We start from the raw sequence: 57,671 nt of genomic DNA on the forward strand, positions 1-57,671 counted from the left end.
AGGCTGGACTTCCTGCCGAAACCACGGTTGCGGTCGTGGAGAATGCGAGCCGTGCAGGGCGCAAGCTGCTTCATGGCACGTTGAAGGATTTGCCGGACCTGCAGTATCGCGATGATCTCGAAGGGCCCGTTATGGTGATTATCGGCGATGCTGTTGCCGGCGCGAATTTCACCCGGTCGGAATCCCTGGTTGCGACGCGAGCCGCCGCAGATGTGCCGCACAAGCAGACAGATGAAATGAGGACGTAAAATGGCAGACAAGGTGCTGACTGCGAATCGACTTTCGGATGGGGTTTCCGTGTGGCTCGATGCGTCCGGACATTGGGGCCTGCTGCTGCAGGACGCCTTCGTCGCCCGGCATGCCGAAGCGGTGTCGGCACTGGAATCTGCCGGAAAAGCAGCCCTTGCCGACAACAAGGTTGTTGACGTGAACGTTATTGATATCGAAGAAGTGGACGGTGTTCTGCGGCCGCTGCGTCTTCGCGAGCGTGTTCGTGCCGAAGGGCCGACGATTGATTACGCGCCGGGATATAGGGGTCTGAATGGCCCGTTTCAGGCGGCTTGAGGAAGAGACCCATGTATCGTTATGATGAGTTCGACCACGCCTTTGTTTCAGATCGCGTCGCGCAGTTTCGCGATCAGGTGACGCGGCGTCTGTCGGGCGAGCTTTCCGAGGACGCATTCAAGCCGTTGCGTCTGATGAATGGCGTCTATCTTCAGCTCCATGCCTATATGCTGCGGGTCGCCATCCCCTATGGGACACTGAACAGCCGGCAGATGCGGATGCTGGCCCATATCGCGCGGAAATATGATCGCGGCTATGGGCATTTCACCACACGGCAGAACATCCAGTACAACTGGCCGAAGCTCTCGGATACGCCCGATATCCTGGCGGACCTCTCCTCTGTCGAGATGCACGCGATCCAGACATCCGGAAACTGCATTCGCAACGTGACCGCCGACCATTTCGCCGGTGCGGCTGCGGACGAGGTGGCCGACCCGCGTCCCTATGCCGAGATCCTGCGCCAGTGGTCGTCGGTTCATCCCGAATTTTCCTTCCTGCCACGCAAGTTCAAGATTGCCGTCACCGGCGCCGAGCGCGATCGGGCAGCGATTCAGGTGCATGATATCGGCCTGCACCTGAAGAAGAACGATAAGGGCGAGATCGGTTTTGCCGTCTATGTCGGCGGCGGGCAGGGGCGCACGCCGATGGTGGCCAAGAAGATCAAGGATTTCCTGCCCGAGCAGGATCTTCTGTCCTACACGACGGCCATCATGCGCGTTTACAACCTCCATGGCCGACGCGACAACAAGTACAAGGCGCGCATCAAGATCCTTGTCCACGAAACCGGTGCCGAGAAACTTGCAGGTCAGGTCGAGCAGGAGTTTCTTCAGCTGAAGAACACCGAGCTGAAGCTGCCGGAAGCCGATATCAATGCGATTTCGACCTATTTTGCCGCACCACCGCTGGCCGAAAGGCCGGAGGGCTGGGCTAGCCTGGCGCAGTGGAAGAGGACCGATCCCGAATTTGCGCGCTGGCTGCAGCAGAACGTTCAGCCGCACAAGCATCCCGACTATGGCATGGTGACCATTTCCCTGAAGCCGATCGGCGGCATTCCGGGCGATGCCAGCGACAGCCAGATGGATGCGATTGCCGATTTGGCGGAGGATTATGCTTTCGACGAGATCCGCATTAGTCATGAGCAGAACGTCATTCTGCCGCATGTCGCGCTGGCGGATCTGGAAGCCTTGTACCGCGGCCTCGTCGCAAACGGCCTGGCGACGGCGAATGCGGGGTTGATCACCGATATCATCGCCTGTCCGGGGCTCGACTATTGCGCGCTGGCCAATGCCCGCTCCATCCCGCTGGCGCAGGAACTATCGACTCGCTTTGGCAATGCCGAGAGGCAGGCTGATATCGGCGAACTGAAGATCAAGATCTCCGGTTGCATCAATGCCTGCGGCCATCACCATGTCGGCCATATCGGCCTTTTGGGGGTGGAAAAGAAGGGAGCCGAGCTCTATCAGATCACGCTCGGCGGCTCGGGCGACGAAAACACCTCGATCGGCGAAATCATCGGTCGCGGTTTCGAACCTGAAAAGGTGACCGATGCCGTCGAAACCATCGTCGACACCTATCTCGGCCTGCGCAACGCCAGTTCCGAGACATTTCTGGAGGCCTATCGGCGGGTCGGTCCGCAGCCGTTCAAGGATGCGCTCTATGGGCGAAACCAGCAGGAAGCGGCGTGATCCAGGCCCCGAGGAACAAGATGATGACGAAAATCTGGAAAGAGTCCGGCTTTGTGATCGATGATCCTTGGATCGTCGAGACGGAAGACAGCAAGGCCGGATCGAATGAAAAGCCGATTCTTGGTATCGATGCCTTTTTGGAAAAGGCATCCTGTGGGGATAGCGGGCTCGGCGTGCTGGTTAATCCGGCGGATGACATCGTGCGGCTGCACCCCTTCATCGACCAGATTTCTCTGGTAGCCGTGGCTTTTCCCGCCTTCAACGACGGTCGCGCCTTCAGCCATGCTTCGCTGCTGCGCACCCGCCTTGGCTATTCAAGAGAAATCCGGGCCGTCGGCGATGTGCTGATCGACCAGGTGCCGTTGATGCTGCGTTGTGGTATCGACAGCTTTGCCGTGACCAACGAGACGGCGCTCCGTCGTCTGTCCGAAAACCGTCTGCCGGGTATCGACAACCATTACCAGCCAACCGCCCGTCCTTCCGCGGAAGCAAACTCCTACAGCTGGCGCCGCGTTTCCTGACGGACTGCGACACAGTGCGACAGCGACCAGTTCTTAAAAAACCACTATAATTGGAATGCTATTGCTTCCAAAGCGCAACTGTTTGGAATATCCGCTGATATCCGAAGAAGTTTATCATTACAGGACCGAAGCCCAGATGAATGCTCCTGCCAAGATCAACGAGTTTGCCCCTGCAGTTCCGGCCGGCGTGTTTGCAGAGACGGTGACGGCTGTGAAACATTACACCGACCGTCTGTTCAGTTTCCGCATGACACGCCCGGCTGAATTCCGGTTCCGTTCGGGCGAATTTGCGATGATCGGCCTGATAATCGACGGCAAGCCGATCTACCGGGCCTATTCCATCGCAAGCCCGGCCTGGGACGATGAGCTGGAGTTCTTCTCCATCAAGGTCCCGGATGGTCCGCTGACCTCGCACTTGCAGGGCATCAAACCGGGCGATCAGGTGCTGATGCGCAAGAAGCCCACGGGCACGCTGGTGCTCGACGCCCTGACGCCGGGCAAGCGCCTTTACATGTTTTCGACCGGCACCGGCATCGCGCCGTTTGCAAGCCTTATCCGGGATCCGGAAACCTTCGAGAAATTCGAGGAAGTGATCCTCACGCATACGACCCGCGACGTGGCCGAACTGCAATACGGGTTCGACCTGATCGAGGAAATCCGCCATCACGAGTTCCTGTCAGAACTGGTGGGCGACAAGCTGCGCCACTATGCGACGGTGACACGCGAGGATTATCCCTTCAAAGGACGAATCACAAATCTCATCCGCGACGGCAAATTCTTCTCCGACCTCGGCCTTGCCAAATTGGACCCCTCCGTCGATCGCGGCATGATCTGCGGATCGACCGAAATGCTCAAGGAAACCAAGGAGTTGCTCGAGGCCGCCGGCTTGACCGAAGGCGCGAACAACAAGCCTGGCGAATTCGTCATCGAACGGGCCTTCGTTGGGTAGACGCTATGACGATCGCTAGAAGAGGGCGGCCGGTGGCCGCCTTTTTTGTGAGATCGGCACATTGAGCCGTATGTGTGGGAATGGCAAAGGCCGCCCGACTTTGCCGGTCCGCGGTCAACACCGACACATGTTACAGAAAGAAATAACCCTTTTGTAGCGTGACCGCATCGTCGAGATGGATGGCGAAGTCGGCGCGTTTGTCGCCGTTCACGTCCGCATAGATATAGCTGTCCGATGCGCCCGTCGAATATCGCAGCTCGCCCGCCTTGCCGGTGAACGCTGCCTTGGCGATGAAATTGAAGCCCTGATTGCCGGTCGTTGTCGTGTTGGCATCGATACCGGCCAGATAGATTCGGTCGCCCTGTGACCCCAGGAAATCCAGGATTGTATCGCGGCCTGTGGTCGCGACCGTCGAGTCCGCCGCTGATCTGAAGACAAAGATATCCGCGCCGGCTTCGCCTGCAAGGCGATCCGTTCCCTGTCCGCCCTCCAGCCTGTCATTGCCAGTGCCGCCAATGAGCGTGTCGTTTCCGGTTTCGCCGGTCAGCAAATCGTTGCCGGCGAAGCCCTGCAGAACGTTCGCAGCCTGATTGCCCATGATCTGGTCGTTGCCCGAACCACCCTTGACGTTTTCGATCAGGGAGCGGGTGTCGCCGCGATAGAGCAGGGCATTGTAGATATTGCCGCCTGCGTATCCTTCGTTCTGGATGCCGTCGAGGAATGCCAGCTGATCTTCACTGAACAACGAGGACATCCCGGGACGAAGATCGATCTTGAGGTTCGCCTTATAAGCAGTCAGGTCGAAGGTGTCCCTGCCGCCCCCATCCCAGATCGTCGCGAAGATGCGGTTTGCACCCGGCGCGATCGCAACAGCGCCGTCGACGATCGTCTGGCCGTTGCCCGGTGTCCATTTGTAGACGGTGTCACCGTTCTTCGTCGTGAAATCGGCCCCATACATCGTCTGGAGGGCTGCGATGTCGGCCATCATGAATGTCTGCGGCGCGCCGAATCCTTCATAGTCATAGCCTTCGACGGGATCGCCGACATAGCCGCTATATGTCATGACCGTGTATTCGACGGAATCGAATTTTGCGGGAACTGCCCCGTATTCATCTGCCTCATGGCCGTGTTTCAGGCCGAGCGCGTGCCCGAGCTCGTGGATCATCGTGTGCCAGGCGTAGTTTCCGGCCACTGGTTTGCGATAGTCGTTCTCGGTACCGGCATATTCGGTGCTGAACCAGACATCGCCGGCATTCTCATCCGTGCCGGGGTAATAGGCATAGGCCGTCGGCGAGGCGTCGTCCGACTGCGCAAAACGCAGTGTGGATGTCGCCGCCGTCCCAGCGGAAAAAGACAGGTTGGTGAAGCCTTCAACGGAGAAGCCGTCATTGGCGGATCCGCCGAAGGATTGCTCCATCGCAAACAGCGCTGCGTTTTTCTGCAGGGTGGATATAGCAGCAAAATTGTTCGACGCTTCGCTGATGCCGGGATAATGGCTGGCGCTCGTTGGAAAGGCGTAGGTGACCGAACTTGCCCAGGCAAAGCCGGACATGACCCCGTCTATGGTCTGATTGCCGGTACTTGAAACAAGTTTGATCGTTTTATTGATGCCAGTCATTCTAAAGATCCCCAAATATGCGCTGGCACTTTCTGCCCGATTCCAGCGTTGCCGTATATAAGCAACTAAAGGAACCTGTTAGTGACAGCGTGTCATACAAGCCTTGCCGAAGACTGGAGCCGATGCATCATGCTTGCGGATAGTCGCAATACCCTGCCGTTCGCGGCGCTTCTGTCCGTTCTCTTCGCTGCACTTTCCCCTGTGCATTCAGCAGCTCAGACGCCGGAAAAGACCGACGGTATCATGGCTCCTGGTCCCGACATCGAAGCGGCGGTAAAATCCGAATACGACCGGGCCGTCAGGAAGGGCACCCGCGAAGCTTACCACCGGTTTATCCGGCGTCATCCTGATCATCCGTTGGCTAACGAAGCGCGCGATAGGCTGGAAAAAGACGAGACAAAGTAACCGGGGAAACAGACTGCCGCTGCCGTCGCGAATAAACGTCATCGGGTATTCGTATGCTTTACAATAGCGGTTGACGAAGCTTTGCAGGCTTGCCAGTCTTGCCGCGGGGAGCCCGCATCGATCGGGCAGAGCGAGGAACGTTTCGTGAGCGCGGGGAGTCTATTGGTTTGGTCATTGATGGCCTTGGCGGGGCTTCTGGCCGTTCCGTCCGTCAGCCATACCAATGCCGGCACCACGATTTCCCTGATGGCCTCTTCGATGGCTTTTACAGGCATGGCGATTGCCCTGTTCATGGCGACGCGTCCGCCCTTCGTGGAGCGCCTTTTCGGCGGACTCGACCGCATCTATCGCACGCACCGCCGGGTCGGTATCACGGTCCTCATCCTGATCTTGGTGCATTATTTCGTGACACCTGATTTCAAGGGACTGTCGCTCACCAGCGGCTTGAACAGTCTGGCGGCAGAGGCGGGCGAATATGCTTTCTACGGATTTGTCGTCCTGCTGACGCTCAGTATCGTGAAAATCATCCCGAAAACGAAAATCGAGATACCCTATCATTACTGGCGGCTGACGCATCGATTTATCGGCCTGCTCTTCATCATGGTAGCGTTCCACCAGACCTTCATCAAGCGGCCCTATGACGGCACGGCAATGCTCGCGACCTATCTCAATATTTTTGCGATGATAGGCACGATCAGCTATATCTACACCCAGCTTTTCCCCTGGCTGCGCACCCGCACCTACGAAGTCTTCGACGTTGTCCGGCATGACGGCGCGACAGTGATCTCGGCGCGGCCGAAAGGACGGCCTCTCAAGGCCCGCCCCGGCCAGTTCGGGTTTTTCCGCGTCAACAAGCCGGGCCTGCGCGAGCCGCATCCTTTCACCATCGCCGGCCTGGATGCAGACGGGGTCGTCCGGTTCGCGATCAAACCGCTTGGCGACTTCACCAAGGCACTACGGGACAGTATCGCCGTCGGAGACAGCCTGAAGCTCGAGGGCGGATATGGGCATTTCAATCATCGCCGGGGCGGTAAAAAGCAGATCTGGCTTGCCGGCGGCATCGGGGTCACGCCGTTTCTCGCCATGGCAAAAAGCCTCACTGGCGACGAGGGCCAGGATATCCACATGGTCTATTGCGTGCGCGACCGCAGGGAGGCCATTGGCCTGGACACGCTCGAGGCCCAGGCGGAAAAATTGTCGAATTTCACTTTCAACCTGCACGATTCCAACACCGCCGGACGTCTCGATGCCGCCAAGCTTGCAGCCGCCAGCACGGTCGATCCCGCCGGCGCGGATCTCTGGTTCTGCGGCCCGCCGCTGCTGCGGATCGCCATTGAAAAAGGCCTGAAAGAACTGGGTAAAAAGCCGAGGCGTGTCGAGTTCGAACAGTTCGAGTTCCGATAAGCCTGCATTGTTGGTTATTTTTTATGAAGGGGACAGCCATGCGCATGTTCGATCGAGCAGTTCGGCATTTTACCGCTGGCCTGCCGCGCCATCTTATGGGATTGGCGGCTGTTTTGGCCGTTCTCATTCACTGTCCCGGCACAGCGTCCGCACGCGATCCTTTCGCCGAAGACGCCTATGCCACACACAAGTCGAACCCCGAAAACGGTAAATATCTGTTCAACGCGTCCGGCTGTGGCGCCTGCCATGGCTCGGGCAGCAATACCGAGCTTTTGTCGGGCGGGATGGAAATGGACACGGCGATCGGCAAATTCTACGCGCCGAACATCTCGCCCCATGCGAACGGCATCGGCGGATGGACCAATGCGCAGTTTCTCAATGCGGTCATGCAGGGGCTCGATCGCGACGGCAATCATCTTTATCCGGTCATGCCCTACACCTCCTATGGTGGCATGAAACCGGAAGACGTTCTCGACATCAAAGCCTATATCGATACGCTCCAGCAATCGGATGCTGTCTCGCAGGAGCACGAGATTGCCTTCCCCTACAGCCGGCAGACAACGATCACACTCTGGAAGCGCAGCCATTTCAATGTGCAAGCCTATCAGCCACGGGAAGAAACCCAGATGGAACGCGGCCGGTACCTGGTCGAAAATGTCGGCGGTTGCGGCGATTGCCACACGCCGCGCACGACCACCTATGGGCTCGACATGGAAAACGCCTATGCCGGGGAGAAAGGGCTGACGGGTGCGGTGGCTCCGGATATCACCAAGGCGCGGATGTCCACGCTTGCCTCGCCTGATGTCTTCACCGTCGGGCTCATCGAGGAGGGTAAAAAACTGTCCGGATCACCGCTCACGGACCCGGTCATGCGCGAAATCGCGCATGGTCTGAAGGCTCTGACGGAAAAGGACCGGACGGCCATCTACGCCTTCTTGGCCGACCGCGAGGTCAAGCCACCGGAGCCCGTCGGCCAATCCGCGACCGCGGTCTGCAAGGAATCCACGCCCGCATCGGCGCTGGCCGGTGACAACGCGGCGCTGGCAACCCAGGCGGATGCCTTCATCGGAAAATACTGCCGCAACTGCCATGGACCGGGCGAAAGCTCGCAGGGCAGCTATCCCGCCAGTGATCTCGCTTCCATCGCCGCCGACGCCACCTTCGTGGTGCCGGGCGATGCGGCGAAATCCCGACTGTTCACGTCGGTCACCAGCGGCCGGATGCCGCTTGGCAAACGCCCTTCGGCGGAAGAGGTGAAGAGCCTGGAAGACTGGGTCAACGGACTCAAGCAGTCCGACCTGCCAGATGCGGCGGCGGCAAAGCCCGACCGGACGCGTCCCATGCTCTCCTACGGCGATTTCATTGAGGCAGGCCTGAAGGATATTTCCAAGGTCGGCGAACTCGACCGCCAGTACATCCGCTATTTCTCCTATCGCAATCAATACAATGGCATGATGAGCTGCGAAGAAGACAAGACGTTCATGAAGCGCATGGACGTTCTGGCGGGCGGTTTCAAGAAGATGCTCAACTCGCTGTCCTATGGCCCCAAGCTGGTTTTGCCGCAGGAGGTCGAAGGCACGAACGGCCTGATGGTGCGGGTCGATCTGCGTGATCTCCAGTGGACGGCGGAAGACTATAACTTCCTGATCACGCAGTATTTCTATGGTGTCGATCCGGCGAGCGATGCGTCGCTGCTGGCTTTGACGAAAGAGACCGACACGGTCCTCCCGATCATGCGCGTCGATTGGTTCATGGCCAATGCGGCAAAGCCGAAAGTGTATAACCAGCTGATGAAGCTGCCGACCCATATCCGTGACCTGGAAAAGCGCTTCCAGATCGACGTGGACGAAAATATCCGCCGTCGCCAGGTCTTGAGGGCAGGCTTCGCCGATGGTTCTTCCGGCGTGTCCGATCACAATCGCATGCTGGAGCGTCACGACATGCCGTTCGGCGGATATTACTGGAAGTCCTATGATTTCGGCGGCGATGTCGGCAAGCAGGTTCTCAAGCGTTTCCCGCACGGGCCGAAGGAAATCGAGCCTCTGGATGCCGGCCTGACATCGTTCGAGCATGACGGAGGTGAAATGATCTTCTCCCTGCCCAATGGTCTCCAGGGCTACTACCTCTCCACGGCCGAGGGAAAACAGCTCGATGTCGGCCCGACCTCTATCGTCTCGTTCCGCGAGCGCCCGATCGGCAAGGGTGTCGAGATCACCAATGCACGGTCTTGCTTCGATTGCCACGCCAATGGCATTCTGTCGAAACGCGACCAGCTCCGCGAGCATATCGAGACCTCGACGCTGTTCAGCAAGGATCAGCAGGCCGTGCTGCTCGACATGTATGTGCCGCAGGAAGAGCTCGATGCCGCTTACAACAAAGACCGGCAGCGCTTCGTCGATGCTCTGGTGAAACTGGGGGTAACCGAGCCGACGCCCGATGGCAGCGCCCAGAGCATGCAGGCACCCGGCAATACCGAACTCGTTACCTATTTTGCCGACGAATATGAGGACGAACTCGATTTCGAGGCCCTGGCGGCGGAATTCGACATGAAGCCCAAGGAGTTTTCAGCCGCGATCAAGCGGGTGGAAGACAGAGACGCGCTTCGGCTTGGCATCGACTGGATCACCATCCTCGAATCCGGCGGCACCATTCCGCGCTCCGAAGTCGAGCAGCAGTTTCCGCTTCTGCTTTCGCCGCTGATGCAACTGAAGCCGCTCGATACAACGACGGTGCGCGTGGCGGCGTCGGTGAGAACCGAGGAGGTGGCTGGCCAGACGGCGCATCAGACGCCGGTCCAGGCGGAAACCATTCAGGCGGCAACACCGGCATACCGCCAGGAAAAGCCTGCCGAAAACAAGCTGGAATTGGCGCTGCACGTATCCTCGACCTCCGCCAGGGTCGGAGACCTGCTGTCGTTCGAACTGAGTACCAACAAAGCCTGTGAGTTGCAGGTGCTCTATGTCGAAGAGACGGGAAATGTCGAGGTCATCCCCGATGTCATGATCGGCAACACCACCCTGCAGGTGGGCGAGCGGCGGCAAATCCCGCAGCCGGGAACCGGCAACCTGACCTTCGATACGCCGGCGCCGGCCGAGACGATGATCGCCTTTTGCCGCGAGGGTGGGTTGGGCGCCCAGAAACTGACTGCCGAGCGCGCGCGTCAGCTGGTTGCGGATTCCCACATGCCGCCAACACGCGGTCTCGCCATCAATCTGGCCGATCAGGCGCGGCAGGATAAGGGGGCGAGCGGCCTTCAGGTGGTGACCTTCGAAATTAAATGACGCACCAAGCCGGCCGTCACGTCGCGGCCGGCCCGGATTTTTATCAATGTCTCGGGGGAGTTGCCGGAATGAAAAGATTGCTGGTCCTGTCGTTTGTGACCGTTTTGGCGAGCACCGGCACGGCAACCGCCTGTGATGCGCTGGCAAAGGTGGCGGAAGCCGCCAATGCCGGCAACGAAGCGCTGGCCCTCGAAATCGGCGCTGCAGCGACGCCGGACTGCACAGCCGATGACAAGGTAATGATCGGCCGCATCGCATCCCTTGCTGCGTTCAACCGGATCGTTGCTGCCGTCGGGCAGGGTGCCAATCTCAAGGATTTCGAACAGGAACTGGAAGCGATCCGCATGAGGAATTCCGCGCCGTGGCAGGTGTACGACGCGTTGGCCGACATCAATCGCGACGGGCGCATGTACGAGGCCGCAGCGCGGTATTACCAGCTGGCGCTTGAGGATGCCGCCAACGAGGTGCTCACTCCAACCTGGATGGCACCGGACGAGAAATATATCGCACGGTTGGACCGCATGGCGACCGAGATGCGGCTGGCCGCGCCCCGGCCGGTCAAACTGTCCATGCGCGGCGGCTGTAAGGTCAGCTATCGCGGCGTTGCATTGAAGAAGAAATCCACCCCGGTGCGGTATGTTTTCGGAACGGCCGAGTTCACTCCGGAAGGACTGGAATCAGCCCGAGACCTCTCGGAATGCCTGAAGTCGGTCAAGCCGAGGATGATTACGCTGATCGGGCACACCGATCCGGTCGGCGGGGCTGAAGCCAACCGCGTCCTATCGCTGGCAAGGGCCGAGGCGCTGGGGGAGTATCTCGTTGGCGAAGGCTTCGCCGGGGAATGGAAGACGATCGGCAAGGGCGAGGACGATCCCTTCGAGCCGGACGATGCCAGCGCCTATGACCAGGAAACGCTCCATCAGATGTATCGCCGTGTCGAAGTCGATCTGGAGAACTGACATGGTGCGCGGCCTTCTTCTCGCTCTTGCCCTGTGCACTGTGACAGCCAGTGCGGCTTCCGCCAGGACCTACGCCTTGGTCGTCGGCGTCGATGCCTATCCCCATGACGTCAGTCTCGACGGCGCGGTCAAAGACGCGAAGGATGTCGAAGGTGCCCTGCGGCGCGTCGGCACGGACAAGATCCAGAGCTTTTTCGATGCTGCGGCCCGCAAGGACGATATCCGTGCCGCCTGGACGGATTACGTCGCGTCCTTGGGCGACGGCGATACCATCATCTTCACCTATGCCGGCCACGGCGCGCAGATGCCGGAACTCGTGGACGGTGACGAAGCGGACGGTCTCGATGAATTCCTTCAACTGCCGGGTTTCGATCGCAGCCGGGCCGAAGAGACTGGGCGCGAAATCATTGTCGACAACGAACTGAACGCCTGGTTCGCGGAGGCGGAGGCTCGGGGTATCAAAGTCCTGTTCGTCTCGGACAGCTGTTTTTCCGGCGGAATGAGCCGGGCGTTTTCCGGAAAGACGCGGCTGGCCCAGGCGGTGAAAATCAAGCTGCAACCGCCGTCGGAAGATGCCGTCGCCGGGGCGAAGGTCAAGGAGGCGCAATTCGGTCGCGTCACGGTTCTGGCCGCCTCACTGGAGAGCCAACCCTCACCTGAGGTCATTATCAACGGCGAGGCGCGCGGCGCGTTGAGCTGGAGCTTTGCCCGGGCGATCGAAGGATCGGCCGACCGCAATGGCGACGGCAGCATGTCTCGGCTGGAGCTGGAGGATTATGTTTTCGCCAATGTGAAGCACCAGTCGGAAGCCCTGCAAGTGCCGAACTTCACGCCGCAGATCCCGCGTTCGGAGGATGAAGTGGTTATGCCCTTGACCCGCAGCGCGGTGGCAACTGGCGATCTGTCTGCTCAAAAAACCCGAAAGCGGGTTGGAGAGACAGGCTGGACCGGGAAACTTTCGCTGACCGTGACCGGATCGGCGATCATCCCGCAAAACACCGGTGGCCAGGGTATAGCTTATCGATGGGACGCAGCATCCGGTGTTTTTTACACGCCGAACGGCGATGTGGCGGGCGAGAATATCGGCGAAAGCAATATTCAGGACGTGGTCGACAAATTCGTTCTTCTGGATTTTCTCAAAGCCATGGCGGCACAGAACCCTGGGACCGTATCGCTGACGCCCCGGAAGGATATCTATGCTGCCGGGGACCGGATCTCCTTCGATGCGCCGGCCTCCGGCTACAGGAACATGATTGTTTTCAATCTGGCCAATACCGGCGAGGTGCAGCTTCTCGACGTGCAGGCCGAGGGTACGGAAAGCCATGCATTCAAGCTTAGCGATCTCCAGGTCGTCAAGCCCTTCGGTGCCGACCATCTGATCACCATCGCGACCAACGAACCGGTCGATGCTATCGGTGTTGCGCTGACGGGCAAAACGATCGATGCCGCGCAGGTGCTGAAGCTTCTGATGGGGCGGATCGACGGCACGGATACGAGCGTTTCGATCCAGCCGCTCTATACCCGGGAAAGGCTTTGATGACGTCGCTCAAAACAGGACTGTTCATCTTGGTTGCCATGGTGTTGTGGTCACCTGCCGCAAAGGCTGAGGACCGGGCGCTGCTGATCGGGATCGGAACCTATGAGAGCCTGCCGCAGGAGATGTTTCTGCATGGACCGAAAAACGATGTCCGCGCCATGCAAGCACTGCTCACCGGAACGCTGTCGTTCAGGCCGGAGGCGATCCGCGTCCTCACAGACGATCAGGCGCGCCGGGACGCCATCCTTTCTTCCGTGAGGGAATGGCTGATCGCAGGGACAAAGCCCGGAGACCGCGTCTATCTCTATTTCTCCGGCCATGGGCTCCAGGTCAAGGACGCCGACAAGGACGAAGAGGACGGGATGGATGAAGCTCTCTCGACCTATGACATCAAGGCCGGCGAAGCGGATTGGACGAATGTCATTCTCGATGACGAGCTGGAGGCATTGCTCGCCGAAATGAAGGGCAGGGTGGTGACGCTGGTGGTCGATGCCTGCCATTCTGGAACCATCTCGCGCGCGCTGTCTGCCCAAACGCAGACCGGTATGAGCGGCGCCCGCTATCTCCCGCGTCCGTTTGCCAAAACCACCAAGGCCAGCGCCACCCGCGGCCTGCGAATCGACCTGGGCGTTGTCGATAAACCGGCCGAGATAACCGAGGGCGGGGTTACGGCCTGGAGCGCCGCAGCCCCCTATCAGGTCGCCTGGGACGATGTCCGCCTGCCGATCGAGGATCGCCACGGCGTCTTTACGTCGGCCTTTGTCGCGGGCTTCAAACCCGCAGAGGCTGACGGAAATGCCAATGGGCTCGTCAGCAATGCAGAGCTCTTCGAATATGTGACTGCGAAGTCGAAGGAATATTGTTCGGGTCAGGAGAACTGTGACAATCTCGATCCGCAGCTGGAAGGCAAACCGGAAGCGCTGGGCACAAGCGTAGCCGAACCAGAGCGCCAGAATACCGGGCAGCCAGTCTATCAGGATGCGGCGGTCAACACCGGCTCGACCCCTGTGTACATCGCGGCAGATCCCGTAGAGGCCGTTGGAGACATCGTTGGCAAGGTGGAGACGGGCGATGTGACGATGGCGCTTGACACCGGGCCAGTGTTGAAGAACGGCCAGCCGTTCAAAATTTCCGTAACAAGTTCCCATGATGGTCATCTTGTTCTTCTGGATGTCGACAGCCAAGGCATCGCAACGCAGATTTTTCCGAACGAAGCCGCCCAGAAGATTACGCCGCTGACAGCGGGAAAGACTCTGACAATTCCCGACGATTATTATGGGTTTGATTTCGAGGCGGACGGCAGCGGCGAAAATGTGCTGGTCGCGATCGTCGTTGCCGATGATCTCGATCTGAAGGATATAGCCCCGGCCGCGCAGGGTCTGAGCGCAGAACTCGATGCGCGCAAAAGCCTGAGCGAGATCGTCGACAGGCTACAGAAAACATGGACCGGTGACGCTGAAAACCGCGGCATCCATTGGTCGATCGGGACCCTGAAATACCGGATCCAGTAAAGTGCAGGATAAAAGAAAGAGGCTCGCGACGTCTGTCACGGGCCTCCTTCCTTTATAAGTTGGACCGCGTGTCAGTGCAAAATCTGGCTGAGGAAGAGCTTGGTCCGCTCATGCTGCGGATTGTCGAAGAAGGCGGCCGGTTCATTCTGCTCTACGATCTGCCCCTGGTCCATGAAGATGACCCGGTTGGCCACCTGGCGTGCAAAGCCCATTTCGTGGGTGACGCAAAGCATGGTCATGCCTTCTTCCGCAAGCCCGACCATGGTGTCGAGCACCTCCTTGATCATTTCCGGATCGAGCGCCGATGTCGGCTCGTCGAACAGCATGACGCGCGGGTTCATGCAGAGCGAGCGGGCGATGGCGACGCGCTGCTGCTGGCCGCCCGAGAGCTGTCCCGGATATTTGTTCGCCTGTTCCGGGATCTTGACGCGCTTCAGGAAGTGCATCGCGACCTCTTCGGCCTGCTTCTTCGGCATCTTGCGGACCCAGATCGGTGCCAGGGTGCAGTTTTCCAGAATCGTCAGATGCGGAAAGAGGTTGAAGTGCTGGAACACCATGCCGACCTCGCGACGCACCTCGTCGATCTTCTTGAGATCGTTGGTGAGTTCGATGCCATCGACGATGATCGTGCCCTTCTGGTGTTCTTCCAGCCGGTTGATGCAGCGGATCATCGTCGATTTTCCAGAACCCGACGGGCCTGCAATAACGATCCGCTCGCCGCGCATGACCTTCAGGTTGATGTCGCGCAGGACGTGGAAGTCCCCGTACCATTTGTTCATCCCGACGATTTCGACGGCGACGTCGGTCGCGGAGACCTGCATTTTTGCCGGTGCGGCTTCGTTTGCCATTCTATTTCCCCTTGTTTTATCTTTTGTGCCCGGTGTCGAGACGCCGTTCGACGAACGCCGAATAACGCGACATACCGAAGCAGAATATCCAGAATACGAAACCAGCGAAGATCAGACCCGTCAATGGTGTGACGGGCGTGATCCATGTGCTGTCCCCAAAGCTCGCCTTGACGATGCCGAGCAGGTCATACATGGAAATGATCGTGACCAGCGAAGTGTCCTTGAACATGCCGATGAAGGTATTGACGATGCCGGGAATGACCAGCTTGATCGCCTGCGGCAGGATGATGAAGGTCATCTTGGCGAAGTAGTTGAGGCCGAGCGCGTCGGCCGCCTCGTACTGCCCTTTCGGAATGGCCTGCAAGCCGCCGCGAATAACCTCCGCCATATAGGCAGAGGCAAAGATCGAAACGCCGATCAGCGCCCGCAGGAACTTGTCGATATTGTTGCCCGGACTCAGGAAAAGCGGCAAAAGCACGCTTGCCATGAAGAGAACGGTGATCAGCGGCACGCCGCGGATCAGTTCGATGAAGACGACGCAGAAGGTCTTTACGATCGGCATTTTCGACCGCCGCCCGAGAGCCAGCATGATCCCCAGCGGAAAGGACACGGCAATCCCGATGAAGGACAGGATCAGCGTCACCATGAGGCCGCCCCACAATGACGTCTCCACGTGCCGCAGGCCAAAATAGCCGCCGAGCAGGACGAAATAGGCAACGATCGGCAGGACGATCAGAAGCAGAATGGCGTTCAGCCCCTTGCGCGGTGCTTTCGGCATCAGGAAGGGGATGAGAAGCGCGACACCCAGAGCCAGGATCAGGAGAGGGCGCCAGAGTTCGTCGCGCGGATAGGAGCCGAACATGAACTGCACGAAACGGTCGCCGACATAAGCCCAGCATGCGCCAGTCCAGCCATCCGGCTGGATGCCACCCTGAGCCACCGTCGTGCAGAAGGTCCGGTCCGTGCCCTGCCAGACGGCTGACAGAAAGAGCCAGTCGAGAATCGGGGGGATGTAGTACAGCACCGCCAGGATGGCGATGATGCTGAGCACGCTGTCCAGCGGCGTCGCGAAAAGATTCTTCCTCAGCCATCCCACGATCGTGGAATCAGCCATCGGCGGCTTTTCGGGCGCCAGGAATTCGCGGCGGACATAGTTCACTTTTTCAGCCATATCAGCGCTCCACCAATGCCATCTTGGCGTTGAACCAGTTCATGAATAATGAGGTCACAAGGCTGATCGAAACATAAAGGAGCATCCAGATCGCAATGATTTCGATCGAATGTCCCGACTGGTTGAGAATGGTCCCGCCGATCGCCACGAGGTCGGCATAACCGACGGCGACAGCGAGCGAGGAGTTCTTCACGAGGTTGAGATATTGCGACGTCAGCGGCGGAATGATGATCCGCATCGCCTGAGGCAGAACGACAAGCCGCGTGGTCAACCCCGGGCGAATACCCAGCGCGTATGCGGCTTCGGTCTGGCCCTTGGACACGCCGCGAATGCCGGCCCGGACGATTTCGGCGATGAAGGACGCCGTGTAGAGCGACAGTGCCAGATAAAGCGCCAGGAATTCAGGCCCGATCACCATGCCGCCCCGCATGTTGAACGAACCCGGGATCGGGTAATCAAAGGACAACGGCATGCCGGCGAGGAGGAAAACCACGGCCGGCAAAAGAATAAGAAGCGCCAGATTGATCACCAGCAGGGGTGGCCGCTTGCCCGTCTTGCGCTGCTGCGCGTTCGCCCAGATGGTAAACCCGATGGCGGCGATGACGCCGATCGCAATGGCGACAAGGACGTAGGAGAAGCCCTCGCCAAAAATCGGAGCGGGGGAATAGAGGCCGCGGTTGCTTATAAAGAAGATCTTGCTCGGATCGTCTTTCACCTGCTGGAAAAGGGAGCGCACATTCGGCAGCAGCGCGAGCACGCCGAGATACCAGAAGAAAATAACCAGAAGCGGCGGAATGTTGCGGAAGATCTCGACATAGACAGTGCAGAGACGGCCGATCAGCCAGTTGCGGGAGAGGCGGCCAATACCGATCAGAAGCCCCACGATCGTTGCTGTGACGATGCCGCAGACCGCCACCACCAGCGTGTTGACCAGACCGACCTTCAGCGCTTGAAAATAGGTTGAGTCGGCGGAGTAGGGCAGCAGCGACTGGGCCACGTCGAAACCGGCTCGGCTGTTGAGGAAGCCGAAGCCGGCGCTCATATTGGCGCGGGCAAGATTTTGCGCGGCGTTTGTCGCGGCGTAGTAGACGGCGCCGACGATGAGAACCAGCGTCAGGACCTGGTAGATGATGCTTCTTAAAGCAGGATTATAGAGCAGCGAAGACGATGATCGGTCTTCGCCAGCGCCTGGACGGGCGTCGGTTGCAGCCATGATAGATCCCCTGTCGGTTCACCCTTTTTTCCGGGTGTTTCCAAAAGGAGAGGCGGGCAAGCCGCCCCTCCGTAGTCTGTGTGGCCAACCGCTTAGCGAATTGGCGGAGCGTATTGCAGACCGCCCTTGTTCCACAATGCGTTCAGGCCGCGCTCAATTTTCAGCGGAGACCCTGCGCCGACATTGCGTTCGAAGCTCTCGCCATAATTGCCAACGGCCTTGACAATCTGTACTGCCCAATCCTTCGGCAAGCCGAAGTCCGCACCGAGTGTCGAATCGGCCTCTTCACCGAGGAAACGCTTGATATCCGGATTCTCGGACTTCTTCATTTCCTCGACATTTGCCTGCGTGATGCCGAACTCCTCGGCTGTCACCATCGCGTAATGGGCGAAGGAAACAACGTCGAACCACTTCGAATCGTTCTGGCGAACGGCCGGGCCAAGCGGTTCCTTCGAGATGATTTCCGGGAGAACCATGTGATCGTCCGGATTGGCCATCTTCAGGCGGATCGAATAAAGGCCCGAAGCGTCCGTGGTGTAGACATCGCAACGGCCTGCATTGTAGGCCGCGTCGGCTTCGTCCTGAGCTTCAAAGACGACCGGCTTGAATTCCATCTTGTTGGCGCGGAAATAGTCGGCGAGATTGAGTTCCGTCGTCGTTCCCGACTGAACGCAAACCGAAGCGCCGCTGAGCTCGAGCGCGGATTTGACGTTCAGTTCCTTCTTCACCATGAAGCCCTGGCCATCATAATAGTTGATGGCGCGGAAGTCGAAACCGAGCTGGGAATCGCGGCTGGCGCTCCACGTCGTGTTTCGTGCCAGCATATCGACTTCGCCCGACTGCAATGCCGGAAACCGGTCCTTCGCGGAAAGGGGGGTGAATTTCACCTTGGTCGCATCACCGAAAACAGCTGCGGCAACGGCCTTGCAGATGTCGATATCAAGTCCTGCCCAGTTGCCCGACGAATCCTGTGCGCCGAAGCCGGCCAGGTTCGAGCCATTGACGCCGCATTGAACGAACCCTTTTGCTTTCACGTCATCGAGGGTTGCACCGGAAGCCGCCTGCGTGCCGATCCCCATAACGGCGGCGCCGACCAGCGCCGTCAGAATTCTTTTTGCCATTTTTTAGAACCTTCTTCTGTTGTCTTATTCTTGTCCCATGCCGCTGCCTGACCAGGCGCAAGCACAGCCCCCGCCACCCTCCTGGCGCGAGTGATGTCTATCACATTCCCAAAACAGCGCAGGGTCAAGCCGCCTTGCTTCTTTTCTAGGCCGCACAGTGAAAAACGTTGAAAACGCAACATGATTAAGCAATTTAACAAGGTGGGAAGCACTTTTCTGTTTAAAAAACCGTCAAAACCGGAATTTTTGAAGGTCGCCCGCTTGCGGGGATATTCCGCGCTTGACCTGCTTGCCATGCGCGCAGACAAGAAGCGCATCTGAGATTTCGCACGGAACTTTTGAATGAACGACAAGAAGAGCTTCCTGGCTGGCGCCGGCGCCAACACGCGGCTGGCCCATATCGGCAACGATCCCTCCGACTATTTCGGCTTCGTCAATCCCCCGGTCGTCCATGCCTCGACGGTGCTTTTCCCCGACGCCAGGACGATGGAGACCAGAGCGCAACGCTACACCTACGGCACGCGCGGGACGCCGACCACCGACGCGCTTTGCGAAGCCATCGATGTGCTTGAGGGTTCGGCCGGCACCATCCTTGTGCCGTCCGGTCTTGCGGCGGTGACGGTCCCCTTCCTGGCTTTCCTGTCGTCAGGCGACCATGCGCTGATCGTTGATTCGGTTTATTTTCCAACCCGTCACTTCTGCGACACGATGCTGAAAAGACTGGGTGTCGCGGTGGATTACTACGATCCTATGATCGGCGCTGGCATCGAAAGCCTGATCAAACCCAATACCCGGCTTGTGCACACTGAAGCGCCCGGTTCCAATACGTTCGAAATGCAGGATATCCGGGCGATTTGCGCTGCCGCTCATCGTCACGGCTGCATCGTCACCATGGACAACACCTGGGCGACGCCGTTGTATTTCAAGCCGCTCGACCACGGCGTGGATATCTCGATCCATGCGGCGACGAAATATCCGTCCGGTCACTCGGATATCCTGCTGGGAACCGTTTCCGCGAATGCGGCCCATTGGGCACAATTGAAGGAAGCCAATATCACCCTGGGCGTCTGCGTTTCGCCCGACGACAGCTATCAGATCCTGCGCGGATTGCGCACCATGGGCGTAAGGCTGGACCGACATCAGGAGAGCACGCTGAATATCGCCCGCTGGCTTGAAGAACGGGCGGACGTGGCGAGCGTGCTGCACCCGGCCTTGCCGAGCTTTCCGGGTCATGAACTCTGGAAGCGGGATTTTACCGGCTCAAGCGGAATTTTTTCCGTCGTATTGAAGGCCGATCAACCCGAGCAGTTCAAGCCCAAGGCGCATGCCTTCCTCGACGCTCTCAAACTGTTCGGGCTCGGCTATTCCTGGGGCGGCTATGAAAGCCTCGCCGTGCATGTCGGCCTGTCGGATCGCAAAATCTGCAAGGCGCCGGTTGAAGGCCCGGTCATCCGCCTGCAGATCGGTCTTGAGGATGTCGCCGACATCCGCAAGGATATCGAAGCCGGCCTTGCTGCCGCACAGGCCGTTTCCGCCTAATCGCGGGGACGGTAGCCGTAGAGCCAGTCAAGGTCCGCGGCCAGCTTTTTCGGCGATCGCATCGACAGAAGAAGGTCGCGACCGAGACGCACCGGTCCGCTTGCATGATAGACGAAGCGGTTGAAGGAGCCGCGTGAGCGAACGCGGGCAATCCGATGGATGCGGTGGTTTGCGAAGGCGGAAAGCGTCTCGCCGCGGGCGGTGAATGCTGCGAGTTCGAAAGCGTCCTCTATGGCCATGGCGGCACCCTGCGCCGCAAAGGGAAGCATGGCATGCGCCGCATCGCCGATCAGCACGGCGCGGTCGTCATCGGCCCAGCCGCCGGTTCGCATTTCGTAAAGCGGCCAGAATGTCGGCGCTGCTCCTCCCATCATGGTCCTTACATCGTCATGCCAGCCGGAGAAGGCGTCCAGCATCTGCTGTCGTTTTGCCGAACCGGGCATGTCATGCGGTGTGTCCGGCTCGGAGGCCTGCGTGATTGCGACGATATTGAAGCGCTGATGCGCCAACGGATAGGTTACGACATGCGCGCCGCGGCCAAGAAAGGCGGTCACTTTCGCGGAGTCGAGAAGTCCGGGTGTTTCGCCTTTTTCCAAAGTGAACCGCCATGCAACGAATCCGGAATATTGTATTGTGCCAGCGTCTTGGATTGTTTTCCTGATATTCGACCTTATCCCGTCGGCACCGACGACAAAGCGTGGTTGGCGACCTGAAACTCCAGCGAGTTCGTCGGGCACGGAGGGGTCGACCAATGTGCCGAGGTGGAGGCGGCAAAGCGGCTCGTCGCGGATTGCGGCTAGGAGCACGTGCTGGAGGTCGGCTCTGTGAAGAACGCCGTAAGGATAGTCCCAGCGTTTCCGCGAAAAGCCGCCGGCGGGGACGCTGGCGATGGTGCGGAGAGAAGAGCCGTCCACGAGGCAAATGGATGAGGGTTCGTTCCAGACTTCTTCGAGAGCCCGCTCAAGCCCGAGTGCGAACAGGATGCGGGTCGCATTCGGGGAGAGTTGCAAGCCTGCGCCGACTTCGCTGAGGGCAGAGGTTTTCTCGAATATATCGGTTGCGATGCCCTTGCGGGCAAAACACAAAGCGGCGGTAAGACCAGCGATGCCGCCGCCAACGATGGCGACCGACGCGCCCTGTGCCATATGTCTTACTTTCGAGGATGTGTTCAGGCCGCCCTGGTGCTGAAGGTGCAGCCGTCTGGTGCTGTCTGGTCCGCGTGCAGGGCGCCATTGTAACGGTAGAGCGTCGAACAGTAGGAGCAGACCTTTTCATTGTCGTCGCCCATGTCGATGTAAATATGCGGATGATCGAACGGAACGGATGCGCCGGTGCACATGAATTCCTTCACGCCGATTTCGATCACCGCGTGACCGCCGTCGTTCTGAAAGTGAGGGATACCGTGCCCTGCCATGTCATGCTCCGCTTGCGTGTTCTGAAGAAGAAAATCGAATTTGGTGGCACCATAGAAAGCTTTGCGCAAAATGTGTAGCGGCAAACAGAACACGGCGGTGCGTTTTTTGCCATAGCCGGGCTTTCCCTTGACGGCCCCGGCTCATAAGCTCGGTTGACACAACAGGACTGTTCCATGGACTTGAACCCTCCGCTTTTTTCCACATTCGTGCATGATGACCTGACGGTCGCTTATTTTGACGAGGGCGATCCCTCCGGCTTTCCGATCCTGCTCATTCACGGGTTCGCATCGAGCGCAAACGTCAACTGGGTTTATCCTGGCTGGCTGAAAACACTGGGCGACGCGGGCTACAGGGTGATCGCGCTGGACAATCGCGGCCATGGCGCAAGCGACAAGCCGCATGATCCTGCCGCCTATACACCGAACCTCATGGCTTCGGATGCCATCGCCCTTCTCGATCATCTGGGAATTCCGAAGGCGCATGTCATGGGTTACTCCATGGGCGCCCGCATCTCGGCCTTTATGGCGCTCGCTCATCCTCACCGTGTCCGGTCACTCGTTTTCGGAGGGCTGGGTATCGGCATGATAGACGGGGTCGGCGACTGGGACCCGATCGCGGAGGCGCTGCTTGCACCGTCTCTGGAAATGGTTACGCATGATCGTGGTCGCATGTTCCGGGCTTTTGCGGACCAGACGAAAAGCGACCGCCTGGCGCTCGCCGCCTGCATTTCGACATCGCGGGAACTTTTGTCCGCGCATGACATGGCGCGCCTTTCCATGCCGGTTCTGATCGCCGTCGGGACGAAGGACGAGATTGCGGGCTCGCCAAAGGAACTGGCCGCGCTTATCGCTGACGCACAGGCTCTGGATATTCCGGGCCGCGATCACATGCTCGCCGTCGGCGACCGTGTGTTCAAGAAAGCCGCGCTCGATTTCCTCGCGGCAACCGAACATCGATAGGCCGCCGCGCTTTGGGGGCACATTTCGACATTCCGATGCTCAAGGCATTTATGTCATCGGTGATTTAGATTATATCCATGCGCAAGAGTGACACGAAGGAGAGTGGCTATGGCCGCGAGAACTGACATGCGTCCGGTCGAGGCTGTTCAGATCATGGACCCGATCTGGGACACGCTGCAGGACGAGGCGCGCATTGCGGCTCAGCACGATCCCCTGCTGGCGGCCTTTCTCTATTCGACCATCATCAACCAGCGCTCCCTCGAAGACGCGGTCATCTATAGGATCTGCGAGCGGCTCGATCATCCCGATCTCCAGGCCAATCTGCTGCGCCAGACCTTTGCCGAAATGCGGGAGGACTGGCCGGAATGGGGGACGATCCTGCGCGTCGATATCCAGGCAGTCTATGATCGCGACCCGGCGTGCACTCGGTTCCTGGAGGCGATTCTGTACTTCAAAGGTTTTCACGCCATCCAAACGCATCGGCTTTCGCACTGGCTGCTCAATCGCGGACGCCGCGATTTTGCGCTTTATCTGCAGAGCCGCTCGTCGTCTGTCTTCCAGACCGACATCAATCCGGCCGCCCGGATCGGCAAGGGTATCTTTCTCGATCATGCGACAGGGCTTGTCGTCGGCGAGACCGCGGTCATCGGCGACAACGTCTCCATCCTGCATGGCGTGACGCTGGGGGGCACCGGCAAGGAGGGCAGCGATCGCCATCCGAAGATCGGCAACGGCGTGCTGATCGGCGCTGGCGCGAAAATCCTCGGGAACATTCACATCGGGCATTGCTCGCGCGTCGCGGCAGGCTCGGTCGTGCTGAAGGGCGTGCCGCCGAAGACCACGGTTGCCGGTGTTCCCGCCCGCGTCGTGGGTGAGGCCGGATGTTCCGAGCCGTCCCGCTCGATGGATCAGTTGCTGGTGTCGTTCGAGATCTGACCGCATCAATCCGGCTTGCGGCCGCTAAAGGGGTTTACACCGCTTGAGCCCCCGTGCGAAAAGCGGCGCAAATCAAACACGCATGGAGACACGTCTTGAAGCCCGAAGAAATCAAAAAGCTCGAAGCTTATTTCAAGCGCACGTTCAACCAGGCAATGGTCATCAAGGCGCGTCCCAAGAAGGATGAATCTGCCGAGGTTTATCTCGGCGATGAGTTCCTGGGTGTGGTCTTCCGTGACGAGGAAGACGGGGAACTCTCCTACAATTTCTCGATGGCCATTCTCGACATCGATCTCTAGAAAATTTTCATCCCAAAGTGCATGCACCTCACCCGGATTGTATTTCAGGCCGGGTTTTTGATGAAATGACATTTTACGAATTTCCACGGCAGCATGCGAAGGCACCGCCCGATTTCATCACAGTGTTGCACTGGCCGTGCTTTGTTGCGCTGCACCTTATATTGACTTTATTGTGCAGTGCACATAAAGTCGAGCTATTGCGGGTGCGTCAACAAAGGAGCAGGCGATGTTCAATTTCGAAGATGCCAACAAGAAAAATAAAGAAGCAATGGACGCTATGCTGAAAACCTACGCGGATATGACAAAGGCATTTCAGGCTATTGCCACCGAAGCCACGGACTACTCCAAGAAAGCGTTCGAAGACAGCGTTTCCCACATCGAGAAGATCAGCACTGTCAAGAGCGTCGAGGCTGCGCTCGAACTTCAGACCAATTATCTGAAGTCGACCTATGAAGGCTACGTCGCCGAAGCGACGAAGATCAGTGAAATGTATGCCGGGCTCGCCAAGGACGCCTACAAGCCTTACGAAGCGCCGATCGCGAAAGCGACCAGCGTGGCCAAGAGCGCTGTTGCAGCCTGACGATCGGCACATTTTCGAGTTCGGAACCGGCTGCGGCGCCCCGCAGCCGGTTTTTTGTTGTCTGCGCGCCGCTTCCGTACACCGGTGCCGAGAAACTTGGTCAATCTTGGGCTTCATGACGCAAATATGATTGCAGTACCGGCGAACAGCCTTAAAATCTGAAAACGAACCACTAGATTATGTGTCGAACAGGCCGCTGGCACCTCCCAAGCATTTGCGGCTGGACAAGGGAATGAAGTAGAATGATCGCCATGCCGATCCGGATGCAAAAAGACAGCGACGGGGATGGGGGCAATGCCAATCGCGGCACATCCGTCATTACCCGGACAAAGCCGAAGACCAAACAGCCTAGCCTTTACCGCGTCCTGCTTTTGAACGACGACTATACGCCGATGGAATTCGTGATTCACATTCTGGAGCGTTTTTTTCAGAAGGATCTCGAAGCGGCGACATTGATCATGCTGCACGTTCACAATCACGGCGTGGGTGAATGCGGCGTGTTCACCTACGAAGTTGCCGAAACCAAAGTGACGCAGGTGATGGATTTCGCCCGTCAGCATCAGCACCCGCTGCAATGCGTCATGGAAAAGAAATGAGGAACTGACGTGCCAACATTTTCGACAAGCCTTGAGAAGGCACTGCATCAGGCCCTGACGCTGGCCAATGAGCGCCACCATGAATATGCGACGCTCGAGCACCTGCTCCTGGCGTTGATCGACGACGCCGACGCCGCAGCGGTTATGGGCGCCTGCAACGTTAACCTCGATAGCCTGCGCAAGACGGTGTCCGAATATGTCGATAATGAACTCGGCAATCTCGTAACCGGCTATGACGAGGATTCCAAGCCGACGGCGGGTTTTCAGCGGGTCATCCAACGGGCGGTTATCCATGTCCAGTCGTCCGGACGCGAGGAGGTAACCGGCGCGAACGTGCTTGTCGCGATCTTCGCCGAGCGCGAAAGCCATGCCGCCTATTTCCTGCAGGAGCAGGAGATGACGCGTTACGACGCGGTCAACTTCATCTCGCACGGGATCGGCAAGCGGCCGGGAACAACCGAAACCCGCACGCCCCGCGGCGCCGACGAAACCGATTCCGAACCCAAGGCGTCCCGCGATCAGGAGGATGGCGGGCCAAAGAAGCAACAGGACGCGCTGACCGCCTATTGCGTCAACCTGAATGAGAAAGCCAAGATCGGCAAGATCGACCCCTTGATCGGCCGCCATTCCGAGGTCAATCGCACGATCCAGGTGCTGTGCCGCCGCTCCAAGAACAACCCGCTCTATGTTGGCGATCCGGGTGTTGGTAAAACCGCCATCGCCGAAGGTCTGGCCAAGCGGATTGTCGAAAAGAAAGTTCCGGAAGCGTTGCAGAATGCGACGATCTTCTCGCTCGACATGGGCACGCTGCTTGCCGGAACCCGGTATCGCGGCGATTTCGAGGAGCGATTGAAGCAGGTCGTCAAGGAGCTTGAGGAGTATCCGGGCGCTGTGCTGTTCATCGATGAGATCCACACGGTGATCGGGGCAGGCGCGACATCGGGCGGCGCAATGGATGCGTCGAACCTTTTGAAGCCGGCGCTGTCCTCGGGCGCGATCCGGTGCATAGGCTCGACCACCTACAAGGAATACCGGCAGTTCTTCGAGAAGGACCGGGCGCTCGTCCGTCGCTTCCAGAAGATCGACGTCAACGAACCGACGATCGATGACGCCATCGAGATCATGAAGGGCCTGAAGCCCTATTTCGAGGATTACCACAAGCTGAAATACTCGAACGAGGCGATCAAGTCGGCAGTCGAACTGTCTGCCCGCTACATCAACGACCGCAAGCTGCCGGACAAGGCAATCGATGTGATCGACGAAACCGGGGCGGCCCAGATGCTGCTTCCGCTGAACAAGCGGCGCAAGCTGATCACCGAGAAAGAGATCGAAGCCACAATTGCGACCATGGCGCGGATACCGCCGAAAACCGTTTCCAAGGATGACGAGACCGTTCTCGCCAATTTGGAAAAGGAACTGCGCTCCGTCGTTTACGGTCAGGATCTGGCAATCGAAGCGCTTGCTTCGGCGATCAAGCTGGCGCGGGCGGGCTTGCGCGAACCGAACAAGCCGATCGGCTCTTATGTCTTCTCCGGTCCGACGGGCGTCGGCAAGACGGAGGTGGCAAAACAGCTGGCAGCGTCGCTGGGTGTGGAACTGATCCGCTTCGATATGTCGGAATATATGGAACGGCACACGGTTTCGCGTCTGCTCGGGGCGCCTCCCGGCTATGTCGGCTTCGACCAGGGCGGCCTGTTGACCGATGGCATCGACCAGCACCCGCATTCGGTCCTGCTGCTCGATGAAATCGAAAAGGCCCATCCGGACCTGTTCAACATCCTGCTGCAGGTCATGGACCACGGCCAGTTGACGGACCATAACGGCAAGAAGATCGACTTCCGAAACGTCATTCTGATCATGACGACCAATGCGGGTGCTTCCGAAATGGCCAAGGCCGCCTTCGGCTTCGGTTCCGCAAAGCGCGAAGGCGACGACGTGGAGGCACTGAATCGCCTGTTCACGCCGGAGTTTCGCAACCGGCTTGATGCGGTCATCCCGTTCGGCTCGCTGCCGACGCCGGTAATCCATCAGGTGGTGCAGAAGTTCGTCATGCAACTGGAAACCCAGCTGGCCGAACGCAATGTCACCTTCGATCTGCATCCAGACGCGATCGGCTGGCTTGCGGAAAAAGGCTACGACGAAAAGATGGGCGCCCGTCCGCTGTCGCGCGTCATTCAGGAGAGCATCAAAAAGCCTCTGGCGGACGAGATCCTGTTTGGCAAGCTGAAGAAGGGCGGCGTGGTGAAGGTGACGATCGGCGAAAAGGCCGAGGGCGGCAAGGGCCTTATCCTTGACTTCGTGCCGGAGACGGCACGGATCAAGCCGAAGCCTGAAGTCGTCTCGCCGGTCCGCAAGTCGTCCAAGGCGGCGAAGCCGAAGGAAATGGAAACCGTCGGTGCCCAACCCGACGCAGGAGCGAAGCCGAAGAAAGCAAGCAAGGCGGTCTCGCCACAGGTTGTGGAAACCTCAGTCACCCCGGTCGAGGCGCCGCGTAAGGGAAGCACGGTTCCGAAGGTGCCGCGCAAGAAATGATGATGTTCTGACAAAGGATATGCAGTGCCGGGCGAAATGCCCGGCACTTTTTGCTGTGTAATGACGGGAATTTCGATGGGCATTGACGAGAGAGCCGGCTCGGCAGGATTTTGGTTCCTGACCGGCGTCAAGGGCATCTTTAGCCTGCCGGCGATTATCCTGATGCTGTCTTTTATCGGGTTTTGCGCTTTTACGGCGCAGGCCGGCATGCCGGTCGAGCAGGTCGTCTTCATGACAGGCATCGTGTGGGCGTTGCCGGCGAAGGTGATCCTGGTCACATCCATCCTTGGCGGTGCCAACCTCCTGACAGCCTTTATCGCGGTCACCCTGTCATCGATTCGCCTGATGCCAATGGTGGCCGCGCTGGTACCCGAAATCCGCACCGAAAAGACACCGACATGGCTGCTGCTGTTTCTGTCGCATTTCATTGCAATCACGGCTTGGGTCTTTGCGATGGAACGCGTGCAAGCCGTTCCGCGCGCGCACCGCGTCTCCTTTTTTGCCGGCTTTAGTATAACGCTCGTTCTGGCCAATATGCTGCTTGTGGCTGTGGTCTATCGTTTTGTGGAGGAATTTCCGCCGATTGTGGCTGGTTGCCTGTTTTTCCTGACGCCTGTCTATTTCCTCACATCGATCTGGAGTTCGGCCCGTCACCCGGTGGTTTATGTTGCCCTGGTTGTCGGTCTGATTGCCGGGCCGCTGTTCTACTGGCTGGCGCCGGAGTTCGATATCCTGCTGGCGGGATTGGGCGGCGGAACACTGGCCTGGTTCGCCGAACGCCGCTTTCGTCAGCACAGGAGGGGGCGGTCATGACGCTTCTGGATGGTTGGTGGGCCTATGTCTTCATTGCCGTTGCCGGTTGGCTTGCCACCGATATCTGGCGCTGGCTGGGCGTTCTCGCGGGAAACCGGTTGCGCGAGGATTCTGAAGCCTTGAACTGGGTCAGGGCTGTGGCCACGGCACTGGTGGCTGCCGTCATTGCCAAACTCATTCTCTATCCCACAGGCGTACTGGAAGCATCGCCGCTCTGGCTTCGCACCGGGTCCATTGTCGCCGGGGCAGTGGTGTTCTTTCTGAGCCGTCAAAAACCTGCGGCTGGCATCGCAGCGGCAATCGCATTTCTTGGCGCCGGCCTGTACGCCCTGGGTTTCTGATCCTGTTCAAGCGAGCAAGACGGCCTTCAATTTCTCTGCATGAACTGCAAGTACGGCGCCATCTTCCATCTTTCCCGAATGCGGTTTCAGGGGAGAGCCGTCATAGCGGGGAATGACATGGAAATGCAGATGGAAGACCGACTGTCCGGCCGGTGCCTCGTTGAACTGCATGATCGTTATGCCATCCGCGTCGAATGCCTGCCGCACGGCGACCGCCATTTTTTGCACGACGGCAATCAGCGGGACCAGTGTTGCAGGATCGGTGTCAAGGATGTTGCGCGACGGCGTCTTCGGAATGACGAGGACGTGCCCCGGAGCCTGCGGCATGACATCCATGAAAGCCAGCGTGTGTTCGTCCTCATAGACCTTGTGGGCAGGGATCTCGCCGCGCAGGATCCTGCCAAAAATATTGTTGCTGTCGTAAATGCCGGTCATCTGCATCGTCTCCTGCTTGTCAATCGTCCGTTTCCTGCCGCTCGCCTTTGCGGAAGGGACTGTGCTCGGTAAGCATGCCGCCAATCTGTTCGACCTCGATCCGCTCACGTTCGAGATAATCGGCCACAGCGCGTCTCAAGCCCGGATGGGCAATGAAATGGGCGGAATGTGTGGTCGCGGGAAGATAGCCGCGCGCCAGCTTGTGTTCTCCCTGCGCACCGGCCTCGACTCGCTTCAGGCCCTTCGAGATCGCGAAATCGATCGCCTGATGGTAGCAGACCTCGAAATGCAGAAAGGGGTGGTCCTCGATAGCGCCCCAGTGACGGCCATAGAGCGCGTCGCTACCGATGAAGTTGATGGCACCGGCAATGTAACGGCCGTTGCGTCTTGCCATGACGAGAAGAATATCGTCCGCCATGCGTTCGCCGATGAGAGAATAGAATCGGCGCGTCAGATAGGGACGACCCCATTTGCGACTGCCGGTATCCATGTAGAACGCAAAGAACTGGTCCCAGATGCCTTCCGTCAGATCGGCACCCGTGAGCCAGTCGATGCTGATGTCGTTGTCCAGCGCCGCCCGCCGCTCTTTTTTCAGCGCCTTGCGCTTGCGCGACGCCAGTGTTTCGAGAAAGTCGTTATGGGAATCATAGCCGTTGTTGAGGAAATGAAATTGCTGGTCGGTGCGGTGAAGGAAGCCGGCCTCCCGCAGCACCGGTATCTCCTCCTCGGGCACGAAGGTGATATGGGCAGACGAAACCTTGTGGCGACGCGCCAGTTCCTGAAGGCCGGCGGCAAGCGAACGGCGAACGGCATCGGCGTCCTGAACAACCGCACTCAAAAGCCGGGGACCGGTTGCCGGCGTGAAAGGAACCGAGCACTGCAATTTTGGGTAATAACGTCCCCCGGCGCGCTCCAGAGCGTCCGCCCATCCGTGATCGAAGACATATTCCCCCTGGCTGTGGTTCTTCAGGTAACAGACCAGTCCGCCGACAAGGGTCCCATCGTCCGCCTCCATCAAAAGATGCTGGCCAAGCCATCCGGTTTCCGCCGTGGCCGAGCCCGACTCTTCCAGCGCCGAGAGATAGGCATGCGACATGAAGGGATTGTAGAGACCGCCGGGCTGACCCTTGGCCGCCCCGGCCAGGGAACCCCAGGCGTCGCTGGAAATTGCCTCAAAGGACGTTTCGATGCGGATTTTGATGTCGGCTGTCATTCTTAAGCGATGGGCCTTTCGTTCGGGTCAAACCCTTCGAACGTCATCTGGTCCGCATGACGATAGCTGTGATCGACGCCGGCCTGATCCCGGACGGTCCAGGTGATGACTGGCCTGCCGAGCGCGCGCTGCGCGGTGATGAACGGATTGGGAAGATCGGCGTAGAAATACGAAACGAAATCCAGCCCGATCCGCATGGCGTCCTCATTGATGCGATAGGCTTCCGGCTGGTTGCCGCCTGCCGTGAGGCCGAGGGGGTAGGGTGCGTCAAGTGCCTTCAGATCCTTGAGAAGCCAGTGATCGAAGCTCATCAAAGCGACCTTACCCTCGTAGCCCTCCAGCGTGTCGAGTACGGCATCGGCGAAGCCCTCGTCGTCGCCTTTGCGTCCCTTGAGTTCGAGCACCAGGGGAACGCGTCCCTTCACCAGCCGCAACAGCTGGCCAAGCGTCGGCACCTTGTCGGATGTGCCGCCGATCGCAACCAGCCCCAGCTCGCCCGCCGTTTTCTCCCGGATATCGCCCCTGATGCCGCAGAGCCGTTGCATGTCGTCGTCGTGAAAGATCACGGGCACGCTGTCGGCCGTATACTGCAGGTCGCACTCGATCGCAAAGCCATGCTCCACGGCGCGGTTAAAGGCGGTGAGGGTATTTTCCCAAATGGTCCGATTCAGGTCGTGATAGCCGCGATGTGCGACGGGCCGGGCTGTGAGCCAGGAAAGATCGGTCATGTATCAATTCCGTTCAGGCAATTTTAAAGACGGTCTCTGTTTTTCGGTCGCCGAAGCTCTGGCTTGAGCACTTATATGGGCAGTTTGCCAGCTGCGGCCACGGCCGCTTCGGTCAATATTGTGTTTTGCCGGCAAATGCTGCATGCAAACCCTGATAAGTCCGCGGTGATAGGCCACTCTGGGATCATCGCTGCCTCGCTTTTGCCGGATGTGTTCTTATAGCATCGGTGGCGAGTCCAACAGGAGGAAACGGATGTTTCGTTCAGGCTTCGCCTCTGTCGTTCTGGCATGGGCATGTTTTTCAAGCGGAGTTTCGCCAGCGTCCGCTGCGGTTCTGGTACCCCACCGTGCCGTTTATGATCTGGAGTTGAAGGACGTTTCGGACCGCGCCGGCATTTCCGGCATGTATGGACGCATGGTCTATGAATTCAACGGCTCCGCCTGTGAGGGCTACACCGTCAGTTTCCGCTTCGTCACGAAGGTGAGCACCGGTGAGGAGGAGCGGCTGACGGACCAGCAGACAACAACCTACGAGGATGTGAAGACCGGTAATTTCCGCTTTCTCACCCGATCCTATACGGACGAGAAGCTGGACAAGGAAGTGCGTGGCTCCGCACACGAGGCCGAAAAGGGTATAAAGGTCGATCTCACATCGCCTGACAAGCGGGAAGTCGAGTTGGCGCGGGGCCTCTTTCCCACCGAGCATATGCTCGACGTCATCGAGCGTGCGCGCAAGGGAGAGCGTCTTTTCGAATCGCGCATCTTCGACGGGTCTGATGCCGGCGACAAGACGTTGATCACCACGACATTGGTCGGCGCCGAAGCGAAACCGGCGGTGGGCGAGGGGGATGCGGCCAAAGCCGGCGCCATGGCGTCGAAGCCGTTCTGGCCGGTGACCATTTCATACTTCAACGACGAGACCGCCGGCGACGCGGTGCCGATCTACCGTATGCAATTCAAGCTCTACGAAAACGGCATCACCCGCGATCTCACCATGGATTACGGGGACTTCGTCCTGAGCGGCAAACTGGCGAATCTGGAGATCTTCAAACAGGAGGATTGCAAGTAGCGCGCTTCGCAACCGCCTCTATTTCAAGCGCAGCCCTTGATTTATCGCGTTGCAGCTTGTAAGGGCAGCGCATTCCACACGTAAGGTTTGGGATCGTCCGGGAGAAATCCGGATGGTTCCACCCGGTGGCATCTTCGAAGAAGATGCTGTTTGCCTTGCGGAGGTTCAACCGGAAAAAGGAGAAAAAGGCATGGCATTGCCTGATTTTAGCATGCGTCAGCTTCTGGAAGCTGGCGTTCACTTCGGCCACCAGACACATCGCTGGAACCCGAAGATGAAGCCGTATATCTTCGGCGAACGTTCGAACGTTCATATCATCGATCTCGCACAGACTGTTCCGTTGCTGTCGCGCGCTCTGCAGCTCGTCAGCGATACGGTTGCCAAGGGCGGCCGCGTTCTGTTCGTCGGCACCAAGCGCCAGGCATCCGAAATCATCGCCGATGCTGCCAAGCGTTCGGCCCAGTATTACGTCAATGCCCGCTGGCTCGGCGGCATGATGACCAACTGGAAGACGATTTCGAACTCGATCCAGCGCCTGCGCAAGCTTGACGAAATCCTGGCTTCGGAAGCTTCGGGCTTCACCAAGAAGGAGCGTCTGAACCTCGAGCGCGAACGTGAAAAGCTGAACCGCGCTCTTGGCGGTATCCGCGACATGGGCGGCGTTCCCGACCTGATGTTCATCATCGACACCAACAAGGAATCGATCGCCATCGACGAAGCCAAGCGTCTTGGCATTCCGGTCGTCGCGATCATCGATTCGAACTGCGATCCGGACCGTATCGATTTCCCGATTCCCGGCAACGACGACGCGTCGCGTGCGATCTCGCTGTATTGCGATCTGATCTCGCGTGCTGCCCTCGACGGCATCGCCCGCCAGCAGAGCTCCTCTGGCCGCGACCTCGGCGCATCCTCCGATCTGCCGCTTGAGCCGGCACTCGAAGAAGTCGCCGAAGCCTGATCAGGCCTAGACGGCGGTTTTTCCGGCCGTTCCGCATATAAAATCAGGACAAGGCCGTTTACGACTGAAGAAGTGAACGGCCTTGTCCTTTTTGCATCGGGTTCTCTGGTCCGGTGCGCCGAGCCGGGGTGAATTTTCATAACGGTGTTACATTCACGGGCCATGCCCGTTCCATCCTCCTGGTGCCGCGCCGGCCTTGTGGCTGCGGACCAGCTGAACAACGAAGAGGCGATAAAGATGAACATTACTGCAGCAATGGTGAAGGAACTGCGCGAAAAGACCGGCGCAGGCATGATGGATTGCAAGAAGGCGCTGGCTGAAACCGGTGGCGACATGGAAGCTGCGATCGACTGGTTGCGCGCCAAGGGCATCGCCAAGGCAGACAAGAAGTCCGGCCGCGCCGCTGCCGAAGGTCTTATCGGCATCGCCAGCACCGGCACGAAAGCCGTCGTCATCGAGCTGAACTCCGAAACCGACTTCGTTGCCCGCAACGAAGCTTTCCAGGACCTGGTCCGCGGCATCGCCCAGGTCGCCATCGACACGGACGGTTCGGTCGAAGCCATCTCGGCCGCATCCTATCCGGCAACCGGCAAGACCGTTGCCGAAACGGTGACCGACGCCATTGCCACGATCGGCGAGAACATGTCGCTTCGTCGCGCGGCCCTTCTGTCGGTCGAAGACGGCGTGGTCGCCACCTATGTCCACAACTCGGTTGCAGACGGTCTGGGCAAGCTCGGCGTTCTCGTGGCGCTGAAGTCCACCGGCGACAAGGAAGCTTTGAGCGCAATCGGCCGCCAGGTTGCCATGCACATCGCTGCGACCAACCCGTTGGCGATCCGCTCGACCGAAGTCGATGCCGCTGTCGCCGAACGCGAGCGCAACATCTTCATCGAGCAGTCGCGCGCTTCGGGCAAGCCGGACAATATCATCGAAAAGATGGTAGATGGCCGCATGCGCAAATTCTTCGAGGAAGTTGCTCTTCTCTCGCAGGCTTTCGTCATGAACCCCGATCTGACCGTGGAAGCTGCTGTCAAGGAAGCTGAAAAGGCCGTCGGCGCGCCGATCGAAGTGACCGGCATGGCCCGTCTTCTTCTCGGCGAAGGCGTCGAGAAGGAAGAGAGCGATTTCGCCGCCGAAGTGGCCGCTGTCGCCAAGGGCTGATTTCTTCAAGCCATTTCAGAAAACAACAAGGGCATCGCGTGACAACGCGGTGCCCTTCGTGTATCCGGCATCATCATTCAATTGCCGCAGGCTCTTCCAGGCATCAGCCTTCGGAATGATCGTGGCCGCTCAAGAGTGAATGAGATCAGTTTGCACACCATCTTGGATGTGTGTCGTCTTGGACAGGAGTGACGATGTCGGCCAACCCTCTCTTCAAACGTGTTTTGCTGAAAGCCTCCGGTGAAGCGCTCATGGGCAACCAGGGCTTCGGCATCGATGTCGCGGTCGCCGACCGCATCGCATCGGATATCGCGCAGGCCCGCGCCATGGGCGTGGAAGTGGGCGTTGTGGTCGGTGGCGGCAATATCTTCCGCGGTGTCGCGGTTGCCTCCAAGGGTGGAGACCGCGTGACCGGCGACCACATGGGCATGCTGGCGACGATCATAAACGCGTTGGCGCTGGCGACATCGCTGCGCAAGCTCGACATCGATACCGTCGTCCTGTCCGCCATCGCCATGCCCGAAATCTGCGAGAGTTTCTCGCAGCGCGCGACCCTCTACCACCTGTCGCTCGGGCGCGTGGTCATTTTCGCCGGCGGCACGGGTAATCCCTTCTTCACGACAGATTCGGCTGCCGCCCTTCGCGCCGCTGAAATGGGTGCGGAAGCAATCTTCAAGGGAACGCAGGTGGACGGTATCTATACGGCCGACCCCAAGAAGGATCCGACCGCAACGCGCTTCGACCGCCTGACGCATTCGGAAGTCCTGGAAAAGGGGCTGGCGGTCATGGACGTTGCCGCCGTCGCGCTAGCACGCGAAAACAGCATTCCGATCATCGTCTTTTCCATTCACGAGAAGGGCGGTTTTGCGGATATCCTGACCGGCGGCGGTCGTTCGACCATTGTGACCGACAACTGACAGATGCTGTGGCCCGCATCGAAATGAAAGGGCCGATGATGATAAGGATGGGAGTTTGATCCATGAGTGAAGGTATTGATCTGGGTGACCTGAAGCGGCGCATGGAAGGTGCGATCGCTGCTTTCAAACAAGACATCGCGTCGCTTCGGACCGGCCGTGCATCGGCCAATGTTCTCGATCCGGTTATGGTGGAGGCCTATGGTTCGCGCGTGCCGCTCAACCAGGTTGCCAATATAACCGTTCCGGAATCGCGTATGCTGGGTGTCTCGATCTGGGACAAGTCCATGGTCGGCGCCGTCGATCGCGCTATCCGGGAATCGAATCTCGGACTGAATCCGATCGTTGACGGACAGAACCTGCGCATTCCCTTGCCGGAATTGAACGAGGAGCGCCGCAAATCGCTGGTGAAGGTTTCCCATGATTACGCCGAAAAGGCCAAAGTGGCGATCCGCAACGTGCGTCGCGATGGCATGGACAGCCTGAAAAAAGCCGAGAAGGATGGCGATATCGGCCAGGATGTCAGCCGCAGCCAGTCGGACAAGGTGCAGAAAATGACCGATGAGACGATTTCCGAGGTCGACCGCTTGCTCGTCGATAAGGAAAAGGAAATCATGCAGGTATAGCCTGCCGTTTCGAGTCACTGTTTTATCGGACCACGATGTCGAACCCGTTGATCAGAAATATACCTGAGCATGTTGCCATCATCATGGATGGTAACGGTCGATGGGCCAATCTGCGCGGGCTTCCGCGCACGATGGGGCATCGCAAGGGCGTCGAGGCCGTGCGCGAAGCAGTACGGACGGCCGGTGAGGTCGGAATCCGCTACCTGACGCTCTTTGCGTTTTCGTCCGAGAACTGGAGCCGGCCGGAGGCTGAAGTCAGCGACCTCATGGGGTTGCTGAAAGCCTTTATCCGAAGAGACCTGTCCGACCTGCATCGGCAAAATGTCCGAATCCGCGTCATCGGCGACAAGACCAACCTTCGCGGCGACATCCTCCCGCTGCTGATCGAGGCCGAGGAAACCACACTCGACAACAGTGGCATAACACTGGTCATCGCTTTCAATTATGGTGCCCGCGACGAGATAACGCGAGCCGCCCGGGCTTTGGCTGTAGAGGTGGCGCAGGGGCGGTTGACGCCCGACCAGATCACGGCCGAGCGGATCACAAGCAGGCTCGATACGGCTGGAATACCGGATCCTGATCTGGTCCTGAGAACGAGCGGCGAGGAGCGTCTGTCCAATTTTCTGCTATGGCAGGCAGCTTACTCCGAACTGTTGTTCGTTCCGGAACTGTGGCCGGATTTCACGCGCGAGGTTTTCTTGAGTGCCCTGCAGGCCTATGGCAGCCGCGAGCGGCGGTTCGGCGGGCTGGCACAGCCGGCAACGCTGGCGGTCGGGTCCTGATGCAGAAAGAACTGAAGTTGCGCGTCGTGTCGGGCATCGTGATGGCCGCTTTGGCGCTTGGCGCCACATGGGCCGGCGGCATAGCCTTTGAACTGTTGTCCGTCGCGATTGCCGTCCTGATTTATTACGAATGGTCAACGATCACGAAGCTTGCCGCGCGGGATTTTCGAGGCAATGCGCTGGGCTGGTTGTCGCAGATCGTCATCGCCGCTCTTATCCTGTTTGATGGATCCCAGCTCACTCTGCTGGTCCTGGCCGGCTTTGCCGCCCTTGCCGCAGGCTGGGTTGTCCTCAGAGCCGGCAGCTGGTGGTTGCCGGGCGGAATTGTCTATGCGGGACTGACGGGAATATCGCTTTCGGCGATCCGCGGCGACAGCGATATCGGTCTGGTTGCGATGATCTTCGTTTTCGCGGTTGTCTGGGCAACGGATATTCTGGCCTATTTCGTCGGTCGGGCAATCGGCGGCCCGAAGCTTGCTCCACGGATTTCTCCTGGAAAAACCTGGTCGGGCTCTATTGGCGGGGCGTTTTTTGGAGTCGTTGCCGGGGTCGCCGTGGTTGCCAGCTATTTTTCGCTGGACGACGTGCGCATTCCGTTGCTGGCGCTTTTTCTGTCCGTTTCCAGCCAGGTCGGCGATCTTTTCGAGTCCTACATCAAACGTCGCTTCGGCGTGAAGGATTCGAGCAAGCTGATTCCCGGACATGGCGGCGTCATGGACCGCGTCGATGGACTTGTTTTTGCCTGTTTTGCCGCGCTTCTGTTTGTTCTGATACAGGTCATGCTCGCCGGTGGACAAAACGCTCCCATGGGGGCAATCCTGCTTGCGCCTTAAGCGGCGCTGCCTAGCTGATCGAGGATTCCATGGCTTATCTGGCTGAAATGTTTCAATTCATTGTCGGCTATATCGTTCCGTTCCTGGCTGTCCTGACATTGCTCGTCTTCGTGCATGAGATGGGGCACTACCTCGTCGGCCGCTGGTCCGGTATCCGGATCCTGGCATTCTCGGTCGGTTTCGGTCCGGAACTGCTCGGCTATACCGACAAGCAGGGAACGCGCTGGAAGTTCTGTGCAATCCCGCTTGGTGGTTACGTGAAATTCTTCGGCGACGAAGACGCGGCGAGCATCCCCGACTATGCCCGTCTGCAGCAATATTCGGCTGAAGACCGTGACCGGACATTTCTCGGTGCCAAACTGTGGAAGCGTGCCGCCACCGTGGCGGCCGGTCCGATCGCAAACTTCATCCTCGCGATCGCGATTTTCGCCGTGCTGTTCTCGATCTACGGGAGGCCGGTGGCCGACCCTGTGGTGGCGGAGGTAAAGGAAAATAGCGCCGCCGCCCAGGCCGGCGTGCAGCCGGGCGATCTCCTGGTATCCATCGATGGCAACGCTGTGACGACTTTCGACGATGTGCGGCGCTATGTCAGCATTCGGCCGGAGACGCCGATCACGATCCAGATCAAACGTGGCGGTGAACTGCTCGACCTGCCGATGACGCCTCAGCGGACCGACATTACCGACCAGTTCGGCAACAAGATCGAACTTGGCATCATCGGCATCGTGACGAACCAGGAAACCGGCAATTTTCGTCTTGAAAATCTTGGCCCCGTCGAAGCCATCGGGCAGGGGGTGGTCGAGAGCTGGCATATCGTTACCGGCACCTTCAACTACGTCGCCAATCTCGTGACCGGCCGGATGAAGCCGGACCAGTTGGGTGGCCCGATCCGCGTCGCACAGGCATCGGGTCAGATGGCGACGATCGGCATCGCTGCCGTGCTGCAATTGGCAGCCGTTTTGTCAGTTTCCATTGGATTGCTCAATCTTATGCCCGTGCCAGTCCTTGATGGAGGTCATCTCATGTTTTATGCCGTGGAAGCGATACGGGGGAAACCGGTCGGACCGGGTACCCAGGACATCGCCTTTCGTATCGGTTTTGCAATGATCCTGATGCTTATGGTGTTTGCAACCTGGAACGACATCAGTTCGTTGATCGGATAACGAAGGTGACTTGAAAAACGGCGCGGGCTTTACGGAGCCAAGCTGCGGAGCCCAGTCTATTCAACAGGTTGGATCGAAAGGAATTGTTTACGATAAAGCAATTCCGTAGTGGCGATTGGGACACGGTTTCAATCGAAGTAAACAGAAATTAACGAGCTACCTTGCTTGTATGAGAAAAGCAGTTAAAACGGCAGCCGTGACCGGAGTCGGTATGAGTTCGCTGCGGGGCATCGGGAAGAAGGTAAGATTTATGAAAGCTGGTTCAAAATTTTTGAACGCGGTGTCGGCGGTTGCGCTGTCTACTGGGATTGTCGCATCGGGGACTGGCATTGTAACGCTTGCAAGCGCATCTGTCGCAGAAGCCGCAACCATCAGCCGCGTCGAAGTCCGCGGAGCGACACGAGTCAGCCCGGAAACAGTCCGTGCAAACGTCACCATCGTTCCCGGCAAAAGCTTCAGCAATTCCGATATCGACGCTTCCGTGAAGCGCCTGTATTCGACCGGCTATTTCTCCGATGTCAGTATCAATGTTTCCGGCGGTACGCTGGTCGTGACCGTCAGCGAAAACCAGTTGGTCAACCAGGTTGTCTTCAACGGCAACCGCAAGATCAAGGACGACAAGCTGCAGGCTGCCGTCCGTACCCGCTCGCTCGGTCCCTATAGCGAAGCGACGGCGGAATATGACATTCAGGCGATCAAGGATGCGTATGCCGGCATCGGCCGCAACGATGTCACGGTCACAACCCAGGTGGTTCCGATTGCCGAAGGACGTGTCAACCTGGCCTTCGTAATCAACGAAGGTGACCGCACGAAGATCACCTCCATTAATTTCGTCGGCAACAACGCCTACAGCAATGGCCGTCTCCAGGCCGTGATCGCGACGAAGAAGTCCGGCATTTTCTCCTTCCTGAACCGGAAGGATGTCTATAATGCGGACAAGCTTCGGGCCGATGAGGAACTGCTACGCCAGTTTTATTATAACCGCGGTTATGCCGATTTCCGCGTCGTGTCGTCCGATGCCGTTCTCGATGAAACGAGCAATGAGTATACGGTGACGATCACGGTGGAAGAGGGCGAGCGCTACGACTTTGGTCCGGTAAATGTGGAATCGACCGTCGAGGGTGTCGATGCCGAAGAGCTCAAGGGTCTGATCCAGACCTCGGAAGGCTCCGTCTACAAGGCCAAGGACGTTCAGGAAAGCATCTCGGCAATCTCGCAACGGGTGGCCGCTCAGGGCTATCCATTCGCGCGCGTGACGCCGCGCGGCAACCGCGATTTCGGCAATCGCACGATCGCCGTCGATTACCTCGTGGATCAGGGTGAACGCGCCTATATCGAGCGCATCGAAATCCGGGGCAATACGCGAACCCGCGACTACGTGATCCGCCGCGAATTCGATATGAGCGAAGGCGATGCGTTCAATCAGGAAATGATTGCGACGGCAAAGCGCCGCCTGGAGGCGCTGGGTTATTTCTCGGCCGTCAATATCTCGACGCAGGCCGGCACTGCGTCCGACCGCGTTGTCATCGTTGTCGATGTGCAGGATCAGTCGACCGGCTCCTTCGGTATCGGTGCAGGCTATTCGGCCGGCAGCGGCGGCGGCTTCCTTCTGGAAGCGTCTATCGAGGAAAAGAACTTCCTCGGTCGCGGTCAGTATATCCGTCTTGCCGCCGGTCGCGGCGAGGACAGCAAGACCTATAACGTTTCGTTCACGGAGCCCTATTTCCTCGGCTATCGTCTGGCAGCCGGGTTTGATATCTTCAAGAACGAGAATGACTTCGACGACGACAATTACAGCTACGAGGATCAGGGCTTCAGCCTGCGCGTCACCGCGCCGATCACGGAAAGACTGTCGACGACGTTCCGCTACAATTATACGGAGCTTGATTACAGCGGCGACACCGACGAACTGTCGAGCCCCTACCGCCGCGTGGTGAATGATTCTTCGTGGACACGGTCGTCGATATCCCAGACTTTGACCTATAATTCGCTTGATGACGCGCAATTGGCGCATGAAGGTATTCTCGCATCGGTAACGCAGGAATATGCCGGCTTGGGCGGGACGTCCGACTTCTACAAGCTGACGGCCAAGGCAAAGTGGTTCTATACCGTCAATGAAGATGCCGACATTATTGCATCGCTTGCCGGTACTGCCGGCCATGTGATCAACACCGGCGGCCAGATGGAGGTCTTCGACCAGTTCCAGCTTGGCAACAGCGACATTCGCGGTTTCGAGCGCAACGGCGTCGGTCCGCGTGCTGAAAATGGCGATGCCATCGGCGGTACGACCTATTTCACAGCATCAGCCGAGGCAACGTTCCCGCTGCCTTTCGTCGCGCGTGATGCTGGCTTCCGTGGCGCGATCTTTGCAGATGCCGGCACGCTTTATGGTAACGACGTCAATGTGACGGCTGCGGACGGTGTCAGGGGTACAGGCAGCGACCTGCGCGCTTCGGTCGGTATCGGCCTCATGTGGGCATCCCCCTTCGGGCCGCTGCGTGTCGATTATGCCATTCCTGTTGCAAAGGAAGATTACGACAAGGTTCAGAACCTCAAGTTCGGTATTTCGTCGTCCTTCTAACCTTTGCAGTCCAGAACTGCCTGCCAAAACTGTTCTGGAGTGTTGGCTATGGAAAACAACTGGTTCTTCCCGCTGCATGCTGGGGTTCGCCTGAGCGATCTGGCTGTTCACATCGGCGCAACCCTCGAAGACAAGACGAGCGCCGACCGGATCGTCCGGTCGGTGGCGCCCGTTTACAGGGCAAAAGACGGCGACATTTGCTATATGGTGTCGCGCAAGAACCGTCTTGAACTGGACACGTGCCAGGCAGCGGCGATTGTCTGCGACGCGGCCCTTGCTCCCTTGGTTCCCGCCCATATTCCTGTGTTGCTGACCGCTCACCCGCATACGGCCTTTGCGCTTGCTGGTGCTTATCTGCATCAGGACGCGATGCGACCGTCCCGCACCCTGTCGCAGGGCGGCATCTCGCCAATGGCTGTGATCGATCCGCAGGCACGGCTGGAAGCCGGCGTCGAGGTCGAGGCGCTGGCGGTGATCGGCGCGGGTGCTGAGATCGGCGAGGGCACGCGGATCGGCGCGGGCGCGGTCATCGGCGCAGGTGTCCGCATTGGTCGCGATTGTACGATAGCGGCCGGAGCAAGCGTTGTCTGCTCTCTCATCGGCAACAATGTCATCATTCACGCAGGTGCCCGGATCGGTCAGGACGGCTTCGGAAACGCTCCAGGCCCGAAGGGCGGCATGATCAAGATCGTCCAGATCGGCCGCGTCATTCTGCAGGACTGGGTCGAGATTGGTGCGAATACGACCATCGATCGCGGAGCGATGGACGACACGGTGGTTGGCGAAGGCACGAAGATCGATAATCTGGTGCAACTCGGGCATAATGTGCGCATTGGCCGTCACTGCGGTATTGCCGCCCAGGTCGGCATCGCCGGCAGCACGCATATCGGCGACGGTGTCATGATCGGCGGAGCCGCCGCCATCAACGGACATATCCGTATCGGCAATCGTGCACAGATCGCGGCAATGAGCGGTGTCGCTGCCGATGTTCCGGCTGGCGAACGTTATGGCGGCATCCCGGCGCGCCCCATGCGCGATTTTCTTCGCGATGTTGCGGAGATGTCCGCACGAGCCCAGAGCAGACAAAAGAGATCCGGAGGCAAAAATGAGTGAACCAGAAAACGCTGTTCTCGGAACGGCTGAAATCCAGGACATCATGAAACTGCTTCCCCATCGCTACCCGTTTCTTCTGGTTGATCGGATCATCCAGATCGACGGCGACAGTTCGGCGATCGGGATCAAGAACGTGACGGCGAACGAGCCGCATTTCACCGGCCATTTTCCGGAACAGCCGATCATGCCGGGGGTTCTGCTCATCGAAGGCATGGCCCAGACGGCCGGAGCTATCTGTGCCCGCAAGACCGGCAACGGCAGCAATCTCGTCTACTTCATGACCATTGACAATGCGCGGTTCCGCAAGCCGGTCGTGCCCGGGGACCGTGTCGAATACCACGTGGTCAAGCAAAAGCAGCGTGGCAATATCTGGAAATTTCATTGTGATGCAAAAGTTGACGGGCAACTGGTTGCGGAAGCTGATATCGGCGCAATGATTATCAGCAAGGAAGACGCCTGATCATGATCGCCCCCACTGCGAAGATCCATCCGCTCTCGGTCATCGAAGACGGGGCGGTGATCGGCGACAATGTCGTGATCGGTCCCTTCTGTCACATCGGGCCGAAGGTGACGCTGGCGGATAATGTCGAGCTTATCAGCCATGTCGTCGTGCTGGGCCGCACCACCGTCGGCAAGGGGTCGAAACTATTTCCCTCGGCGGTAATCGGTGGCGATTCACAAAGCGTGCATCACAGCGCGGTCGATACGACCCTGACGATCGGCGAGAACTGCACGATCCGCGAAGGTGTCACGATGAACACCGGCACCGTCGAACATGGCGGCGCAACGATCGTCGGCGACAACAACCTGTTCCTCGCCTATGCGCATGTCGCCCATGATTGCCGTCTTGGGAATAACATCATTCTCTCCAACAATGTGATGCTGGCCGGTCACGTGACCGTGGAGGATCGGGCCATTCTCGGCGGCGGCTCTGCCGTGCACCAATTCACGCGGATCGGACGGCAAGCCTTTATCGGCGGACTTTCGGCTGTCAGCTACGACGTCATCCCCTATGGCATGCTCAACGGCAATCCCGGCATATTGAGCGGCCTGAACGTGGTCGGTATGGCCCGCGCCGGCTTTGAAAAGCCGGTCATCCATGAGGTTCGCCGGGCTTACAAACAGATTTTCGAAGGACCGGAATCGATCCGTGCCAATGCGGCGGCCATTCGCGCAGAGTATGAAAACTGCCCGCCGGCTTTGCAAATTCTCGATTTTATCGCGGCCGAGAGCGATCGTGCCCTGTCGTCGCCAAGCCGGGGTAAAAGGGGCTGATCCCGATGAGCATCGACAGCCGGCCGGAGACACGGGGAAGGCTGGCTATCATTGCAGGCGGCGGCATGCTTCCGCATCATGTCGCAGAGGCTGCCCGTGCACGAGGCGACAATCCCTACATCATCGCGCTCAAGAACGAGAGCGGCCGTGACTGGTCGGGTTTCGACCATGCGACGCTTGGCATCGGCAATTTCAAATCGATTACGGCTGCGCTGCTCGCCAAGGGTATCGATCGTGTCGTGCTGTCTGGGGGGGTCCGGCGACGTCCCGAGTGGCGCGACATCAGGCCGACACTGCGCACGCTGGCGAAAGTTCCGGCCGTGCTGAAAACGCTGATCTCCGGTGGCGACGACGCCGTTCTCAAGATGGCGATCGGGCTGATCGAGGCGAGCGGCGCGCGCGTTATCGGCGTTCAGGACATCATCCCCGAGTTGCTGGCTGAGACAGGTCCGTTGGGAAAGATCTCGCCGGATCGGGAAGACTGGAAGAATATCGAGGTTGCCGCCTCCGCGGCCGTTTCGCTTGGCAGGCTCGACGTCGGACAGGGGGCAGTTGCGGTCGGCGGCCGCGTCGTTGCGCTGGAGGGGCCGGAAGGAACGGATGCCATGCTGGCCCGCGTTGCCGCCCTGCGTGCCGAGGGACGAATTTCATCACACCGTCGCGGCGTCCTGGTCAAGCTGTGCAAGCCGCAGCAGGATCTCCGCGCAGATCTTCCGTCCATCGGCGCCTCGACCGTTCTCGGTGCGCGGGCAGCAGGCCTGGCCGGAATTGCCGTTGAAGCCGGTCGGGCGCTGGTTCTGGAAAGATCGGCGCTGATTTCCGAAGCCGACAACGCCGGCCTCTTTGTCGCCGGTATCGACCGCGCGTTCCTGAGCGGCATATGATGAGCGGGCCTGGACTGAAGATCGCAGTGGTTGCGGGCGAGGTCTCTGGTGACCTGCTCGGCGCTGACCTGATCCGGGCGTTCAGACCTCTGGTTCCGGGCTCGTTAAACGTTATCGGCGTTGGCGGGGAAGCGCTTCAAGCCGAAGGCCTGACATCGCTGTTCGATTATTCCGAACTGTCCATCATGGGCATTTCCCAGGTTCTGGCAAAACTGCCCAAGCTTGTCATGCGCATCCGCCAGACGGCGCGGCATATCATCGCCGCAAAGCCCGATATGCTCGTCATCATCGACAGCCCGGATTTCACCCATCGCGTGGCCAAGATCGTTCGCAAGGCCCTGCCGGACCTGCCAATCGTGAATTATGTCTGTCCGAGCGTCTGGGCCTGGAAACAGGAGCGCGCGGTTAAAATGCTCGCTTATGTCGATCACGTACTCGCGGTGCTGCCGTTCGAGCCGGAGGTCATGCAACGTCTCGGCGGGCCACCGACAACCTATGTCGGTCATCGTCTGGCAAACGATCCGGATGTGCTGGCGGTGCGCGCCAGACAGGTACAAAAACATGCGGAAGGCGTCGCTGCCGGGGCGGGGGCAACCTGCCTTTTGTTGCCAGGTTCTCGCTCGAGCGAAATCACCCGATTGCTGCCGGACTTCGGCAAGACGATGGAGATCCTGCTCGTTCGGCATCCAGGCATGCGTTTCCTGTTGCCGACTGTCACGCAACAGGAGCAACTGGTGCGGGCCATCACATCGTCCTGGAGGGTGCAACCCGAGATTTCCGTCGGATCGTCGACCAAATGGCAGGCCTTTTCCGAGGCGGATGCGGCGATCGCGGCGTCCGGAACGGTGATTCTGGAGTTGGCGCTGTCCGGAATTCCTGTGATTTCGGCCTATAAGGCCGACTGGTTCATTCGCCTGATGCACAAGCGCATCAAGATCTGGACCGCGGCGCTCCCCAATCTGATGGCGGATTATCCGGTGGTTCCCGAATATCTCAACGAAGCCATCCGGCCGGGCGCCCTGGCGCGCTGGATGGAGCGGCTGATGGCCGACACGCCGGAAAGGGCGGCGATGCTTGCCGGCTTCCGGACGGTCTGGCAGCGGATGGAGACGCAAAATCCACCCGGAGAAAGCGCAGCCTGTGTCGTCCTCGATATCCTCAAAACAAGAAAGCCCGATCATCTCTGACCGGGCTTTTCAACGTTCATAGGCTTAGGTTTAACGTTTCGAAACGGGAATGTAATCGCGTTCGGGTTCGCCGATATAGAGCTGGCGTGGCCGGCCGATGCGCTGTTCCGGATCCTCGATCATCTCGTTCCACTGGGCGATCCAGCCGACGGTGCGGGCAAGCGCGAAGAGAACGGTAAACATGGTCGTGGGGAAGCCCAGCGCCTTCAGCGTGATGCCGGAATAGAAGTCGATGTTCGGATAGAGCTTCTTTTCGATGAAATAGCTGTCCGTCAGGGCAATGCGCTCCAGTTCCATCGCAACTTCGAGCAACGGATCGTCCTTATGGCCCAGTTCGGCCAGAACCTCATGCGTCGTCTTCTGCATGATCTTGGCGCGCGGGTCGTAGTTCTTGTAGACCCGGTGACCGAAGCCCATCAGGCGGAACGGGTCGTTCTTGTCCTTGGCACGCGCAACGAATTCCGGGATACGGTCGACCGAGCCGATTTCCGACAGCATGTTGAGGGCAGCCTCGTTGGCGCCGCCATGGGCGGGTCCCCAGAGGCAGGCAATGCCGGCAGCGATGCAGGCGAAGGGATTAGCCCCCGAGGAGCCGGCAAGCCGAACCGTCGAGGTGGAAGCATTCTGCTCGTGATCCGCATGCAGGATGAAGATGCGGTCCATTGCCCGCGACAGCACGGGATTGACCACATAGTCTTCGCACGGGACGGCAAAGCACATGCGCAGGAAGTTGGATGCATAGTCGAGATCGTTCTTCGGATAAACGAAGGGCTGGCCGATATGGTACTTATAGGCCATGGCGGCAAGCGTCGGCATCTTGGCGATCATGCGCAGGGAGGCCACCATGCGCTGATGCGGATCGGTAATGTCGGTGGAGTCGTGATAGAAGGCGGACAGCGCCCCGACACAGCCGCACATGACGGCCATCGGATGCGCATCACGGCGGAAGCCGGTAAAGAAGCGCGACATCTGTTCGTGCACCATGGTGTGATGCGTGACGCGATAGTCGAAATCCTTCTTCTGCGCAGCGGTCGGAAGTTCGCCGTAGAGCAACAGGTAGCAGACTTCAAGAAAGTCGCCGTGTTCAGCAAGCTGTTCGATCGGGTAGCCGCGGTGCAGGAGAATGCCCTGATCGCCATCGATATAGGTGATCTTCGATTCGCAGGAGGCTGTCGAGGTGAAGCCGGGATCATAGGTGAACTGGCCGGTCTGCTTGTAAAGGGTGCCGATATCGACCACATCCGGACCGATCGAGCCCGATCGCACCGGCAAATCTACCGATTTTCCGTCGACCGTCACAACTGCGCTTTTTCCTGTCATGGGGATCCTCCGTTTGCAGCAAACTGGCACACAATTATGCCGCATATATTAACGCCGACCATGTGCTATCCGATTTGAGTCTGACTGCCAAGTTGAAGCAAGGGCAAATATTGCGACGCAAAAATAGGCATACGGCAATGCAATAATTGCATGTTATGCCGACATGTCCAACGGATAAACAGGTTCACGCCAAGTGCCTCCGCAGCCGCTGTCAAGTGTTGCCACTTTTTTATGCAACATTCCTGACGGTTGCATTATGCCGTTGGAGGTTGCATTGTCCACAGACCTTGGCAGGATGGAATGGCATCCATGGGCGATGGGAAGGAGCTAGTCTCGGCAGCGCGCTCGCAACATCGCGAGGCATGGTTTGCCATGGCTGGCGATAGCCGGCAAGTTCCTGAAACTGCTAGCGAACCGGCCCGCGCCCGCCGACTGGGCCTCTGGCGGAAACCACATGCCTTTGCGCGGTTATCGCATATCAAGGTGGTCTATCGCCGGGCAGTGGAGGAGGAACAGGCATTCGGTCATGGCTTTTTGTTCGTGCCCGTCTGTCTTGGGGCTGGCTCTCTGGTTTGGTTTTCCACGCGCCAACAACTCGATCCTACAAAAATTGCAGTGCTGCTTTGCATTTTTGGCATAGCGGCATTCATATTCCGGCATTCCTGCAGCGCATGGCGCACCGCGCTATTCGCAGCCGCCCTGATACTCGCCGGCATGGTGCTTGCCACCGCAGAAACGGCGCGCAAGGCGACAGTAATTTTGGATTCGCCGGTGACGACCTTGGTGCGCGGCACGGTCCTGTCGCGGGAAACGACAGACCGGGGACATTGGCGGTACACGATTGCCATCGGCAGCACGGCAAATCCGAGGTTGAAGCGCCCGCCGGAAACGGTGACTCTGTTGTCGCGCAGTCGCGGAAAACCGATTGAGGTCGGTGGCGGCGTGGAGGGAAAGGCTCGACTTTCGCCGCCGTCCGGCCCAGCCTTGCCCGGTCTCAACGATTTTGCCTTCGACAGTTATTTCAAAAGCATCGGTGCCGTCGGCTATTTTTACGGCGCACCGGCCCCTGTTGAATCCGGAGCAATCGCCGGAGAAGGCCGGCTTCAGGCGGCTCAGGCCGCGATGGCCAGAATGCGGGAAAGTATCGGGCATCGCATACGCTCGACGATCGGCGGCGACGCCGGGGCGATTGCCGCGGCACTTATCACGGCCGAGGAGAAAGCCATCGGTCGCGAAACGATCGAGGCCCTGCGGGAAGCCGGGCTGGCGCATGTTCTGGCAATCTCCGGTCTCAACATGGTGCTGGCGGCCGGAACCTTCCTGATCGGCGCGCGAACGCTTCTCAGCCTCATCCCCGGTCTCGCCCATCGCTTTCCCATCAAGAAGGCCGCCGCCGCCGGGGCGCTGGTCATGGTCTTTCTTTATATTCTCATTTCGGGCGGGGCCGTGTCTGCTGTGCGATCGTGGATCATGATTTCCATCATGCTCGTCGCGGTTTTCGTCGACCGCCCTTCGATCAGCCTGCGCAATGTCGCCTTGTCGGCGATCGTCATTCTTGTCATCACGCCATCGGCCGTGACCGGGCCGGGTTTCCAGATGTCTTTTGCGGCAACGCTTGCGCTCGTTGCCGGCTATTCGCGGTGGCGGGAAAGGCCGAAATCCGGACCGGCGATGCCAACGGGACGGGCCGTGCCGCTCAAGGCCGTCAGCGGATTTTTTGGCGGGTTGCTGCTCAGTTCTCTCATCGGCGGCCTGGCAACGATGATTTATTCCGCCGGATATTTTCATCGCCTCGCAGCCTATGGTCTGGTCGGCAATATTCTGGCGATGCCGGTCATCAGCATCCTTGTCATGCCCTTTGCCCTGCTTGCCATGTTGCTGATGCCGTTCGGGCTGGATCGCTACCCGTTGCTTGTCATGGGGCAGGGATTGGAATGGGTCATCTTCGTCGCAAAGATGGTGTCGTCCTGGGGCGGGGAGGTGACGACCGGCCGCATTCCCGTGCTTGCCTTCGTCCTGATCGCCACCGGCGGTGTGCTGGCTTGCCTGCTGCGCACATGGCTCGCCCTGTCGGGAATAGCCGTGGTCGCGGTAGGGCTCTGCGTGGCCTGGATCGGAGCAATGGAGAGGCCGGTGGTTGTCATCGCGGAAGATGGACGCATGGTGGCCATGATCCATGGAAGAAAAACGGCGACGAACCGGGAAAAGCCACCGGACTTCGTGTTTTCGCAATGGCAGCGTGCCCTTGTTTTGGGAAAGGTCGTGAAGCCGCTCCAGAGGCGCGACTTGCTGATCGGCGAAACGGACGGCAAAACCGGAGCAGGGCCGGGCCGGGCTCGGAACGGGCCTCCGGTCGATCTGCCCGCGGCGCGGCGCGGCATGCGTCAATTGCTTGCCGAGACGAAGATGAACAGGTTTGCCTGCGTCCCGAAACAATGGTGCGCGGGCACGGCCGCGCCCGGCTGGAAAATCGTCACGGTCGAGGATGTCCGCTTTCTCGGCGCTGCCTGTGATGAAGCAGATATCGTTGTGACACCGGTCGGGGTACGCCTCAGCGCCTGCCGGTCGTCAGCGCAGCTGTTCACGGGCCGAAGCCTGAGGCGCACAGGTGCGATCGAAATTTTCGCCGCCGAGCCGTCACGCAAAGCGAAAGACGAGAAGACACCGATGCGGCTGGTGACTGCTTTAAACGATCTGCAGCGGCCCTGGGTCCGGCACAGATCCTATGACTGGCGAAGCGGTGAATTTTCCGACCCGTGAAGCGGGCCTGCCGGCAATCAGAGCCGCAGATATATTCTTGATTAATTTACTCCACAAATCCTTGCGTTTCTGCCATAGTCTGGCATATGACACCGCAACGGCGAGGTTCACATCGGCCGTTTGAGGAATTGTTTCCCCGTCTCTTATCCTCCCAAGGAGCGACGGGTGGCCTGAAGACAAGGATGGAGCCATGGCGAGCCGCCCGATATCAAAATTTTCGATTTTGGCCCTTACTGCGCTTGTGATGGTGAGTGCAGCGCCGGTTCAAGCGCAGGAAAATCAGGCCCCGGCAGCAGAGCAAACGCAGGATGTGCAAACGGCGCCCGCCGGACAGATGCTCCCCTCGCAGCAGACCATGCAGGCAATCCCTGCGGATTCCGCCTCTCCCGCGGAAGCGGAGGGTGTTGCTCCTCCTGAAGGCAACCCGGGTCTACCGCACGATCTGTCTCCGGTCGGCATGTTCCTTGCAGCGGATATCGTCGTCAAGATTGTCATGAGCGCCCTTGCGCTGGCTTCCGTCGCCACCTGGGCCATCCTGGTTTTCAAGGTTTTTGAACTCTCGGCCGCGCGGCGGAAACTGAAACGCGCCGTCCGTCTGCTGACGGAAGCGATCGTGCTTCGGGACATCGGAGACAGCCTTTCCCGGAAATTCGGTCCGGCAGGCACCATGTTTGCCGCAGCCTTGACCGAGCTTTCGAAGTCCGAAGCCGTTCTCGATGTCGTTCCTGCGCAGGGAATCAAGGAAAGGCTGGCCTCGCAACTGCAGCGGATCGAGGCCGGAGCCGGAAAACGCATTGCCAGCGGTACCGGGATCCTGGCGACGATCGGGTCCATTTCTCCCTTTGTCGGCCTTTTCGGGACCGTCTGGGGCATCATGAATTCGTTCATCGGCATCAGCCAGGCACAGACGACAAATTTGGCGATTGTCGCGCCCGGCATCGCCGAAGCGCTTCTTGCGACAGCCATAGGTCTCGTTGCCGCCATTCCGGCCGTCGTGATCTACAATTATTTCTCGCGGGCCATCAGCGGATATCGTCTGCTTCTGGCCGATGCCTCGGCGGCCGTCGAGCAGCTGGTCAGCCGGGATCTCGATTTCCGTCAGGCGCGCCGCATAGCGCCGCGCAAATCGGAGCCGCATGCCCATGCGGATATTGGCATCGCACGGATCGGGTGACCTATGGCCAGCAGAATCAGCGAAAGCGGCGGCGATCTCGACGAAAACAGCGAAATCAACGTCACGCCCTTCATCGACGTCATGCTTGTCCTTTTGATCATCTTCATGGTCGCCGCGCCGCTCGCCACCGTGGACATGAAGGTGGATCTGCCGCAATCGGCTGCGCAGCAGACGAAACGGGATGACAAGCCGGTTTTTGTCACGCTGAAAAGCGATCTCACGCTGGCACTCGGCAACGAGGAGACGGCACGCGAAACCTTTGCGGCGGAATTGTCACGCATCACAGAGGGCAATACCCAGACCCGCATTCTCCTGCGGGCCGACAAACTGGTCGATTACGGTGAACTGATGAAAGTGATGAACCTCATCCAGCGCGCCGGCTACGTCAAAATCGGCCTTGTCGGACTGGAAGCCGCTCCCGCCGGTTGAGTTGGCGACCATATAATCCGTAAGACCTCGATAGCCGCGGATCTTTCAAGGCCCCACTTTTGCCGACCCTGAGTGGCCTCGTGGAGCTTGCTTTTTTGCGAGAACTGCATTCCATAGCTTGAAACCACGGCGATGCCGAATTATGAGCGTCGCTGCGGGTATCGCGCAGGTCGTTTCTCCGTGCACCAAAGCGAACGCCGCCGTGGCGATCCGGATAATGAGGCAGCAAGATGGACTTCGAAGCAGCACGCATCAAGATGGTCGATAACCAGATCCGTACCACGGATGTGACGTCGCATGCCGTTCTGGCAGCCTTCCTTGCCGTCCCGCGGGAGGACTTCGTACCTGTCGCCAAGAAGCCGCTCGCCTACATCGATACCGATATCGAACTGTCCGTCGAAGGGGTTTCCGGAAAACGTTATCTGATGGAGCCGTCACCGCTGGCAAAACTGTTGCAACTGGCCTCGATCTCCAAACAGGACAAGGTCCTCGAAGTCGGCGCCGGCACAGGCTACGCGTCCGCTGTCCTTTCGATGCTGGCAAGCTCGGTCGTCGCGCTCGAAAGCGAGCCGGCACTTGCGCAGGAGGCCACAGCGACACTGAACCGCCTTGGCTACTCCAATGTTTCCGTCGTGACAGGCGATCTGGAAAAGGCCCATGCGGCGGCCGCGCCTTACAACGCGATCTTCGTCCATGGTTCGGTAGAGACCGTACCGCAAGCACTGCTCGCTCAATTGAGCGATGGCGGCCGCCTGGTTGCCGTCGTCGGCGCCGGCAATGCATCGCGTGCGCGGCTGTTCCTGAACGAAAACGGCAGGATTTCCGAGCGGCCGGCTTTCAATACAGCGGTCAAGCCCCTTCCAGGATTCCGGCTTGCCCGAGAATTCGTCTTTTAAAGACCTACGTTTTGTGAGCGCATCGGTGCAGTCAGCCAAACGAATGTGGCTGATCGGCAACGCGGTGTCTTTTCCTTTTGTCAACTGCGGTAGAGGATGACGGGCACGGTTGCGGCGTCGCCAAATCCGCGCTTCAAAGTGAATTTACGAAAGGGATGACCGGCACCGCTCTGGTTGTGGTCTGGTTATATTGCGGAATTTGGCTGGGGGGACCGGCTGTCGTGCCGGGAAAGAATTTGCCGATGTTTCGTAAACTAGCCATCACCGTCCTTGTATCGGCAGCAGCCAATCTGGGTGCGCCTTCGGCTTTTGCCGAAACGATCTTCGGTGCGATGGAAAAGGCCTATCAGAACAATCCGGATCTGAACGCCGTTCGGGCGGCTCTGCGGGCGACGGACGAGGGCGTGCCGATTGCGAAATCCGGATATCGGCCGCGGATTGCGGCGACCGCCACGGGTGCGCTCACGCGTCTCGATCGTGAATTCGGCCCCAGGGCGGATTTTCATACCGGCGCAGCGGGGATCACCATTACCCAGCAGATCTTCGACGGATTTCAGACGCTGAACAATGTCAGGGCCGCGGAAGCCAATGTCTTTTCGAGCCGGGAAACTCTGAAAGCCAATGAAATCTCAATTTTGCTTGCTGCTGCGCAATCCTATGCAAACATCGCCCGTGATCAACGCATCGTCGCCATCCGCAAGCAGAACCTCGCCTTTCTGAAGGAACAGCTGAAGGCCGCCACAGCGCGGCTTGACGTGGGCGAGGGGACGCGCACCGATGTCAGCCAGGCGCAGGCAGAACTTGCAAGCGCCCAGGCAATTTTGGCGAGCGCCGTGTCTCAGTTGAAGCAGAGCGAAGCGGTGTATGTGCGGATCGTCGGGGATGCTCCGAAGTCCATCAAGCAACCGTCTCCTGCATCCAGGGCGATGCCCAAAAATCTCGATCAGGCCGTTGCCGGCGGTTTGCGTGACAACCCGACTATTGCCGCCGCCGAGTATAATGTGGACGCTGCCGGTTTCAGGGTGAAGTCTGCAGAAGGAACCATGCTTCCCGGCGTCGTCGTTCAAGGCTCGATCACGCGCAACACGGGGGACTCGCCGACCAGCACGGACAGCAGCACGAGTTCCGTTACCGCGCGTCTTGAAGTGCCGATCTATCAGGGTGGTGCGGAATACGGGCAGATACGTCAGGCCAAGGAACGCCTGGGGCAGCAGCGGATACTCGTCGATTCAGCGCGAGCGGAAGTGCAGCAGACCATTGTCTCTGCCTATGCGCAGCTTGAGGCTGCCATTGCGAACATCAGCGCCAACAAGGCGGAAGTCAGCGCTGCGAATATGGCGCTGGCGGGCGTTATCGAGGAACGGAAGGTCGGTCAGCGCACGACGCTTGATGTGCTTGACGCACAACAGAGCGTCCTGGCCGCCGAAGAAAGTCTGGTGACATCGCAACGCAACGCCGTCGTCGCCAGCTACTCGCTCCTTGCCTCGACGGGCAGGTTGACGATCAAGAGCCAGAACCTCGATGTCGCCGAGTATCGCGCCGAGGAGCATTACGAAGCCGTCAAGGACAAGTGGTTCGGATTGCGCACGGTCGACAGACAATAATTTTCTGGGAAGACACGCAACTCTGCATGCTGATCGCGCGCTCGGCGATAGCGGGTGCCCTGCGAACAAATCTGTGCAAGAATCGGAGTTAATGATTCGTGTCGTTTTGTTCGGCACGGAAAACCACATACAGTCAGCCCGATGACGGAGCGGAATGCATTCGATAATCGACGCGACCGCAGACACGGGGATAATGATGCCACAGCCCAATACAGCGCGCGAACCGTCGATGGACGAGATCCTCGCCTCCATCCGCAAGATCATCGAGAGCAACGAACCAGGCATTCCAGGTTTCCCGGCCAATGATCTCGGACACGCCCCGCAGGACACCTATCACGGAGACTCCGTCTACGATGACGCCGAGATCGAACTGACGATAGACGAGGATGTTCTGACTGCGGAATTTGCAGCGGACCTGCACAAGGCGGACGCGGCACCCGAGCGGGTAGAAGCGCAGCCTGCGCCCGTAAGGCCCGCCGCGTCCCTGTCGCCACCTTTGTCGCTGGCAGACGTTGCCGCCCGTGTCCGCGCGGCATCCGAGCGCAACGCGACACCCTTGCGGGACGAGGAAACGGCCGCCTACCGTCCTGCATTCGTTCAGCCGGAAGCAGTGCAGCCCGAACCGATGCAACAGGAACCGGTGCAGCAGGCCGATACGGCGACTGCGGCGCTCACCACCGAATTGCCTCATGCGAACGAGGCTGAACAGATCGCTCCAGCGCCCGGACAAAACGCGACATATCTTGCTGCGGAAAGCGCGCAAGAGTCGTCTCCGGAACGGGAGGTGACGGCTCTGGTGTCGCCGGCGGTGGGGGAACAGGTCGCGCGTTCCTTCGGAGATCTTGCGCTGGCCATCGACAGCAAGCCCCGGCGTTCGTTCGACGAGATCGCCGAGGATATGCTGCGTCCGATGTTGCAGGAATGGCTGGACGATAACCTGCCGACTTTGGTGGAGCGCCTTGTTCGGGAAGAGATTGAGCGCGTCGCCCGCGGCCCGCGGCGCTGATATTTCCAAGGTTCGTTGTCAGGCCGCCAGCACCGCACTGGCGGCTTTTTTGTTGTTATTGTTGACACCAAAGCAGCGTTCCGATTTACAAACCACCAGATCAATTCAGCAAGTTTGGCCCCAGAATGCTTGAAAAAACCTATGATTCCGCTGCTGTCGAGCCTCGCATCGCCCAGAAATGGGACGAAGAGGATGCTTTCCGCGCCGGCGCTGGTGCAAAACCGGGCGCCGAGACCTTCTGCATCGTCATCCCGCCGCCGAACGTTACCGGCTCGCTGCATATGGGGCACGCGCTTAACAACACGCTGCAGGACATCATGGTGCGTTTCGAGCGCATGCGGGGCAAGGACGTGCTGTGGCAGCCTGGCATGGACCATGCCGGCATCGCCACCCAGATGGTCGTCGAGCGCAAGCTGATGGAACAGCAGCTGCATCGCCGCGAGATGGGCCGCGAAGCCTTCATCGACAAGGTCTGGGAATGGAAGGCCGAGTCGGGCGGGCTGATTTTCAATCAGTTGAAGCGGCTCGGTGCCTCCTGCGACTGGTCGCGCGAACGCTTCACCATGGACGAGGGCCTTTCGGAGGCTGTTCTCGAGGTCTTCGTTTCGCTCTACAAGGAAGGTTTGATCTACAAAGACAAGCGCCTCGTCAACTGGGATCCGAAGCTTCTGACGGCGATTTCGGATATGGAGGTCGAACAGATCGAAATGGCCGGGAGCCTCTGGCACCTGCGCTATCCGCTGGAACCGGGCGTCACTTACGAACATCCGATTGCCTTCGATGCGGAGGGCAAAGCGACCGAATGGGAAACGCGCGACTATCTGGTCGTTGCCACCACCCGGCCGGAAACCATGCTCGGCGATACCGGTGTTGCCGTACATCCGGACGACGAGCGCTATACGGCGATCGTCGGAAAACATGTGATCCTCCCGCTGATCGGCCGCCGTATCCCGATTGTTGCCGACGAATATCCTGATCCGACAGCCGGCACCGGTGCCGTCAAGATGACACCCGCGCATGATTTCAACGATTTCGACGTCGGCCGGCGCCGGCATTTGCGAATGGTGAATATCCTGACGGTCGATGGTCATCTGACGCTTGCCGGCAACGAAGACTTTCTGGAGGGCCTGCCGGCAACCGACGAACTGGAAACCATCGTTTCGGCGCTCGACAATGTCGAGCGGTTTGCGGCCCGCAAGGCGATCGTCGCGATGTTCGAAGAGCGTGGTCTTCTCGACAGGATCGAGCCGCACAAGCACACCGTGCCGCATGGCGACCGGGGTGGGGTTCCGATCGAGCCCCGGCTGACGGAACAATGGTGGGTGGACAACAAGACGCTGGCGAAGCCGGCATTGCAGTCCGTTCGCGAAGGACGCACGCGTTTCGTTCCGAAGAACTGGGAAAAGACGTATTTCGAGTGGCTGGAAAACATCGAGCCATGGTGCATTTCGCGCCAGCTCTGGTGGGGTCACCAGATCCCCGCATGGTATGGTCCGGACGGTCAGGTCTTCGTCGAGAAAACCGAGGAAGAGGCGCTGCATGCCGCGATCCAGCATTATCTGGCTCATGAAGGCCCGATGAAGGCCTATGTGGAGGATCTTCTCGAGAATTTCCGCCCCGGCGAAATCCTGACGCGCGATGAGGACGTGCTCGACACATGGTTTTCGTCTGCTCTCTGGCCGTTCTCGACGCTCGGCTGGCCGGACAAGACGGCGGAGCTTGCGCGATACTATCCCACCAATGTGCTGGTGACCGGCTTCGACATCATCCCGTTCTGGGTGGTCCGGATGATGCAGATGGGCCTGCATTTCATGAAGGACAACAAGGGCAACCCGGTTGAGCCTTTCCACACGATCTACATCCACGCCCTGGTCCGCGACAAGAACGGCGCGAAGATGTCGAAGTCGAAAGGCAATGTCATCGATCCGCTGGACCTGATCGACGAATACGGCGCCGATGCCCTGCGCTTCACGCTGGCGATCATGGCGGCCCAGGGGCGCGATGTGAAGCTCGATCCCGCCCGCATCGCCGGTTATCGGAATTTTGGCACCAAACTCTGGAACGCGACGCGGTTTGCCGGAATGAACGGCGTAAACGGCGCGCCCGATTTTATTCCGGAAACAGTCTCGCTGACAGTCAATCGCTGGATTCTGACCGAACTGTCCCGCACCATTCGCGATGTGACGGGAGCTATCGAGAGCTACCGCTTCAACGAAGCCGCAGGCAGCCTCTACCGGTTCGTCTGGAACCAGTTCTGCGACTGGTATCTCGAACTGCTCAAGCCGGTCTTCAGCGGCGCGGATGAGGCCGCCAAGGCGGAATCTCAGGCCTGCGTCGCCCATGTTCTCGACGAGACCTATAAGCTGCTTCACCCGTTCATGCCCTTCATGACGGAAGAGCTTTGGGCGCACACGGCAGGCGACGCAAAGGCGAGGGACGGATTGTTGTGCCATGCTGAATGGCCGGTATCGTCCTATGCCGACGACCTCGCCGCGGAAGAGACCAACTGGCTTATCGAACTCGTCACCGGTATCCGCTCGGTTCGTGCGGAGATGAATGTGCCGCCGGCTGCCATCGCACCGCTGGTCGTCGTCGGAGCCAGCGATCTCACGCGCGAGCGTCTTGAGCGTCATGCCGCTGCCATCCGCCGCCTTGCCCGTGTCGATGCCATTGACATGTCCTCGGTTGCGCCGAAGGGGAGTGCCCAGATCGTCGTTGGCGAGGCGACCATCTGCCTGCCGCTCGGCAGTCTGATCGATCTCG

52 protein-coding genes and 1 pseudogene (2 of these 53 running past the window's edge) are annotated in these 57,671 nt (G+C 59.1%); 41 read left to right on the plus strand and 12 right to left on the minus strand.

Annotation, left to right across the window (positions count from 1 at the left end; genetic code table 11):
- The 5 genes from cysG to PY308_RS10580 form a co-directional block, all read left to right on the plus strand.
- A protein-coding gene (gene cysG / locus PY308_RS10560) for a siroheme synthase CysG (RefSeq protein WP_275790926.1) crosses the window boundary here: on the plus strand, window positions 1-248 show its end. It extends 1,198 nt beyond the left edge of the window; only the last 248 of its 1,446 coding nucleotides appear in the window; its start codon lies off the left edge, out of view; its stop codon occupies window positions 246-248.
- A 1-nt stretch (window position 249) separates the two neighbouring features.
- The gene (locus PY308_RS10565) at window positions 250-564 is read left to right on the plus strand and encodes a DUF2849 domain-containing protein (RefSeq protein ID WP_275790927.1); all 315 of its coding nucleotides are present in this window, start codon (window positions 250-252) and stop codon (window positions 562-564) included.
- Window positions 565-575: 11 nt separating this feature from the next.
- Window positions 576-2,249 carry a nitrite/sulfite reductase gene (locus tag PY308_RS10570; protein ID WP_275790928.1) on the plus strand — a complete coding sequence of 558 codons (1,674 nt, stop codon included), beginning with the start codon at window positions 576-578 and terminating at the stop codon, window positions 2,247-2,249.
- A gap of 23 nt (window positions 2,250-2,272) precedes the next feature.
- Complete coding sequence (locus PY308_RS10575; RefSeq protein ID WP_275791085.1) at window positions 2,273-2,770, plus strand: DUF934 domain-containing protein; 498 nt, start codon at window positions 2,273-2,275, stop codon at window positions 2,768-2,770.
- Window positions 2,771-2,906: 136 nt separating this feature from the next.
- On the plus strand, window positions 2,907-3,719 hold the full coding sequence (locus PY308_RS10580; RefSeq protein ID WP_275790929.1) for a ferredoxin--NADP reductase: 813 nt from the start codon (window positions 2,907-2,909) through the stop codon (window positions 3,717-3,719).
- 130 nt (window positions 3,720-3,849) lie between these two features.
- On the opposite strand, the gene PY308_RS10585 is transcribed toward PY308_RS10580, so the two are convergent.
- Entirely contained in the window at window positions 3,850-5,337 is a 1,488-nt protein-coding gene (locus PY308_RS10585) for a M10 family metallopeptidase (RefSeq protein ID WP_275790930.1), read from the minus strand.
- Window positions 5,338-5,466: 129 nt separating this feature from the next.
- Here PY308_RS10585 and PY308_RS10590 point away from each other — a divergent pair, with 129 nt between their 5' ends.
- From PY308_RS10590 to PY308_RS10615, 6 genes are all read left to right on the plus strand, one after another.
- A complete protein-coding gene (locus tag PY308_RS10590; protein ID WP_275790931.1) occupies window positions 5,467-5,742 on the plus strand; it encodes a hypothetical protein in 276 nt (91 codons plus the stop codon).
- Between the two features lie 162 nt (window positions 5,743-5,904).
- Window positions 5,905-7,146: a ferredoxin reductase family protein gene (locus PY308_RS10595; RefSeq protein WP_275790932.1), complete on the plus strand. Its 1,242-nt coding sequence runs from the start codon at window positions 5,905-5,907 to the stop codon at window positions 7,144-7,146.
- Window positions 7,147-7,184: 38 nt separating this feature from the next.
- Window positions 7,185-10,427 carry a c-type cytochrome gene (locus PY308_RS10600; RefSeq protein ID WP_275790933.1) on the plus strand — a complete coding sequence of 1,081 codons (3,243 nt, stop codon included), beginning with the start codon at window positions 7,185-7,187 and terminating at the stop codon, window positions 10,425-10,427.
- Between the two features lie 68 nt (window positions 10,428-10,495).
- A complete protein-coding gene (locus PY308_RS10605; RefSeq protein ID WP_275790934.1) occupies window positions 10,496-11,386 on the plus strand; it encodes an OmpA family protein in 891 nt (296 codons plus the stop codon).
- A gap of 1 nt (window position 11,387) precedes the next feature.
- Complete coding sequence (locus PY308_RS10610) at window positions 11,388-12,923, plus strand: caspase family protein (RefSeq protein WP_275790935.1); 1,536 nt, start codon at window positions 11,388-11,390, stop codon at window positions 12,921-12,923.
- On the plus strand, window positions 12,923-14,434 hold the full coding sequence (locus PY308_RS10615) for a caspase family protein (RefSeq protein WP_275790936.1): 1,512 nt from the start codon (window positions 12,923-12,925) through the stop codon (window positions 14,432-14,434). Before PY308_RS10610 ends, PY308_RS10615 begins: the two co-directional genes overlap by 1 nt.
- A 71-nt stretch (window positions 14,435-14,505) precedes the next feature.
- Here PY308_RS10615 and PY308_RS10620 read toward each other — a convergent pair whose 3' ends face one another.
- From PY308_RS10620 to PY308_RS10640, 5 genes are all read right to left on the minus strand, one after another.
- A complete protein-coding gene (locus tag PY308_RS10620) occupies window positions 14,506-15,282 on the minus strand; it encodes an amino acid ABC transporter ATP-binding protein (RefSeq protein ID WP_275790937.1) in 777 nt (258 codons plus the stop codon).
- 16 nt (window positions 15,283-15,298) lie between these two features.
- On the minus strand, window positions 15,299-16,453 hold the full coding sequence (locus PY308_RS10625; RefSeq protein ID WP_275790938.1) for an amino acid ABC transporter permease: 1,155 nt from the start codon (window positions 16,451-16,453) through the stop codon (window positions 15,299-15,301).
- A 1-nt stretch (window position 16,454) separates the two neighbouring features.
- Window positions 16,455-17,666: an amino acid ABC transporter permease gene (locus tag PY308_RS10630; RefSeq protein WP_275790939.1), complete on the minus strand. Its 1,212-nt coding sequence runs from the start codon at window positions 17,664-17,666 to the stop codon at window positions 16,455-16,457.
- 92 nt (window positions 17,667-17,758) lie between these two features.
- Entirely contained in the window at window positions 17,759-18,787 is a 1,029-nt protein-coding gene (locus PY308_RS10635) for an amino acid ABC transporter substrate-binding protein (protein ID WP_275790940.1), read from the minus strand.
- Window positions 18,769-19,140 carry a hypothetical protein gene (locus PY308_RS10640; protein ID WP_275790941.1) on the minus strand — a complete coding sequence of 124 codons (372 nt, stop codon included), beginning with the start codon at window positions 19,138-19,140 and terminating at the stop codon, window positions 18,769-18,771. The genes PY308_RS10635 and PY308_RS10640 overlap by 19 nt, the downstream gene beginning before the upstream one ends.
- Between PY308_RS10640 and PY308_RS10645 the strand changes: the two genes are divergently transcribed.
- Entirely contained in the window at window positions 19,130-20,326 is a 1,197-nt protein-coding gene (locus PY308_RS10645) for a cystathionine beta-lyase (protein WP_275790942.1), read from the plus strand. The genes PY308_RS10640 and PY308_RS10645 overlap by 11 nt on opposite strands.
- On the opposite strand, the gene PY308_RS10650 is transcribed toward PY308_RS10645, so the two are convergent.
- Both PY308_RS10650 and PY308_RS10655 read right to left on the minus strand, forming a co-directional pair.
- Window positions 20,323-21,471, minus strand: a complete 1,149-nt coding sequence (locus PY308_RS10650; protein WP_275790943.1) for an FAD-dependent monooxygenase — start codon at window positions 21,469-21,471, stop codon at window positions 20,323-20,325. The two genes, PY308_RS10645 and PY308_RS10650, sit on opposite strands and share 4 nt — an antisense overlap.
- A gap of 23 nt (window positions 21,472-21,494) precedes the next feature.
- Window positions 21,495-21,740, minus strand: coding sequence for a zinc-finger domain-containing protein (locus PY308_RS10655; protein ID WP_275790944.1), 246 nt, complete (start codon window positions 21,738-21,740; stop codon window positions 21,495-21,497).
- A gap of 174 nt (window positions 21,741-21,914) precedes the next feature.
- On the opposite strand from PY308_RS10655, the gene PY308_RS10660 reads away from it, so the two are divergent.
- The 8 genes from PY308_RS10660 (at window position 21,915) to PY308_RS10695 (ending at window position 28,797) form a co-directional block, all read left to right on the plus strand.
- Window positions 21,915-22,700 carry an alpha/beta fold hydrolase gene (locus PY308_RS10660; protein WP_275790945.1) on the plus strand — a complete coding sequence of 262 codons (786 nt, stop codon included), beginning with the start codon at window positions 21,915-21,917 and terminating at the stop codon, window positions 22,698-22,700.
- Between the two features lie 108 nt (window positions 22,701-22,808).
- A complete protein-coding gene (gene cysE, locus PY308_RS10665) occupies window positions 22,809-23,636 on the plus strand; it encodes a serine O-acetyltransferase (RefSeq protein WP_275790946.1) in 828 nt (275 codons plus the stop codon).
- Between the two features lie 95 nt (window positions 23,637-23,731).
- A complete protein-coding gene (locus PY308_RS10670; RefSeq protein WP_068955492.1) occupies window positions 23,732-23,935 on the plus strand; it encodes a DUF3126 family protein in 204 nt (67 codons plus the stop codon).
- 226 nt (window positions 23,936-24,161) lie between these two features.
- Entirely contained in the window at window positions 24,162-24,515 is a 354-nt protein-coding gene (locus PY308_RS10675; protein ID WP_275790947.1) for a phasin family protein, read from the plus strand.
- Between the two features lie 242 nt (window positions 24,516-24,757).
- Window positions 24,758-25,111, plus strand: coding sequence for an ATP-dependent Clp protease adapter ClpS (gene clpS, locus PY308_RS10680; protein WP_275790948.1), 354 nt, complete (start codon window positions 24,758-24,760; stop codon window positions 25,109-25,111).
- Between the two features lie 9 nt (window positions 25,112-25,120).
- Window positions 25,121-27,643 carry an ATP-dependent Clp protease ATP-binding subunit ClpA gene (gene clpA / locus PY308_RS10685; protein ID WP_275790949.1) on the plus strand — a complete coding sequence of 841 codons (2,523 nt, stop codon included), beginning with the start codon at window positions 25,121-25,123 and terminating at the stop codon, window positions 27,641-27,643.
- A gap of 75 nt (window positions 27,644-27,718) precedes the next feature.
- Window positions 27,719-28,456 carry an AzlC family ABC transporter permease gene (locus PY308_RS10690; protein WP_275790950.1) on the plus strand — a complete coding sequence of 246 codons (738 nt, stop codon included), beginning with the start codon at window positions 27,719-27,721 and terminating at the stop codon, window positions 28,454-28,456.
- Window positions 28,453-28,797 carry an AzlD domain-containing protein gene (locus tag PY308_RS10695; RefSeq protein WP_275790951.1) on the plus strand — a complete coding sequence of 115 codons (345 nt, stop codon included), beginning with the start codon at window positions 28,453-28,455 and terminating at the stop codon, window positions 28,795-28,797. Before PY308_RS10690 ends, PY308_RS10695 begins: the two co-directional genes overlap by 4 nt.
- 6 nt (window positions 28,798-28,803) lie before the next feature.
- Here the strand turns inward: PY308_RS10695 and PY308_RS10700 are convergent, their stop codons facing one another.
- Genes PY308_RS10700 through PY308_RS10710 form a run of 3 tightly spaced genes read right to left on the minus strand, consistent with a single transcriptional unit; the run spans window position 28,804 to window position 31,173 of the window.
- Window positions 28,804-29,232, minus strand: a complete 429-nt coding sequence (locus PY308_RS10700) for an HIT family protein (RefSeq protein WP_275790952.1) — start codon at window positions 29,230-29,232, stop codon at window positions 28,804-28,806.
- A gap of 19 nt (window positions 29,233-29,251) precedes the next feature.
- Entirely contained in the window at window positions 29,252-30,445 is a 1,194-nt protein-coding gene (locus PY308_RS10705) for a GNAT family N-acetyltransferase (RefSeq protein ID WP_275790953.1), read from the minus strand.
- 2 nt (window positions 30,446-30,447) lie between these two features.
- Window positions 30,448-31,173, minus strand: a complete 726-nt coding sequence (locus PY308_RS10710; protein WP_275790954.1) for a glycerophosphodiester phosphodiesterase — start codon at window positions 31,171-31,173, stop codon at window positions 30,448-30,450.
- A gap of 253 nt (window positions 31,174-31,426) precedes the next feature.
- On the opposite strand from PY308_RS10710, the gene PY308_RS10715 reads away from it, so the two are divergent.
- From PY308_RS10715 to lpxB, 14 genes are all read left to right on the plus strand, one after another.
- Window positions 31,427-32,242: a cell envelope integrity EipB family protein gene (locus PY308_RS10715; protein ID WP_275790955.1), complete on the plus strand. Its 816-nt coding sequence runs from the start codon at window positions 31,427-31,429 to the stop codon at window positions 32,240-32,242.
- A 190-nt stretch (window positions 32,243-32,432) separates the two neighbouring features.
- On the plus strand, window positions 32,433-33,200 hold the full coding sequence (rpsB, locus tag PY308_RS10720) for a 30S ribosomal protein S2 (RefSeq protein WP_275790956.1): 768 nt from the start codon (window positions 32,433-32,435) through the stop codon (window positions 33,198-33,200).
- A gap of 237 nt (window positions 33,201-33,437) precedes the next feature.
- A complete protein-coding gene (tsf, locus tag PY308_RS10725; protein WP_275790957.1) occupies window positions 33,438-34,361 on the plus strand; it encodes a translation elongation factor Ts in 924 nt (307 codons plus the stop codon).
- Between the two features lie 194 nt (window positions 34,362-34,555).
- Complete coding sequence (pyrH, locus tag PY308_RS10730) at window positions 34,556-35,278, plus strand: UMP kinase (protein ID WP_275790958.1); 723 nt, start codon at window positions 34,556-34,558, stop codon at window positions 35,276-35,278.
- Window positions 35,279-35,340: 62 nt separating this feature from the next.
- Window positions 35,341-35,901: a ribosome recycling factor gene (gene frr, locus PY308_RS10735; RefSeq protein WP_275790959.1), complete on the plus strand. Its 561-nt coding sequence runs from the start codon at window positions 35,341-35,343 to the stop codon at window positions 35,899-35,901.
- A gap of 35 nt (window positions 35,902-35,936) precedes the next feature.
- Window positions 35,937-36,683, plus strand: a complete 747-nt coding sequence (locus tag PY308_RS10740) for an isoprenyl transferase (RefSeq protein ID WP_434064226.1) — start codon at window positions 35,937-35,939, stop codon at window positions 36,681-36,683.
- On the plus strand, window positions 36,683-37,516 hold the full coding sequence (locus PY308_RS10745; protein ID WP_275790960.1) for a phosphatidate cytidylyltransferase: 834 nt from the start codon (window positions 36,683-36,685) through the stop codon (window positions 37,514-37,516). The genes PY308_RS10740 and PY308_RS10745 overlap by 1 nt, the downstream gene beginning before the upstream one ends.
- A gap of 29 nt (window positions 37,517-37,545) precedes the next feature.
- Complete coding sequence (rseP, locus tag PY308_RS10750; protein WP_275790961.1) at window positions 37,546-38,679, plus strand: RIP metalloprotease RseP; 1,134 nt, start codon at window positions 37,546-37,548, stop codon at window positions 38,677-38,679.
- Between the two features lie 250 nt (window positions 38,680-38,929).
- Window positions 38,930-41,260: an outer membrane protein assembly factor BamA gene (gene bamA, locus PY308_RS10755; RefSeq protein ID WP_275790962.1), complete on the plus strand. Its 2,331-nt coding sequence runs from the start codon at window positions 38,930-38,932 to the stop codon at window positions 41,258-41,260.
- Window positions 41,261-41,308: 48 nt separating this feature from the next.
- Window positions 41,309-42,373 carry a UDP-3-O-(3-hydroxymyristoyl)glucosamine N-acyltransferase gene (gene lpxD / locus PY308_RS10760; protein WP_275790963.1) on the plus strand — a complete coding sequence of 355 codons (1,065 nt, stop codon included), beginning with the start codon at window positions 41,309-41,311 and terminating at the stop codon, window positions 42,371-42,373.
- Window positions 42,366-42,833, plus strand: a complete 468-nt coding sequence (gene fabZ / locus PY308_RS10765; protein WP_275790964.1) for a 3-hydroxyacyl-ACP dehydratase FabZ — start codon at window positions 42,366-42,368, stop codon at window positions 42,831-42,833. Before lpxD ends, fabZ begins: the two co-directional genes overlap by 8 nt.
- A 2-nt stretch (window positions 42,834-42,835) precedes the next feature.
- Window positions 42,836-43,648: an acyl-ACP--UDP-N-acetylglucosamine O-acyltransferase gene (gene lpxA, locus PY308_RS10770; RefSeq protein WP_434064227.1), complete on the plus strand. Its 813-nt coding sequence runs from the start codon at window positions 42,836-42,838 to the stop codon at window positions 43,646-43,648.
- The gene (locus tag PY308_RS10775) at window positions 43,648-44,532 is read left to right on the plus strand and encodes an LpxI family protein (protein ID WP_275791088.1); all 885 of its coding nucleotides are present in this window, start codon (window positions 43,648-43,650) and stop codon (window positions 44,530-44,532) included. The genes lpxA and PY308_RS10775 overlap by 1 nt, the downstream gene beginning before the upstream one ends.
- A complete protein-coding gene (gene lpxB / locus PY308_RS10780; RefSeq protein ID WP_275791089.1) occupies window positions 44,532-45,719 on the plus strand; it encodes a lipid-A-disaccharide synthase in 1,188 nt (395 codons plus the stop codon). The genes PY308_RS10775 and lpxB overlap by 1 nt, the downstream gene beginning before the upstream one ends.
- A gap of 30 nt (window positions 45,720-45,749) precedes the next feature.
- On the opposite strand, the gene gltA is transcribed toward lpxB, so the two are convergent.
- Window positions 45,750-47,039, minus strand: coding sequence for a citrate synthase (gltA, locus tag PY308_RS10785; RefSeq protein WP_275790965.1), 1,290 nt, complete (start codon window positions 47,037-47,039; stop codon window positions 45,750-45,752).
- Window positions 47,040-47,348: 309 nt separating this feature from the next.
- On the opposite strand from gltA, the gene PY308_RS10790 reads away from it, so the two are divergent.
- From PY308_RS10790 to PY308_RS10820, 7 genes and pseudogenes are all read left to right on the plus strand, one after another.
- Window positions 47,349-49,799: a ComEC/Rec2 family competence protein gene (locus tag PY308_RS10790; protein ID WP_275782319.1), complete on the plus strand. Its 2,451-nt coding sequence runs from the start codon at window positions 47,349-47,351 to the stop codon at window positions 49,797-49,799.
- Between the two features lie 190 nt (window positions 49,800-49,989).
- Window positions 49,990-50,973, plus strand: a complete 984-nt coding sequence (gene exbB, locus PY308_RS10795; protein ID WP_275782320.1) for a tonB-system energizer ExbB — start codon at window positions 49,990-49,992, stop codon at window positions 50,971-50,973.
- A gap of 3 nt (window positions 50,974-50,976) precedes the next feature.
- Complete coding sequence (gene exbD / locus PY308_RS10800) at window positions 50,977-51,402, plus strand: TonB system transport protein ExbD (RefSeq protein ID WP_275782321.1); 426 nt, start codon at window positions 50,977-50,979, stop codon at window positions 51,400-51,402.
- Window positions 51,403-51,632: 230 nt separating this feature from the next.
- A complete protein-coding gene (locus tag PY308_RS10805) occupies window positions 51,633-52,298 on the plus strand; it encodes a protein-L-isoaspartate O-methyltransferase family protein (RefSeq protein WP_275782322.1) in 666 nt (221 codons plus the stop codon).
- A 308-nt stretch (window positions 52,299-52,606) separates the two neighbouring features.
- A pseudogene (locus PY308_RS10810) lies at window positions 52,607-53,902 on the plus strand (TolC family outer membrane protein); the annotation flags it as partial.
- 196 nt (window positions 53,903-54,098) lie between these two features.
- Window positions 54,099-54,908 (plus strand): PopZ family protein, encoded by an 810-nt coding sequence (locus tag PY308_RS10815; protein WP_275782323.1) that lies wholly within the window; start codon window positions 54,099-54,101, stop codon window positions 54,906-54,908.
- A gap of 125 nt (window positions 54,909-55,033) precedes the next feature.
- Window positions 55,034-57,671: the 5' portion of a valine--tRNA ligase gene (locus PY308_RS10820; protein WP_275782324.1), read on the plus strand. Its footprint extends 203 nt past the window's final position; only the first 2,638 of its 2,841 coding nucleotides appear in the window; it begins with the start codon at window positions 55,034-55,036; its stop codon lies beyond the right edge, outside the window.

The organism is Pararhizobium gei (genome assembly GCF_029223885.1).
In the GTDB taxonomy this organism is placed as follows: domain Bacteria; phylum Pseudomonadota; class Alphaproteobacteria; order Rhizobiales; family Rhizobiaceae; genus Pararhizobium; species Pararhizobium gei.

Excerpts from the sequence above, each read along its gene's own strand:
- PY308_RS10565 (WP_275790927.1), top strand. The coding sequence starts at position 250 with ATGGCAGACAAGGTGCTGACTGCGAATCGACTTTCGGATGGGGTTTCC.
- PY308_RS10570 (WP_275790928.1), top strand. The coding sequence starts at position 576 with ATGTATCGTTATGATGAGTTCGACCACGCCTTTGTTTCAGATCGCGTC.
- PY308_RS10575 (WP_275791085.1), top strand. The coding sequence starts at position 2,273 with ATGACGAAAATCTGGAAAGAGTCCGGCTTTGTGATCGATGATCCTTGG.
- PY308_RS10580 (WP_275790929.1), top strand. The coding sequence starts at position 2,907 with ATGAATGCTCCTGCCAAGATCAACGAGTTTGCCCCTGCAGTTCCGGCC.
- PY308_RS10585 (WP_275790930.1), bottom strand. The coding sequence starts at position 5,337 with ATGACTGGCATCAATAAAACGATCAAACTTGTTTCAAGTACCGGCAAT.
- PY308_RS10590 (WP_275790931.1), top strand. The coding sequence starts at position 5,467 with ATGCTTGCGGATAGTCGCAATACCCTGCCGTTCGCGGCGCTTCTGTCC.
- PY308_RS10600 (WP_275790933.1), top strand. The coding sequence starts at position 7,185 with ATGCGCATGTTCGATCGAGCAGTTCGGCATTTTACCGCTGGCCTGCCG.
- PY308_RS10605 (WP_275790934.1), top strand. The coding sequence starts at position 10,496 with ATGAAAAGATTGCTGGTCCTGTCGTTTGTGACCGTTTTGGCGAGCACC.
- PY308_RS10610 (WP_275790935.1), top strand. The coding sequence starts at position 11,388 with ATGGTGCGCGGCCTTCTTCTCGCTCTTGCCCTGTGCACTGTGACAGCC.
- PY308_RS10615 (WP_275790936.1), top strand. The coding sequence starts at position 12,923 with ATGACGTCGCTCAAAACAGGACTGTTCATCTTGGTTGCCATGGTGTTG.
- PY308_RS10620 (WP_275790937.1), bottom strand. The coding sequence starts at position 15,282 with ATGGCAAACGAAGCCGCACCGGCAAAAATGCAGGTCTCCGCGACCGAC.
- PY308_RS10625 (WP_275790938.1), bottom strand. The coding sequence starts at position 16,453 with ATGGCTGAAAAAGTGAACTATGTCCGCCGCGAATTCCTGGCGCCCGAA.
- PY308_RS10630 (WP_275790939.1), bottom strand. The coding sequence starts at position 17,666 with ATGGCTGCAACCGACGCCCGTCCAGGCGCTGGCGAAGACCGATCATCG.
- PY308_RS10635 (WP_275790940.1), bottom strand. The coding sequence starts at position 18,787 with ATGGCAAAAAGAATTCTGACGGCGCTGGTCGGCGCCGCCGTTATGGGG.
- PY308_RS10645 (WP_275790942.1), top strand. The coding sequence starts at position 19,130 with ATGAACGACAAGAAGAGCTTCCTGGCTGGCGCCGGCGCCAACACGCGG.
- PY308_RS10650 (WP_275790943.1), bottom strand. The coding sequence starts at position 21,471 with ATGGCACAGGGCGCGTCGGTCGCCATCGTTGGCGGCGGCATCGCTGGT.
- PY308_RS10655 (WP_275790944.1), bottom strand. The coding sequence starts at position 21,740 with ATGGCAGGGCACGGTATCCCTCACTTTCAGAACGACGGCGGTCACGCG.
- PY308_RS10660 (WP_275790945.1), top strand. The coding sequence starts at position 21,915 with ATGGACTTGAACCCTCCGCTTTTTTCCACATTCGTGCATGATGACCTG.
- cysE (WP_275790946.1), top strand. The coding sequence starts at position 22,809 with ATGGCCGCGAGAACTGACATGCGTCCGGTCGAGGCTGTTCAGATCATG.
- PY308_RS10675 (WP_275790947.1), top strand. The coding sequence starts at position 24,162 with ATGTTCAATTTCGAAGATGCCAACAAGAAAAATAAAGAAGCAATGGAC.
- clpS (WP_275790948.1), top strand. The coding sequence starts at position 24,758 with ATGATCGCCATGCCGATCCGGATGCAAAAAGACAGCGACGGGGATGGG.
- PY308_RS10690 (WP_275790950.1), top strand. The coding sequence starts at position 27,719 with ATGGGCATTGACGAGAGAGCCGGCTCGGCAGGATTTTGGTTCCTGACC.
- PY308_RS10695 (WP_275790951.1), top strand. The coding sequence starts at position 28,453 with ATGACGCTTCTGGATGGTTGGTGGGCCTATGTCTTCATTGCCGTTGCC.
- PY308_RS10700 (WP_275790952.1), bottom strand. The coding sequence starts at position 29,232 with ATGACCGGCATTTACGACAGCAACAATATTTTTGGCAGGATCCTGCGC.
- PY308_RS10705 (WP_275790953.1), bottom strand. The coding sequence starts at position 30,445 with ATGACAGCCGACATCAAAATCCGCATCGAAACGTCCTTTGAGGCAATT.
- PY308_RS10710 (WP_275790954.1), bottom strand. The coding sequence starts at position 31,173 with ATGACCGATCTTTCCTGGCTCACAGCCCGGCCCGTCGCACATCGCGGC.
- PY308_RS10715 (WP_275790955.1), top strand. The coding sequence starts at position 31,427 with ATGTTTCGTTCAGGCTTCGCCTCTGTCGTTCTGGCATGGGCATGTTTT.
- rpsB (WP_275790956.1), top strand. The coding sequence starts at position 32,433 with ATGGCATTGCCTGATTTTAGCATGCGTCAGCTTCTGGAAGCTGGCGTT.
- tsf (WP_275790957.1), top strand. The coding sequence starts at position 33,438 with ATGAACATTACTGCAGCAATGGTGAAGGAACTGCGCGAAAAGACCGGC.
- pyrH (WP_275790958.1), top strand. The coding sequence starts at position 34,556 with ATGTCGGCCAACCCTCTCTTCAAACGTGTTTTGCTGAAAGCCTCCGGT.
- frr (WP_275790959.1), top strand. The coding sequence starts at position 35,341 with ATGAGTGAAGGTATTGATCTGGGTGACCTGAAGCGGCGCATGGAAGGT.
- PY308_RS10740 (WP_434064226.1), top strand. The coding sequence starts at position 35,937 with ATGTCGAACCCGTTGATCAGAAATATACCTGAGCATGTTGCCATCATC.
- PY308_RS10745 (WP_275790960.1), top strand. The coding sequence starts at position 36,683 with ATGCAGAAAGAACTGAAGTTGCGCGTCGTGTCGGGCATCGTGATGGCC.
- rseP (WP_275790961.1), top strand. The coding sequence starts at position 37,546 with ATGGCTTATCTGGCTGAAATGTTTCAATTCATTGTCGGCTATATCGTT.
- bamA (WP_275790962.1), top strand. The coding sequence starts at position 38,930 with ATGAAAGCTGGTTCAAAATTTTTGAACGCGGTGTCGGCGGTTGCGCTG.
- lpxD (WP_275790963.1), top strand. The coding sequence starts at position 41,309 with ATGGAAAACAACTGGTTCTTCCCGCTGCATGCTGGGGTTCGCCTGAGC.
- fabZ (WP_275790964.1), top strand. The coding sequence starts at position 42,366 with ATGAGTGAACCAGAAAACGCTGTTCTCGGAACGGCTGAAATCCAGGAC.
- lpxA (WP_434064227.1), top strand. The coding sequence starts at position 42,836 with ATGATCGCCCCCACTGCGAAGATCCATCCGCTCTCGGTCATCGAAGAC.
- lpxB (WP_275791089.1), top strand. The coding sequence starts at position 44,532 with ATGAGCGGGCCTGGACTGAAGATCGCAGTGGTTGCGGGCGAGGTCTCT.
- gltA (WP_275790965.1), bottom strand. The coding sequence starts at position 47,039 with ATGACAGGAAAAAGCGCAGTTGTGACGGTCGACGGAAAATCGGTAGAT.
- PY308_RS10790 (WP_275782319.1), top strand. The coding sequence starts at position 47,349 with ATGGGCGATGGGAAGGAGCTAGTCTCGGCAGCGCGCTCGCAACATCGC.
- exbB (WP_275782320.1), top strand. The coding sequence starts at position 49,990 with ATGGCGAGCCGCCCGATATCAAAATTTTCGATTTTGGCCCTTACTGCG.
- exbD (WP_275782321.1), top strand. The coding sequence starts at position 50,977 with ATGGCCAGCAGAATCAGCGAAAGCGGCGGCGATCTCGACGAAAACAGC.
- PY308_RS10805 (WP_275782322.1), top strand. The coding sequence starts at position 51,633 with ATGGACTTCGAAGCAGCACGCATCAAGATGGTCGATAACCAGATCCGT.
- PY308_RS10815 (WP_275782323.1), top strand. The coding sequence starts at position 54,099 with ATGCCACAGCCCAATACAGCGCGCGAACCGTCGATGGACGAGATCCTC.